Genomic DNA, 57,671 nt, shown 5'->3' with positions numbered 1-57,671 from the left:
TAATGTACTTTTTATTGAATTTGGTTGATTTGTTATTATTGTTTGTGCTTTACCACCTGTATTAATTGTTTCTTTAAATATTGGTTGTTCTTTAATCATTTTTTTAATAGTTTCTTCAATTTTTGAATTTTCTAGATTATTTGTTTTAAATTTTAAGTAATCATAAAATTCAGTTTTAACTTGATATTTTTTAAATATATTCATCATTTCTTTTTGTTTAATTTCTTGATTAAGTTTATTTAACTTATTTTCTGCTTCATTAACTTTATTTTCTATTTCTTGTGAAGAAGCATTATTTTCAGTTAAAAGTTCAGTTGTTTGTTTAACATTATTTTCATTTTCTAACATTTAACATTCTCCTAATCTTATCCTAATAATCAATCTTTAACTAATTGTGGCATTTCACTTATTAATTTTTTATAATCATTAACTGCATTTTCTAATGTATCAATATCAGAAAATTTAAAACAATTATCAATATGCAAATCAAAATCTCTATCAATACTAATATCTTGTTTTCTATATTTTTCATTAAATTCAATTTTTGTCATATTATTTTTCTCCTTTATTAATTTTTTCATTTAATTTTGCTAATTTTTTTTGATGTTTTATAATTTTGTTATTTGCTCTAACATGTTTTGGAGTTGTGATAAATCTTTTTAATAAAACAATAATTTCTCTGCAAATTAATGTTCCAACACTTGTTCCAATAATTATTAATTCATGTAAAAATTCTGAACATCTAGAATAAAGTAGACACAGAATTGTAACCTTTGTGTTAAAAATACTTTAAGGAAGGTGTTCATTTTTTTATGGCTAAATGACTATCAAAAGAAGAAAAGTTAAAAATAATAAAAATAAGTAAAATTAAAACAATTGATAAAACCGCATTAGAGTATGGTATTGGTCGATCATCAATAAAAGAATGAATTAAAGCATATAAATTATTAGGTGAAAAAGGTTTAAAATATGGCAATGGAATTCGTGCTAAAAAAACCAAAAGAACAGGTCGACCCAAATCTTTAAATTTTAATGAAATGACAAAACAAGAATTAATTGAATATATTGAGGCAATGAACGATATAAAAAAGTATTTAGAAAAATCGACAAAAAAGAAGAAATATTTTGTGATTTTCTCATTGAAGAAAAAATATCAGATTAGTTATTTATGTTGATTATTAAATGTTTCAAAATCAGGATATTATAAGTGAATTAAGAATGGAATGAATGAATTTAATAAATGAGATACATTTTTAGCTAATATAATTAAAAATATTTTTTATGAATTTCAAGAAATTTATGGTTATAAAATGATAACTTTATGAATTAACAAAATTTATAATTTAAAATTAAAATTTCATATTGTATATAGATATATGAAAAATATGAGTTTAAAAGCTAAGGTTCGCATAAAAAAATTTGATTATAGAACTAAATCAGGAAGTTTAAGATATGATAATTTATTAAAACGTGATTTTTCAACTACTAATTTAAATGAAAAATTAGGTACTGATATAACTTATTTATTAACTAATGGTAAAACATATTATTTATCAATTGTTAAAGATTTTCATAATAATGAAATATTAGATTATAAAATAAGTGCAAGTTTAGACATGACATTTGTTGTCCAAAACATTATCCAAGCTTGAGTTAATGCTCAAAAACCTACTTCATGAATTTTACAATCAGATCAAGGATTTCACTATACAAATCCTTCTTATAAAATTTTATGTGATGAATTAAAAATAAAAATTTCAATGTCTAGAAGAGGTAATTCCTGTGATAATGGTGCTACTGAAACTTGATTTGGAACAATGAAAACAGAATTTCTATATCAAATTCCAAGAAAAAATAGAACTATTGAATGAATACAAGACAACTTACCTAAATATATTTAGAGGCTTTTATGTAATCTGTGTATCTTTGTTTTACAAAGTACTAGTTTAGATTAATTCTATCTTCAAATTTTATCATAAAATGAGCAATTGCTGTATTTCAATTTTGAATGGGCATTGTTCATTTTTTTGTTATATTTTCAATTGCTAAATAAAATATTTTAAAAACTGCCATATCATTAGGAAAAACTTTTTTATTTCTGATAACTTTTCGTAATTGACTATTTACAGATTCAATAGCATTTGTTGTATAAATCACTCTTTTAATTTCTGCAGGATAACTAATAAAAACAATTAAATTATCTCAATTTTTATATCAAGATTTAGCAATTTGAGGATATTGTTTATTTCACTTATTTTCAAAGGATTCTAAAGCCTGCATTGCTTGTTCTTCACTACATGCAGTATAAATTGGTTTTAAATCTGCAACTAGAGATTTTCTATGCTTATATGAGACATATTTCAAACTATTTCTAATTTGATGAACTATGCATAATTGATGTTCTGTTTTAAGATAAACTGATTGTATTGCTTCTGACATGCCTGTTAAATTATCACTGCAGGCAATAAGAATATCATTTAAGCCACGATTTTTCATTTCTGTTAAATTTGCTAATCAAAATTTAGCACCTTCATTTTCACTAATTCATAAACCTAAAACATCTTTTTTACCTTCTAAATCAACTCCTAAAGCTATATAAACTGATTTATTAATAATCCTTTTATCTTGTCGTACTTTCACTATTATGCAATCAAAATAAACAATCGGATAGACACTTTCTAATGGTCGATTTTGCCATGCTTTTACATCATCAATAACATCATCAGTAATTTGACTAATAACACTTTCACTAATATCAGCACCATGATATAACTCTTGTAATTGCATTCTAATATCTGATAATGTCATACCTTTTGCATATAAAGAAAGAACTTGTTGATCAAAACCTTCAAATCTTCTTTGTCTTTTCGCAACTATTACAGGATTAAAATTACTATTGCGATCTCGTGGTACATCAATCTCAATTTTACCTTGTTGAGTTATTAATTTTTTTGAACTTATACCATTACGAGCATTGTCACTATTACTATGTTGATTCTTATCATATCCTAAATAATTTTGCATCTCAGAATTCAACATTTTTTCTACTAATCTTTTTGTTAATTCTTTATACAATCCTCCCTCTTTAAAAACTGTTGTTAAATCTTCAGTATTTTCTAATAATAAATCTACTGCTTTTGATATTGGATCATTATTATTAATATTTTGCTTTTTAGCCATCTGTAACTCACTCTTTCTAGTCATTTAATTATATTTACTAGAATTAATTAAACATAGTTATTTTTGTAAGTTACACAGATTACTAAACATTACCTATATTTACTTTTATAATAATTATCGACCTCAAATAAAATTAAAAGGAATGAGTCCAATCGAATATCGATTAGCTCATTCCAAACCAACAAATAATTAGTTCATACCTATAAATTTAACACTTACAAACGCTATTTTATAAAATTTAATAAAAGGTTACTTTTATTGTCCACTTTTCTTGACAAGTTCATTCTTTCATCTCAATATTTTCCTTTCAATTATTTATTTTTTAATTATTCATCAAATTGACCACCATTAATTCTTTCAATCATCGATTTTGAATTACTTATAATGCTTACTAATAAGGCAATTTCTTTATTTAATTGTTCCATTCTCTCTTTATATGTCTGAATTTCATTATTATAATATTCAATTATTTTTTCTTTATTCATAAATTATTCACCTCCTTTATAAACTCATGTGATTATAATCTCAATTTAATGAAGCATTATCATGATTTAATGGCACTTCGCTCATATTATCACTGCCATAATATTGACTTGCAGTTTCACTATTAATAGTAAATCTATTATCATTAATTAATCTTGTAGCTTCATTTGTAAATGGTGTTTCTTGCATTTCTTGATTATGATGTGTAGTTTCAATAGGTAATAAATTATGGATTATTTCACTTGCACCAGCAACTATAGTAGGTACTGCATAAGCATTCATAAAATCATTATTTATACCCATAGCAACACCACTTGAAATTAAACAACCACCAGTAGCCATATTACAAATTTTTCTTATTGTTTCAAATTTATTAGGTATTAACTCAGTTAATCCACTAATAAGATTTGATATACCATAAGCATTTAAACTAATATATGTATCTCAATCCATTAATGACTGATTTTCTTGCTTATTTAATAGTAATCATGGTGGACCTTCTGTTGTAGTTGTAGTAGTTACTGGAATTGGTGTTGTTGGAATAATAGGATTAATATTATTTTCTGTTCATTTACTATAATTTCCTAAACCAATTGTTCCTAAACCTAATAATATTTTTTTAGAACTATTAATTAATTTAGTTTTAGTATTTGGTCTTTGATTTAAATTTCATATATCTAAACCTAATTTTTTACCAAATAATAAACTATTAATTGAACCTAATACTGGATTTGCAATTACTTGACCATAATAAGCACTTGTACCAATCATTGCACAAATTGGACTTATTCCAGTTCTAATTAATTTAGTTAAAGTATAATTTGATTGTGTATTTTCGTTTGGCATTTTAATCTCCTTTAATTTTCTAATTTTTTAATTGTTACTTTAATTCAACCTTGATAAACATCATTATCACCAACTATTAATGCAACATTACTTTCGGGGTCAGAAACAATTATGTGTTTTGATTTAACATTTGGATATTGTCTTAAAATAATTGCTCTAATATCATTACTTGTATGAATTGCTTTTGGAAATGGTGATAATATTTCAATTTCATCTTTATTTTCAAACAAAGTAGGTAATATTATCATTATTCAAATTCTCCATTTTCTATTTTTTTAATCAGTTCTTCACGTATTATTAAATTCGTTGCAATAATTGTTTGTTTTTCTCAATTATCAGTTTCCATAAATAAAGTTTTTAAATATTTAATTAATTTTTCTTTATTCATAATTTAACCTTTCTTTCCTAACTCTTTTATTTTGTTTTTGTTTACATAAGTTATTACATTTATGAGCAAAAACTCTACCATAACCACATTTATTATTCTTTTTAATTTTTATTATCATTATAAAATTCATTACTTTCTAAATATTCTAATATATTTGCATAAGTATCTGCTTTTGATTGAAATCATTTGTCTTCAACTTGATTAAAATTATTATAAAATTCAGATAAAAAAGATACTAATTTTTCTTTATTAATACAATTTTCATGTAATAATTTATCTTCTTTAATACTTTCAATTTTACCTATTTCATTAAATACTCATTGTTCTAACTCTTCTTTATTCATTATTATTTCTCCTTAGTTTTAATTTGATTAGAAATTTCACTTAATATTTTTAATACTTTATATTCATTTTTTAATTCTTTAATAATAAATATTAAAAATATTATTAGTGTTATGCTTGTTATTAATATTGGTACTATTAATAAAATTTTTCATAATATCATTTTTTACTCTTTTCATTTTTTAAATCATTTAACATTAATTGAACAAAATGCACGATTTTTAGCAATATTTAAAGTATTAAAAATTTGACCAGTTACTATAATTTCATCGTTTTTGTTTAATAAAATACAGCGTCTATAAAATTTTGGGTTGTTAAAAATTAAAGTAACATAGTTTAATCCATTTCATTGACCTCTAACACTATAATATAATTATTTATTACCTTTTTCGTAATATTTTGCTTCAATAGTATTACTTAGTTTTACTGTTAATTTGACATAATTTGCTTTATCTTTCATGTTTATAATTTCCTTAAATAATTATCAAAAATTAATATTTTTTTATGATTTTTTAAATAATATTGAATATGCTTATAAGCATCTTGTTCATGTTTTGTTAATTTTATATTTCCTTTATAATTTGTTATTTTATTTTTATTTTTTGGTTGGTTTTCTAGATAATCTCAGTTGAAAACATCTTGAACTAATACCATTAATGCACCAATGATTTTAGGCGTTGATAATGGATTAGTTAGTAATTGTTTTGAATTTAAAAAGAAATTTTCTACAATAACTAATATTTTTTTATCAATAAATTTTTCTTTAATTAATTGAAATTTTTCTTTATACATATTTTTAGTTCATAAAACAGTTAATGTATTGAATGTTTCATTAAAAACAATATTATTAGTTTCATTTGAATATATAACAATTCCATTATTACCAATTCCAGCGGGGTCAATTCCAATAATTAAATCATATTGCATTAATTAAGTTAACCTCTAATAACTGTTTTAATAATTTCTAAATCACAATTACATCAACAATATTTACATTCTTCAATAAATTCTTTATGACCACAAACTAAATTATCTTTTTTTAAATCATCAATCAGTTTAATTAGTCCTATTTTAAATTCAATATCATCACTGTCTGGTATGCAAATCGTTCCTCTTTTAGTTAAATATTCTTTATCCATATTTATACCTCCTACTTAACCTAATATTTAAAATACAATCATAACAAATCGCTTTACTATTTTTATCTCTTAAAAAATATTTTCTTGTTTTTATATCATTAGTATTAAAGAATAAATAATCTAATTTATTTTGTTTACATGTTCAACAAAAATATTTTTTCATTATGAGTTGAAATTTCCTTATAAGAAGTAACTAGATAATTAATTGGTAAATCATCATGTTTATATGGATTATTTATTTTAAAACCTTTTCTGTTTTCTTCTCACGTAATGTTATATTTAAAACAAGGATTAGTAATTTTAGTTTTGTTATCTGTTATTTCACCTATAAATCAACTATTATGCTGTTCATAAAATTTTAATGGTTCAAGTTTTATATCATTAAGATAATATTCTTTTGGAGCAGTTGGTTTATTAACAGTTATTTTTTGGTCTTTAATATATGGTTCTAATAATTTTATTAATTCATTACCACTTAATTCTCTTTTAATATTTTCTAAATTAAAAACTCAATATGTGTAACTGTTATCAACAATAAAAGAATTATTTTTAATCATTCATTTTGGAAGTGATAATTTATATTCAACATAATCAATAAGAATAGATTGTGGTTTATCTTTAACAATTTGTTCTTTTTTAAATTCTATTTGCATAATAATCCTTTCCTAATATGTTCTGTTGCTTCTAGCATAAAGAACATATATTTTGATTTTTAGATTATTAATAATACTACTATTCGTTTTATTCATTTCAGCAATTCTGGGCTCAAAAATAAATTGTGAAATTTTAAAAAACATTGAGGCATTCGATTCAATATTTATTTAATTTGTGTTAAACAAATTAATATTTTAATTGAACCGGCACCGCTCAATTTTTTTTACAAGTTTGAAATTTATTTTCTCGCCCAAAAAAATTTTTCAAAAAAAATAAAAAATAAAACCAACACTTGCTCACTGGGGAGTGGCAAGGTTGGTTAAATAAAGAATAGAATTAATATAGTAGGTTCCCTAGTAGGTCTATATATACTAGTTTCCAATTCGCTCCCACCCCAAGAATTACCATTAAATGGTTAGTATAATTTATTAGGTATCACTCCACTTTTTATTTATTCATGCAAGTCCACATGTTCTAGCTACTATTTTTAACAACTGTGTTGTAGTTCACTTTTTTAGTTCCCTAACACGTGTTGATAATAGCGTTAAAGACGGTTATTAAAAATTTTAAAATTTTACAATTACAAAAAAAGACAAGATTATTTCTTGTCTTTTTCCTTGTTAATAATTTTTATTTTATCTTATAAAATCTATATTTTTTAAAATACGTCGAATATAAATTTAAGGGTAAAAGAGAATTTAATTTGTCTATCATCATTTTTAAATGGTAATTTCGGAAATAAGTTACTAATATGATAATTAATTATTTCGTAACTTTGACAACCGCCCAAATAATATTGATGAATTTGAAGAATTATTAAATGATTATAATATTAATAGAAAAATTTGAGAAAAAATAGAAAAATGTAAACAATGTCATCATCATAATTCTCAAATAGAAATTAATGATGAAGATGAATAAAATAATTAAATAATCTATATTTAATAATTATTTATGATATAAAAAATATAAACTTAATATAAGTTTTTAACTCATTACTTTACTTTAAAGTAAATGAGTTTTTTTATTTTGAAAGGATACATAAAAAAATGTACAAAAACACTTATGAAAAAAATAAAAAAATTGCTGAAAAACAAGAAAAACAATTTGAAAAGAAAAAAGAAGAAATATTAAAACAAGAAAAAGAAAGAGAAAAACAGTTAAAAAAATGAAGAGAAAGCCTAGAAAAAGGAGCTAAGAAAGAAAAAGAATTAGATACACATCCTTTAAATAGAGTTTGACAAAAATTAACTTAGTTTTTTCAGATAATTTCCCAAAAAAATGTTTTTTTGGAAAAATTTAGTTATAAAATAATTAAAAAACACAGATTACTGAAAAGTATCTAATTGTTTTGTTTTAAAATAAATGATTTTTTTGATTTTGAAAGGAATAAAAATGTTAAAATTTGCAAATAAAAAAGCACAAAAAAATAAGAAAATTAGAACAAGAAGAAATGCAAAAGTGACAAAAACAATTTAAAAATGATTTAGAAAAAGCAGGAAAAAAAATTAAGAATTTGGAATTTGAAAAAAATAAGTCAAAAATAAATAATATTAATTCAAAAAAATTATATAAATTTTGCAACAATAAATGTCCTGGAATATAAAATTTTAAATGATTACAAAAAATATTTTAAATAAAAAAAGTTACCATAAGGTAACTTTTTAATTAGGTGCCAACCTAATTATTTAGAACTAATATAAATTTGAGAACTTTTTTATTTCATATTACTTACATAAGTAAGTAATTTAATTATACATTATTTAAGATTGTGGGGAAATATTATTTTGTATTTTTTGTTTTGTACTAAGTATTAGCAGAAATTTTTCCAGAAACATAATAAAAATTAACATAATGTGCATATTTAACAATTGTAATATAACCATTATAAATACTAGTATTATTTATTGTATTTTCAATAATTTTTTCATTATTATCTATATTTAAACCATAAATATTTAAAAATTCTGTGAGTATTTTTCCACCAATTTCAAATTTTATATAACCATAATTATTATAAAAATCTGTGAGAAATCCAGTAGGTTTTGAGGCTTTTATGTAATCTGTGTATCTTTGTTTTACAAAGTACTAGTTTAGATTAATTCTATCTTCAAATTTTATCATAAAATGAGCAATTGCTGTATTTCAATTTTGAATGGGCATTGTTCATTTTTTTGTTATATTTTCAATTGCTAAATAAAATATTTTAAAAACTGCCATATCATTAGGAAAAACTTTTTTATTTCTGATAACTTTTCGTAATTGACTATTTACAGATTCAATAGCATTTGTTGTATAAATCACTCTTTTAATTTCTGCAGGATAACTAATAAAAACAATTAAATTATCTCAATTTTTATATCAAGATTTAGCAATTTGAGGATATTGTTTATTTCACTTATTTTCAAAGGATTCTAAAGCCTGCATTGCTTGTTCTTCACTACATGCAGTATAAAATGGTTTTAAATCTGCAACTAGAGATTTTCTATGCTTATATGAGACATATTTCAAACTATTTCTAATTTGATGAACTATGCATAATTGATGTTCTGTTTTAAGATAAACTGATTGTATTGCTTCTGACATGCCTGTTAAATTATCACTGCAGGCAATAAGAATATCATTTAAGCCACGATTTTTCATTTCTGTTAAATTTGCTAATCAAAATTTAGCACCTTCATTTTCACTAATTCATAAACCTAAAACATCTTTTTTACCTTCTAAATCAACTCCTAAAGCTATATAAACTGATTTATTAATAATCCTTTTATCTTGTCGTACTTTCACTATTATGCAATCAAAATAAACAATCGGATAGACACTTTCTAATGGTCGATTTTGCCATGCTTTTACATCATCAATAACATCATCAGTAATTTGACTAATAACACTTTCACTAATATCAGCACCATGATATAACTCTTGTAATTGCATTCTAATATCTGATAATGTCATACGTTTTGCATATAAAGAAAGAACTTGTTGATCAAAACCTTCAAATCTTCTTTGTCTTTTTGCAACTATTACAGGATTAAAATTACTATTGCGATCTCGTGGTACATCAATCTCAATTTTACCTTGTTGAGTTATTAATTTTTTTGAACTTATACCATTACGAGCATTGTCACTATTACTATGTTGATTCTTATCATATCCTAAATAATTTTGCATCTCAGAATTCAACATTTTTTCTACTAATCTTTTTGTTAATTCTTTATACAATCCTCCCTCTTTAAAAACTGTTGTTAAATCTTCAGTATTTTCTAATAATAAATCTACTGCTTTTGATATTGGATCATTATTATTAATATTTTGCTTTTTAGCCATCTGTAACTCACTCTTTCTAGTCATTTAATTATATTTACTAGAATTAATTAAACATAGTTATTTTTGTAAGTTACACAGATTACTAAACATTACCTTTTATTCTCACTTTTTATTTTAATTTAATTTAGTATTCTTCTTCAAGTGAAGAATTACCCATACCTATTAACTTCTCAGTTGGCATTAAACCAGTACCGGCCGGTATCAAGTTTCCTAAAATAACATTTTCCTTTAAACCACGTAAATTATCTTGTTTTGACTTAATAACAGCATTAGTTAATACTCTTGTTGTATCTTGGAAAGAAGCAGCAGCCAAGAATGATTCTGATTGTAATGGTGCTTTTTTAATCCCTAAAATAATTGGATGACCAAAAGCAGGTTTTTTACCAGCAACAATAATTTTGGCATTAACATTCTTAAATTCTTTGATATCAACAATCGCTCCAGGCAATAATGGTGAATCATTACCTTCAACTACAAAAATACGATTCAACATTTGTTTTACAATAATTTCAATATACTTATCAGAAATTTCAATTCCTTGTAAACGATAAACACGTTGTACTTCTTTTAAAATATATTGTTGAACTTCAATGATTCCTGCTACTTCTAGTAATTGTGTAATATTAATTGCACCTTCAGTTAGTTTTTGGCCAATCTTAACATTATCACCAATTTTAATTCTTACCTGAGCATTATATTGAGTTTTGTATTCTTTATAGTCAAGTTTTGACTTTACAGTAATTGTATAAATTCCTTGCTCTTCACGAATATCTGTTACTTTACCATCAAATTCACTAATAATAGCAACAGCACCTTTGGGATTAGTAATATCTAATAATTCTTTAATTCTTGGTAATCCTTGGGTAATATCACTACCACCAGCAACTCCTCCAGTATGGAAAGTTCTCATCGTTAGTTGAGTTCCTGGTTCACCAATTGATTGCGCTGCAATAATTCCAACTGTTTCGCCAATAGCAACAATAGAACCTGTTGTTAAATTAATACCATAACATTTTTGACAAACACCATAACTTGCTTCACAAGTTAAAACTGAACGAATATTTATTTTTGTAATTTTTGCCTCTAATATTGTTTCTACTAATTTTTCAGTAATTAATTCATTATTTGCAACAATTACATTATTTTTACTATCAACAACATCACCTTGAACAAAACGTCCAAATAAACGGTCACGTAACGGCACAATAATATTATTACGTTTTTGGTCAACAACGTCACTAATTATAAAGCCATTACCGGTATTACAATCTTCTTCAGTAACAATAATATCTTGTGAAACGTCAACTAGTCTTCTTGTTAAATAACCTGAGTCAGAAGTTTTAAGCGCCATATCCGCCATTCCTTTACGAGCACCATGGGTAGAAATAAAGAACTCTGAAACATTTAATCCTTCGCGGAATGAAGATTTAATTGGTAATTCAATAACTTCTCCTTTTGGATTATTCATTAAACCACGCATCCCTACTAATTGAGTAAAGTTACTAATATTAGTTCTAGCACCTGAATCTCACATCATAAAGATTGGATTTTCAATATCTTTTCTTAAAACTGTTTCTAGTTCAACTTGAATATTGTTTTTAATACCACTTCATTTATTAATAATATGGTAATGACGCTCACGATTAGTTAACATACCTTGTTTATAAAACTTGTTAATTGTTTTAACATATTCATCTGCTTCTTTAAATAATCTTGTTTTACCTGAATAAGATACAACATCGCCTGCAGAAATTGTTGTTCCTGAAATTGTTGAAAATTTAAAACCAAGATTTTTCATTTTATCTAACATTTGTGCAGTTAATTGAGTTCCAAAAGTTTTAAAATATTTATGAATAATATCTGCTAAAGCTTTTTTCTTAAATGGTTCAACAATAACTCTTTTTTTAATAAATTCACGAAAATCAACATCAGTGGCAACTAAATCTTCATTATGAGTTTCAGTTAAATTAATAATATTTGGGCGATTAATAAATGGCATTCTTTCTGAAAACATTTGATTAAAAATAATCTTACCAATAGTAGTAATTAAAAATTTATTTTGATCGGTAGCAGCAAATTTACTTGCACCTAAACTAGCAACACGAATTCCAATAATAGCATGTAATGAAACCTGTTTTGTATCATAAGCTTTAATTGCTTCATTAACATCTTTAAAAATTGAACCTTGACCTAATTCATCTAATTTTTCAATAGTTAAATAATAATTACCAAGAACCATATCCTGAGTTGGCGTAACAATTGGTTTACCATCTTTAGGACTTAAAATATTTTTTGAACCTAACATTAAACTTCTTGCTTCAGCTACTGCTTCTTGAGAAATTGGCACGTGAACAGCCATTTGGTCACCATCAAAGTCAGCATTAAAAGCAGGAGTTACTAGTGGGTGTAAACGAATAGCTTTCCCTTTAACTAGAATTGGTTCAAATGCTTGAATTCCTAAACGGTGTAAAGTTGGAGCACGGTTTAATAAGACAGGACGATCTTTAATTACTTCTTCTAAAACATCTCAAATTCGTTCATCTTGAATTTCAATTAATTTTTCAGCAATTTTAATATTTAAAGCTAATTCTTGATGAACTAATCTTTGCACAACAAAAGGTTTGAACAAAATAATTGCCATATCACGAGGAATACCACATTGATACATTTTTAATTCCGGACCAACAGCAATAACGCTTCGACCTGAATAATCAACACGCTTACCTAATAAGTTTTGACGGAAACGTCCTTGTTTTCCTTTTAATGTTGAAGTTAAAGATTTTAATGGACGTTTATCTCTTCCTGTTACTGGACGTGCTTTACGTTCATTATCAAATAAAGCATCAACTGATTCTTGCAACATTCTTTTTTCATTATTAATAATTAATATTGGTGCTCCCATTTGTTTTACTTTTTTTAAGCGTTCATTACGAATAATAATTCTTCGATATAAATCATTAATTTCTGATGTTGTAAAACGACCACCATCTAACTGAATAATTGGACGAATATCAGGTGGAATCACCGGAATAGCGTGTAATACCATTCATTCTGGTTTATTTCCTGATTTAGCAAATGAATCAATAACATCTAAACGACGTTCTAGTTTTCTACGATCAGTTTGTGATTTCTTGTTTGTCAATTGTTTTTTAATGGCAAGAAATTCTTTTTCTAAATTAATATTTTTTAATAAATACTCAATAGCTGAAGCACCAATTCCAAATTTTGTTCCAGTATGTTTAGTAATAAATTGAGCACATTCATCCATTGAAAATGGACGTGAAGTATCTGCTAAAGTATCAGTTAACATTTGAGCACGAGTATAAGCAAAAGAAGAAGGTTCTAATTGTTCTAAAATTTGTGCAAATACTTTACGTAAACGATTACGAGTATCAGTTGAAGATTTAGCATTACCTAAATCCATAATCATTTTTTGTTTTAAACCTTTGGCAGTCCCTGGATCTAAAACAATATAAGAAACAAAATATGCTACTTCTTCTAAGTCTTTAGCTTTCATATCTAATGCTAACGCAATTCTTGAAGGAGAAGCCTTTAACATTCAAATATGAGTTACTGGCTCTTCTAACTCAATGTGTCCTAAACGTTCACGTCGAACAATTGCTTCAGTAATTTCTACTAAACAACGTTCACAAACTTTACCTTTATTTTTTATTTTTTTATATTTACCACAAGTACATTCATAATTTTTAGTTGGTCCAAATATTCGTGCATCAAATAATCCATCTTTTTCAGGTTTTAATGACTTATAATTAATTGTTTCTGGCTTTGTAATTTCTCCATGTGATCATGAGCGAATTTGATCGGGAGAAGCAAGAGAAATTTTAAGGGCAGTATAATGTTTTGATTTTTTTTGCATTTGCATATATTTATTACTCCTTTTCTAATCCTCAAGATAACTTTCGACTTCTTCATCGTAAGTTACCACTTTTTGTTCTTGACCTTTTTCGTCAATTAACACAATATTTATTCCTAAACCTTGTAGTTCTTTTGTTAAAACATTAAATGATTCAGGGATACCTGGCGTTGGAATTTGTTTATTACGTAGAATCGCTTCATAAGTTTTAATTCTACCTTTAATATCATCAGATTTAATAGTTAGGATTTCTTGTAAAGTATGAGCAGCACCATAAGCTTCTAATGCTCAAACTTCCATTTCTCCAAATCTTTGTCCACCATTTTGTGCCTTACCACCCAATGGTTGTTGAGTAATTAATGAATATGGACCCACATTACGAGCATGTAATTTATCATCTACCATGTGTGATAGTTTTAACATATACATAACACCAACTGAAATTTTCTTGGCAAACTTTTCACCAGTTAAACCATCATATAATGTTAATTTATCAAAGTCATTATATTTTGCTTCTTTCATAATATCTAACAAGTCTTGATTTTTTGCACCATCAAAAACAGGGGTTGCTACTTTAATTCCTAAAGTTTTAGCAGCCATTCCTAAGTGTAATTCAAGAATTTGTCCAATATTCATCCGCGATGGTACTCCTAATGGATTTAGCATAATATCAACCGGTGTTCCATCTTCTAGGAAAGGCATATCTTCAATTGGTAAGACTTTAGAAATAACACCTTTATTTCCGTGTCTTCCAGCCATTTTATCTCCTTCTCGGATTTTACGTTTTTGTACAATAAATACTTTAACTACCTCTTCTACTTCTGAAGGTAAGTCAAAACCATCTTCACGTTTATAACGTTTAATACCTTGAACAATTCCAGCACCACCATTAGGTACTCGTAATGAATTGTCTTTAACATTACGTGATTTTTCACCAAAAATAGCTGCTAATAATTTTTCTTCAGCAGTTGATTGTGTTTGACCTTTTGGTGTAACTTTACCAACAAGAATATCTCCTTCTTTAACTTCAGTTCCAATTAAAACAATTCCTTCATCATCAAGATAACGTCTTGATTGTTCAGAAGTATTAGGGATTTCACGTGTAATTTCTTCTTTACCTTGTTTTGTTTTTCGACATTCTAAATTATATTCTTCAATATGCATTGAAGTATAAACATCATCTTTTACTAAACGTTCACTAATAATAATAGCATCTTCATAGTTATAACCATGTCAAGTCATGAAAGCAATAATTACATTTTGTCCTAATGCAAGTTCACCATCTTTCATTGAAGGTCCGTCTGCTAAAATTTGATTAACTTCAACTTTATCACCAACTTTTACTAATGGCACATGAGTTACTGCTGTTCCTTGATTACTACGTTCAAAACGACTTAACTCATAAGTTGTTATTTCATCTTCTGATTTAATAATAATTTCATGAGAATCAACATATTGTACAACTCCCGGTAAATTAGCAACAATAGCTAATCCTGAGTCACGAGCAACAGCATACTCAACACCCGTACCAACAATTGGTGTTTGTGGTTTTAATAATGGAATTGCTTGACGTTGCATATTAGCACCCATTAAAGCACGGTTAGCATCATCATTTTCTAAAAAGGGAATACAACTTGTAGCTATTGACACAATTTGTTTTGGTGAAACATCAATATATTCAACTTCGTTTGGTCCAACAATAATATTTTGACCATTACTACGAGCAATAACATTATTATTTTTAATAACATTATTAGTATCTAATTCAATATTAGCTTGTGCAATGATATAATTCTTTTCTTCACCGGCAGTTAAATATTTAATTTCATTAGTAATTTTACCTGCAATTACTTGACGGTAAGGTGTTTCAATAAAACCATATTCATTAATACGAGCATAAGTGGCTAAATTATTGATTAAACCAATATTAGGTCCTTCAGGAGTTTCAATTGGACAAATTCTTCCATAGTGAGAATAGTGAACATCACGAACTTCTAAACTAGCACGATCACGTGATAATCCACCAGGTCCTAAAGCAGTTAAACGTCTTTTATTAGCCAATTCTGCTAATGGATTAGTTTGATCCATAAATTGTGATAATTGTGATAAGTTAAAAAACTCACCAATAACAGCTGTTAATGGTTTATTATTTGTAATATTTGCTGGTTTCATTTTATCACTATCAGTAGTTGACATTTTTTCTTTAACATTTTTTTCAATACGTCCCATTCCGATACGAAATTGGTTTTGTAGTAATTCACCAATTGTACGAATACGACGATTTGCTAAGTGATCAATATCATCAGCATTACCAATACCATGAACAAAATTTAAAATATAAGAAAGAGTTGCTAAAATATCAGCAATGGTAATAATTACTTCTTTACATTTAGGATTAATTCCAACAACATTAATAACTTCATTTAATCTTTCTTTATCATTATAAACTTTAATTAACTGCACATAATGTTTTGGTTCACTATCACTAATTGATGTTTTTAAAGGTACTAAACATGCTCCTTCTTCTAATACTGTTTTTAGAATTTCTAATTGTGATTTACCAATTACTGTTTTTTTGGATAAAACAACTTTACCTCTAATATCTTTAATATCTTCAGCTAGAGTGTAATTTAAAACACGATCTGTAATAGCTAATTTTTGAATTAACTTATATCTTCCTGCTTTTGTTAAATCATATTTTTTTGAATCAAATAATAATCCAGTTAAAAATTTTGCAGCACCATCAACACTGGCAGTTTCTCCGGCTTTAATTTTTTTATAAATTTCTTGTACTGCTGCTGGTCAATTTTGATGTTCATCATATTCATAAGTATTTAATAAAACATCATCTTTACCAATTATATTAATAACATCATCTTTAGTTAATCCTAAGGCAGTAAGTAAAGTGGTTACTGCAATTTTACGTGATTTTTCAATTTTAACTTGAATAATATCTTTAATTGCATTTTTATTACGAACTAATTTATTACGTTTAGAATCAGTTTCAAATTCTAGTCAAGTTCCACGTGATGGAATTAAATCACCTAAAAATTTATATAATCCGGTTTTTGGATCAATTTCAATTTTAAAATATGCACCTGGTGAACGAACTAATTGTGAAACAACAACCTTTTCACTTCCATTAATAATAAAGGTTCCTTTTTGTGTCATTAATGGAAAATCACCTAAAAATACATCTCCTTCACGAGTTAATGTATAATCAACAATTAAAACATCTTCTTCTCTACTTTTAATAGTAACTTCAATAGTTGAAAATTCACTATTAGCATGAACATTTTTTTCTTCAAAATAATATATATTATCGCTAACTTTTGGTTCATTAATGTTTTTAATACCAAATTGGTCTTTAATTCAACGCATTAAATAATCTAAAATATTATCTTTAGCAGCAATAGTTAAATGACTATTATTTTCATGAATTGATAAAGATAATTTTGTATAGATTGGTGCTTCATAAGTTTTTGACTCATCTTTTGCTTCTTTTAATGTTCTTCTTGGTTTACGAAATTCTCAATCAATCAATGATAAAATAATACGATTATCATTATCAGTTACCGGAAATATTTCATTAAATACTTCTTGTATTCCTGTATCAATAAATCATTTATAAGTATCACGTTGAATTGAAATTAAATCAGGAAGATCTAAATTTCCTGATACTTTAGTATAGTCACGTCTTTTAGCATAATGACCAAATTGTTTTGTAGTATATGACATTGGTTCATCTCCAATTTTAAAAATTTATTAAAATCAAATAATTTGATTTCAGTTAATTAGTATTAAATTACTAATTAGTTTGATAAAATATTAAGTTTTAAGTTGATAATTTTTAGTTAAATAACAAACAGAAAACCAGTATTAATTAAAACTGGTTTTCATATAAATTTTTAATATTTGAACTACTTAACTTCAACAATAGCACCAACGGCTTTTAACGTTGCTTCGTGTTCTGTTGCTTTTGCTGTATCAATATTTTCTAAAATCTTTTGTGGTCCTGTTGCTACTGCATCAACCATTTTTTTAGCATCCATTAAAGATATTGTACCACCAACAATTGCCTTAACTGCTTTAATAACATCAACTTTTTTGTCTCCTACTTCTTTTAAGATTACAGAAACTGTTGATGGTTTTGTTGCTTCTTCTTTAGCTGCTGCTGGTGCAGAAGCAACTGCTGCAGTTACTCCAAAAGTTGTTTCAATTAATTCAACTAATTCTTTTAATTGAACTGCTGTCATTGTTTTAACATGTTCAATAATTTGTTTATTTGTAATATTTTCCATTATTTTTTCCTCCATATTTTTTTTATTTAATAAGTGTTAATTATGCGTTTTCTTTTTGTTTGGCTACTGCTTTAATTGCTAAAGCCAAATTGCGAACTGGTGCTTGTAAACAAGAAGCTAACATTGAAATTAATTCTAATTTTGATGGTAATGAAGCTATTTTTTGTAACTCACTTTGGTCAATAACTTTCCCTTCAAAAATGCCACCTCTTAATACTAATAATTTATTAATTTTAGCATAATTAGAAACTATTTTAGCTGTTTCTAAGTCGTTTTCAAATCCAAAGATAAAACCATTTGGGCCAACTAAACTACTTTCAAGCGATGAATATTCTTTTTTTAAAGCACGAGCAACTAAATTATTCTTATAAATAGTGAATGTTGCATCTTTAGCTCTTAATTCCTTACGTAAAGAACTAATTTCTTCAACATTCATACCTTGATATTGTACAACAATTGTTGTTTTTGAATCATTAATTTGCTTAGCAATTAAATCAATAGTTTTTTGTTTTTCAACCATTGCTGGGCGCATAAGTACACCTCCTTATTATTCTGAAATAACTAGCAATAAGTAGTAAATAAAACTCGGAACAAAACCGAGTAAATCACATGCATATATAATGATGGAAATTACCTGAGCAACATAATTAAGACAAAAGTCCGTTGCTGTCTTTGGCTTATTCTAGCTTGTATATTATATGATATATATATATTAAAATCAAGAAAAATTTACAAAAGATTAAATAAATAATTTTTTATTATATATCTTTTAAGTTATCATAAAGGGACTTTCCTAAAAACTGTGTTTTTTAAATAAATTTTAGTTGTAAAATCACTAAGTTACACAGATTGCTGGAAAGTCCCGAAAAAGTTATTTATGTTGATTATTAAATGTTTCAAAATCAGGATATTATAAGTGAATTAAGAATGGAATGAATGAATTTAATAAATGAGATACATTTTTAGCTAATATAATTAAAAATATTTTTTATGAATTTCAAGAAATTTATGGTTATAAAATGATAACTTTATGAATTAACAAAATTTATAATTTAAAATTAAAATTTCATATTGTATATAGATATATGAAAAATATGAGTTTAAAAGCTAAGGTTCGCATAAAAAAATTTGATTATAGAACTAAATCAGGAAGTTTAAGATATGATAATTTATTAAAACGTAATTTTTCAACTACTAATTTAAATGAAAAATTAGATACTGATATAACTTATTTATTAACTAATGGTAAAACATATTATTTATCAATTGTTAAAGATTTTCATAATAATGAAATATTAGATTATAAAATAAGTGCAAGTTTAGACATGACATTTGTTGTCCAAAACATTATCCAAGCTTGAGTTAATGCTCAAAAACCTACTTCATGAATTTTACAATCAGATCAAGGATTTCACTATACAAATCCTTCTTATAAAATTTTATGTGATGAATTAAAAATAAAAATTTCAATGTCTAGAAGAGGTAATTCCTGTGATAATGGTGCTACTGAAACTTGATTTGGAACAATGAAAACAGAATTTCTATATCAAATTCCAAGAAAAAATAGAACTATTGAATGAATACAAGACAACTTACCTAAATATATTTACTTTTATAATAATTATCGACCTCAAATAAAATTAAAAGGAATGAGTCCAATCGAATATCGATTAGCTCATTCCAAACCAACAAATAATTACTTCATACCTATAAATTTAACACTTACAAACGCTATTTTATAAAATTTAATAAAAGGTTACTTTTATTGTCCACTTTTCTTGACAAGTTCATTTTTTGGTAGACATTTGTTCTTCATACTTAACTGGAGTTAAGTACTTTAGAGTGCTGTGAATTCTTATGTTGTTGTATCAGTTGATATAATCAAATAATTCTAATTTTAATTGGATTAATGATATAAAATTTTTTTCATTAATAAATTCTGTCTTAAAAGTTTTAAAAGTCGCTTCAGCAACAGCATTGTCATAAGGACAACCTTTTTTGCTTAAAGAACGGGTAATGTTGAATGCTAATAAAAGTTTATCGATAGTTTTGTTATTAAATTCGTTACCGCGATCAGTATGAAATATTTGCATATCTTTTAAAGAGCGATTTGATTGCATAAATGCTTGGTATACCAATGATGCATCTTTTTTGAACTTGTCAAGAAAAGTGGACAATAAAAGTAACCTTTTATTAAATTTTATAAAATAGCGTTTGTAAGTGTTAAATTTTGAACTTGTCAAGAAAAGTGGACAATAAAAGTAACCTTTTATTATGAACTTGTCAAGAAAAGTGGACAATAAAAGTAACCTTTTATTAAATTTTATAAAATAGCGTTTGTAAGTGTTAAATTTATAGGTATGAAGTAATTATTTGTTGGTTTGGAATGAGCTAATCGATATTCGATTGGACTCATTCCTTTTAATTTTATTTGAGGTCGATAATTATTATAAAAGTAAATATATTTAGGTAAGTTGTCTTGTATTCATTCAATAGTTCTATTTTTTCTTGGAATTTGATATAGAAATTCTGTTTTCATTGTTCCAAATCAAGTTTCAGTAGCACCATTATCACAGGAATTACCTCTTCTAGACATTGAAATTTTTATTTTTAATTCATCACATAAAATTTTATAAGAAGGATTTGTATAGTGAAATCCTTGATCTGATTGTAAAATTCATGAAGTAGGTTTTTGAGCATTAACTCAAGCTTGGATAATGTTTTGAACAACAAATGTCATGTCTAAACTTGCACTTATTTTATAATCTAATATTTCATTATTATGAAAATCTTTAACAATTGATAAATAATATGTTTTACCATTAGTTAATAAATAAGTTATATCAGTACCTAATTTTTCATTTAAATTAGTAGTTGAAAAATTACGTTTTAATAAATTATCATATCTTAAACTTCCTGATTTAGTTCTATAATCAATTTTTTTTATGCGAACCTTAGCTTTTAAACTCATATTTTTCATATATCTATATACAATATGAAATTTTAATTTTAAATTATAAATTTTGTTAATTCATAAAGTTATCATTTTATAACCATAAATTTCTTGAAATTCATAAAAAATATTTTTAATTATATTAGCTAAAAATGTATCTCATTTATTAAATTCATTCATTCCATACTTTTATCTGTTCCTATCTATAATATAAAATTCCTATTACTTTTAATAAAGTAACAGGAATACAAAAATTTTCTTTAGTTTTACATTTATTTGTATCATAATTTTAAAAAAATCCAATACATTTTTCTTAAAATTAAAATTTAGTTTATAATCAGCGTTTATTAACCTTTATATATATCATTTTTAATAATTGACTAGCAATGAAATAAACAATGACAACACCAGCTAAATAAGCATAAAAAATTAAAGGAATTGGTGTTAAACCAATAGTAGCTCCTAATTGTGTATATGGAATACTAATGCCAATAATAGTAATTATAATTGTTGTTAAAAATAACTGATGAGATGGCATACTTTGAATAAAAGGTACCTTAGAAGTTCGTAATAATTGTACAATTAATGTTTGTGAAGTAACTCCTAAAATAAATCATCCAGTATGAAATAATTGTTGTTGATAAATGCCAGCAGCACTATTAGGATCTACATTAGCAAAATTGGCAAAGATATGTAAACCATATCCTAAAAATAAAAAGGTGGTTATATCAAATATTGAACTTAGCGGTCCATTCCAGAATGCAAAAGGTAAAATACTTTTTGCATTTCATTTTTGTGGTTTTTTAATAAAGTCTTCATCAACCCTATCTCAAGGAATTGCTAATTGAGAAATATCATATAATAAATTTTGTAGTAAAATTTGAATTGCCATCATTGGTAAAAAAGGTAATCAAATTGAAGCAATTAAAATACTTAATGAATTACCAAAATTAGAAGAAATAGTAATTTTAATATATTTTAAAATATTACCAAAAGTATTTCTGCCACTAATCACTCCTTGTTCTAAGACATCTAAATCTTTTTCTAATAAAATAATATCAGATGCTTCTTTGGCAATATCAGTAGCACTATTAACAGATATTCCAACATCAGCGTGATGCAAAGCAACAGCATCATTAATACCATCACCTAAAAAGCCAACAGTGTGACCATTTAACTTTAAAATATCAATAATTCTTGATTTTTGTAATGGATCCATTTTCGCAAAAATAGTAGTTTTATTTACTAATGCTTGTAAATGTTGATCATCCATATCTTCAATGTCACTACCTAATAAAGGAATTCCTGGCTCTAATCCCACCTTTTTACAAATTGCTTTAGTAACAATTTCATTATCACCAGTCAAAATTTTAACATCAATTCCGTGTTGATTAAGAGTTGTTATTGCTTTAATAGCACTAGGTTTAGGTACATCTAAAAAACCTATATATCCTAATAAAACTAAATTAGATTCATCTTCTATTTTAAAAACTGTTTTGTCACTAGCAAAATCTTGATAGCCAATTGCAATTACTCGCAAACCATCATTATTTAATTCCGTACTTAATTTTAAAACATTTTCTTTAATTTTATCAGTTAAGGTAATTACTTTCCCACCAATTTCAACTTTAGTACAAATTTTTAATATTTCTTCTACTGCTCCTTTGCAAATTAAAGTATTATTAATTTTATCTTTTGAAACTACTATTGACATTCGTCTTCTTATAAAATCAAAAGGTATTTCATCAATTTTACGATAGGGCATTTCAACTATTTTATTATGATGAGCTTTAATGTGTTGGACAATTGTTTTATCAATATTATTTTTTAATCCAGTTTGTAAAGAACTATTTAAATATGCCATTTCTAAAACTTTGTTTGATTCAACACCTTCTGGATCTAAGTGTTTAACTAACTCAATTCTATCCTCAGTTAAAGTACCGGTTTTATCAGTGCATAAAACATCCATTGCACCAAAACTTTGAATACTAGTTAAATTTTTAACAATTACTTTTTTATGTGATAATCTAATTGCACCTTTTGCTAAGTTAGCACTAACAATCATTGGCAGCATTTCGGGGGTAATACCAACAGCAACTGATATTGAAAATATTAACGCTGTTAAAATATTATTTTTAGTAATTACATTAACAATAAATATTAATGGTACCATTACACACATAAAACCAATAAGAATGTAGGTAACTTTTTTAATACCTTTACTAAAACTAGTAACAGGACGTTTACTAGTTACTGCACTAGCAATTGATCCAAAATAAGTATTAACACCTGATGCAATAACAATAGCAATAGCACCGCCCGAAACAATACTAGTACTCATAAAACATATGTTTTCTAATTCTAGGATACTACTTTTTTTATTATCATCTTTAGTATTAATAGCATGTTTTTCAACAGGAAATGTTTCACCAGTTAGTGCTGATTGATTAATAAATAGATCGGTTGAAACTAAAATTCGAACATCGGCAGGAATCATATCACCAGAAGATAAGAAAATAATATCACCTGGTACTAAATTTTCAATTAATACTTCTTTTGTAAAATTGGCAACACTATTTAAAGCATTAAAATCAATTTTTTTATTTTTATTACTAAATCGAAAAACACTGGCTGTTGTTTCAATTAATTGTCGTAATTTTTCTGAAGATTTATAGGAACGATAATCTTGAAAGTAAGATATAAAAACACTCAAAATAATCATTACTAAAACAATAATAGCACTGTACAAATCAACATTTTTATCAGTATTAGTATCAATAATACTGTAACTAATAAAATTATAGATAACTATTATCATTAAAACAATAATAAAAGGATTAAAAATATTGTGCATTAATTTTTTGTATCAAACAAATCGTTTATGAGAAAAAACATTTTTACCATATTTTTTAAGTCTGTCTTCTACTTCTTCCTTTTTTAATCCGTACATACTACCATCTAATTGTTGGATAACTTCTTCTTTTGATAGTTGCGAAAATTGTTTAAACATGGTTGTTGTTTTTTGTTCTATATGCTTCTTTTTAAAAAATTGCATTATCAACCAACCTTTCTTCAAACGTATAATTTAATTGTATACTAAAATCAAAAGAACTTTATTTTAGTGAAAAAAGTTCTTAAAACTACCAAATATTTAAGAATAATATTCTTTTATTTTCAATAAAAATTTGTATTATTTTTAAATACAAATTATTTATATCAAAAATAGGAGTAAACATCAATGATTTAAAGGGACTTTCCAGCAATCTGTGTAACTTAGTGATTTTACAACTAAAATTTATTTAAAAAACACAGTTTTTAGGAAAGTCCCGATTTAAAAGGAGTGAACTTGTCAAGAAAAGTGGACAATAAAAGTAACCTTTTATTAAATTTTATAAAATAGCGTTTGTAAGTGTTAAATTTATAGGTATGAAGTAATTATTTGTTGGTTTGGAATGAGCTAATCGATATTCGATTGGACTCATTCCTTTTAATTTTATTTGAGGTCGATAATTATTATAAAAGTAAATATATTTAGGTAAGTTGTCTTGTATTCATTCAATAATTCTATTTTTTCTTGGAATTTGATATAGAAATTCTGTTTTCATTGTTCCAAATCAAGTTTCAGTAGCACCATTATCACAGGAATTACCTCTTCTAGACATTGAAATTTTTATTTTTAATTCATCACATAAAATTTTATAAGAAGGATTTGTATAGTGAAATCCTTGATCTGATTGTAAAATTCATGAAGTAGGTTTTTGAGCATTAACTCAAGCTTGGATAATGTTTTGGACAACAAATGTCATGTCTAAACTTGCACTTATTTTATAATCTAATATTTCATTATTATGAAAATCTTTAACAATTGATAAATAATATGTTTTACCATTAGTTAATAAATAAGTTATATCAGTACCTAATTTTTCATTTAAATTAGTAGTTGAAAAATCACGTTTTAATAAATTATCATATCTTAAACTTCCTGATTTAGTTCTATAATCAAATTTTTTTATGCGAACCTTAGCTTTTAAACTCATATTTTTCATATATCTATATACAATATGAAATTTTAATTTTAAATTATAAATTTTGTTAATTCATAAAGTTATCATTTTATAACCATAAATTTCTTGAAATTCATAAAAAATATTTTTAATTATATTAGCTAAAAATGTATCTCATTTATTAAATTCATTCATTCCATTCTTAATTCACTTATAATATCCTGATTTTGAAACATTTAATAATCAACATAAATAACTAATCTGATATTTTTTCTTCAATGAGAAAATCACAAAATATTTCTTCTTTTTTGTCGATTTTTCTAAATACTTTTTTATATCGTTCATTGCCTCAATATATTCAATTAATTCTTGTTTTGTCATTTCATTAAAATTTAAAGATTTGGGTCGACCTGTTCTTTTGGTTTTTTTAGCACGAATTCCATTGCCATATTCTAAACCTTTTTCACCTAATAATTTATATGCTTTAATTCATTCTTTTATTGATGATCGACCAATACCATACTCTAATGCGGTTTTATCAATTGTTTTAATTTTACTTATTTTTATTATTTTTAACTTTTCTTCTTTTGATAGTCATTTAGCCATAAAAAAATGAACACCTTCCTTAAAGTATTTTTAACACAAAGGTTACAATTCTGTGTCTACTTTATTCTAGATGTTCAGAGTTGACCTGAATTGTAAAATTAAAAAGGACATTTATATAAAAATTAAATTGTGTTAATTCTATAATTAAGAAAAGAAAGGAATTAGCACAATGTATAAGTATCTGACTATTGAATCAATAATAGCAATAAAAGAATATAAAAGTTATGAATTTTCAATTCGTAAAATAGCAAAAGCTGTTGATTATAGTAAATCAACTGTACATAGAGTTTGCAGATTATTAAATCAAAACTTATTACCATTAGAAATATTGAATCAAATTCAAAAAAAGAAGCAAAATGCAGGTAGAAAATTAATAATTTTAACTTTAACAGAAATTAATACTATTAATTATTTGTTAATTACTAAAAATTATGCGCTTGATATAATTGCTAATTTTTTAAAGGAAAATAAAATAAAAAGTATTTCAACAAAAACTTTATATAACATGTTTAAAACAAATCGAATGGGTTTTGATGAAAATAACTTATTGAGAAAAGGAAAAAATAAACCTCATAAACGAAAAGAAACTAGAGGACGAATTAATAATTGTAAATCTATTCATGAAAGAAATTTAATCATTCCTAATATTAAAAATATACAAGAATTTGGTCATTTAGAGGGTGATACTATCATTGGTAAAAATCATAAAAGTTCTATTATTACTTTAGCTGATATATGATCAAAAACCACAATTCCTTTAGTTTCTAAAAATCATAAAGCAGAAAATATTACAAAAAGTATAATAAAATTTATTTCAAAGTTACAAAAAGGAACAGTTAAAACTATTACTTTTGATCGTGGTAAAGAATTTAGTAAATGAAAATTAATCGAAAAAATTTGCAATGTTAAGATTTATTTTGCAGATCCTGGCAAACCTTGTCAAAGAGGTTTAAATGAAAATAATAATGGTATTTTAAGAAGATATTTATCAAAATCTACAGATCTATCTTTATATAAACAAAAAGACTTAAATGCTATAGCATTTCAGATTAATTCTACACCCAGAAAATCACTATCTTATAAAAGCCCAATAGACTTAATACAATTATTTTAAAAACTGTCCCATTTGTCCCATTTATATTTACAATTCAGGAAATTAAAAATTCAATTACTTTAAAACTAAAGTTAATTATAAACTTATATTATGTAAGTTTATAATTGAATTATATATTTAAAATATATAATTTAAATATATTTTTGTACAAAATTAAAATTTAAATCTAAGTTATTAAATATATTTCATTATTTGTTATAATTAAAATATATTTAATATAATTTAGAGGGGTATTTATTATGGATTTTTATATTATACTTTGAATATTTTTAATATCATTAACTATTAATTTTATTTTCTTTATGATAGCTTTTATTTTTAAAACTGCTATTTTAACTGATATTATTTATTGTTTAAGTTTTATTTGTTTAAGTGTGATCATCGTTGCGTGAAAGCAAAATTTTAGTCCTGTCCAAATTTCGTTGTTTGTTCTTTATAATATTTGAGCTCTAAGATTAGGTAGTTTTTTATTATTAAAAATTATTAAACATAAGGTTGAATATCGTTTTGATAAAATTATTATTAATTTTTGAAAATTTAGTTTTTTTTCAATTTTACAAGGAATTTCAGTTTTTATTATTAGTATTCCTACGGTTTTTGCATTAAGTCTTAATATTGTTTATTTTAATAGTACATTTAATAATTACTTACTTATTTTTATTATGCTTGCTATTTTATTTTTAGTTATTGAGACAATTGCAGATTGACAAAAGTTTAGATTTTCCTTAAAGAAAAAACATGATTTATTTTTTATTAATTATGGTTTATGAAAAGATTGTCGTCACCCTAATTATTTAGCAGAAATTGGGTTTTGATATATGATGACAGCATTGTTTATTTGTGATTTATTATTTAAAAATATTAATAGTGATATAAATTATTTATTTCATTTATTATGATTATTAAGTCCGTTGTATTTTAATGTTGTAGTAATTAATATTACCGACATACCAATATGAGAAGTAAAACAATGACAAAGGTTTCACTCTAATGAAGATTATTACAAATATTTAAATGAAACTAGTTGTGTAATGTGTTATATTGGTAAAAAAGGTCCAATTAATAAAGTGAAAAAATTAATATATAAAAAATAAGAACATATGTTCTTATTTTTTATATATTAATTTATTAAATTCTTTTTATTGCACTATTAACAAAATCTTCATTTGGATTAAATTTAGTTTCGTTATTAATATTTCATAATTTTTCTTGCTCTGTTTTAGTGACTTTATTAGGCATATGTATATCAAGAATAACATGTAAGTCACCACGTTTACTACTATTAGGGTAATAGAATCCCTGATTTTTTAAAGTAATTTTGTCACCGTATTGTAGTCCTAATGATAATTTATGTTTAATTATTCCTTCAAAGGTAGGAATCATAATAATATTTCCCAAAATAATATCTAAGTAAGATACTGGTAATTTAATATACATATCACTACCTTGACGATCTAAGAAAGCGTGTCGCTTAATATTAATACCAACAAATAAATCGCCTTGAGTGCCACCATTATGACCAATTTTACCTTTACCTTTAATTCTAATTTGTTGACCATCAAAAATACTGCGAGGAATATCAAATTCTAATTTTTGATTTTCAATATAATAGCGATGTCCTTTGCATTTTAAACATTTTTGACGAATAATTTTACCAAGTCCTTGACATTGGTTGCAAACACCTTGATGTCTAAACATACCTAATGGTGATTGTTGAACATATTCAAGAACTCCTTTACCTTTACATTTATCACATGTACTAATATCATTAGGAGTTTTAGCACCAGTTTCTTTACAATCCTTACAAGCAACATCAATGTTAATACTAATGGTCATTTTTTTGCCAAAGAATACATCACGATAACTAATTTCAACTTTTGTTAGGATATTATCACCTGGTGTTTTACCATTATAGCGTTGTTGTTGTCTTCTATTACCACCAAATAAGTCACCAAATAAGTCACCAAATGCCGAACTAAAGTCACCGAAACCAGAAGAACTACCAACTCCGGGCATATCATGACCAAATTGATCATATTTTGCTCTTTCATTAGTATCAGATAAAACTTGATAAGCTTCACTTATTTCTTTAAATCGAGCTTCATCACCACCACTTGGTGAATCGGGATGATATTTTTTTGCAAGCGTACGAAACGCTTTCTTAATTTCATCTGGAGTAGCATTACGTGAAACTCCTAGAATTTCATAATAATCACGTTTTTTACTTGCCATTTTGTCCACCTCTAATTATTTTATTTAGTTGTTGCGTCAACATCAATAACATCATCACTTTTATTATCATCTTTTTTAATATGATCTGTTGGTTCTTGTTTTTGTTGGTTCATAAATTGTTGTGCAGCAGCAAATGCTTGTTTTAATTGTTCTAGTTTTTCTTTTAAATCATCATATTTTTTTTCATCTAGTGATTTTTGTAAGTCATCACGTAGTTTTTTCATTTCAGCAATTTGTGGATTTTCTGCTTCGCCTTCTTTTGCTGATTTAGTAACTTCAGCAGTCATTTTATCAATATCATAAATATAGGCTTGTGCTTGATTAGATAATTCAATTTCTTCTTTATGTTTTTCATCGTTTTCACGATTCTTTTCAGCATCTTGTACCATTTTTTCAATTTCGTCTTTACTTAAAGTACCACTATTGCTAATAGTAATTTTTTGTTCTTTATTAGTTTTTAGATCTTTAGCACTAACAGATACAATACCATTAACATCGATATCAAAAGTAACTTCAATTTGTGGAACACCTCTTGGTGCTGGTTCGATACCACTTAATTGGAAACGACCCAATGAATGATTATCTTTAGCTAGTGGACGTTCTCCTTGTAAAACACTAATATCAACAGCGGGTTGATTGTCTTCAGCAGTTGAAAAAACTTGTGACTTTTTAGTAGGAACAGTAGTATTACGAGAGATTAATGGCGTCATTACTCCTCCTAAAGTTTCAATACCTAATGATAAAGGAGTTACATCTAATAGTAAAACGTCAGTAACATCACCCGATAATACTCCTGCTTGAATAGCAGCACCCAAAGCTACTACTTCATCAGGGTTAACACCACGATGTGGTTCTTTACCAATTTCGTTTTTAATAACTTCTTGCACAGCTGGGATTCTTGTTGAACCACCAACTAAAATAACTTCATCAATTTCATTTTTGCTTAATTTAGCTTCTTTTAAGGCATCACGAACAGGAGCAATAGTTCTTTCAACTAGTGATTTTGTTAGTTCATTAAATTTGGCACGTGTTAATTTTTCATTTAAATGTAATGGACCTGAGGCATTCATTGAAATAAATGGTAATGAAATATCAGCTTGTACTACTCCTGATAAGTCTTTTTTTGCTTTTTCAGCAGCATCTTTTAAACGTTGCATTGCCATTTTATCTTTTGATAAGTCAACACCATTACTTTTTTTGAATTCACTAACTAAATGTTCAACAATTAAGGCATCAAAGTCGTCACCACCAAGTTTGTTATCACCACTAGTTGATAATACTTCAAATGTTCCACCCGCTAATTCTAGAACTGAAACGTCAAATGTTCCACCACCTAAGTCAAATACTAAAATTTTGTGATCTTTATCTTGTTTGTCTAAACCATAAGCGATGGCAGCAGCAGTTGGTTCGTTAATAATTCTTTCTACTTTTAATCCTGCAATAATTCCTGCATTTTTAGTAGCTTCACGTTGTTCATTGTTAAAGTAAGCAGGAACAGTAATAACTGCTTTTGATATTTTTTTACCTAATTTTGATTCAGCAAAAGTTTTAATAGTGCGTAAAATTTCTGCAGATACTTCTTCTGGTTTACGTGTTTTATTAGCGACTTTAACTGTTTCTTTAGTTCCCATAATTCTTTTAATTGAACTAACAGTATTATCTGGATCAGTAATAGCTTGACGTTTAGCAACTTCACCAACCATAATTTGACCATCTTTGTAAGCAACAACTGATGGTGTTGTTCTTCCACCTTCGGCATTTTCAATAACTTTTGGCTTATCACCTTCCATTACGGCAACACATGAATTAGTTGTTCCTAGATCGATTCCTAAAATGATTTCTTTATTTGTTGTTTTATTTGTAGACATAATATTTTCACTCCTTAATTTTTCTTTGTTTCTGTTTTTTCTTCTTTAATTTGAAAAACTTTAACTTTAGTAGTGCTAATGACACGATTATGCAATTCATAACCATTAGCTATAACTTCAACAATAGTATTATTTTTTACATTTTGATAAGCATTGTTTGTATTATCATTAATAATTTCTACTGCCTCATGTTGGTGAGAATTAAATTGATCTCCAACTTTAGCAGTAATTTCTTTTAAACCTTCTTTACCAAGTGCTTTAATTAATTCTTCATAGATAAATTTAAAACCAACTAGGAAATTTTGAACAGCTGCATTATCAGTTTTAAAGTTTAGTGCTCGTTGGAAATTTAATAAAGTATGAACTAAATCTTTAATAATTTTTTGGTTAGCATATTTAATGTGTTCTTTATTTTGAATTTCTAATTCTTTAATGGTATTTAATCTAGTAGCTAGCATTAATTGCTTTTGTTGTGAATTAATTTTATTAAGTTCTGTTGTTAATTCTTTAATTTTTGTTTCTAATTCGATTTCTTTATTTAATGATATTTTTTCTTCTTCGACACTTACTGGTGTTTCAGTAACAGGAGTTGAAATAGTTGTATCTTTAGTTTCTGTTGCTGATACGTTATCAATGTTATCTTTTTTAGCTTTTGTCATTTTATCATCTCATTTCTATTTAAAGTTTTTAATCAATGTTTGATTAATCCAATTTAGAATTTCAGTTAGTTTTTCATATTCTAAACGTTTAGGTCCAACAATTGCAATTTGTCCTTGTTCACCATCATGAACTTTAAAAGTAGTAGTAATCATTGCCATATCGTTATTTTCATTACCCAGTTCTTCACCAATTTTAATTTGTAGTTGATTATTATTTAATTCATCAAAATACATTCATGGTGATTGTGATTCAATGAATTTAATAATTGTTTTAACCTTATTAATATCATTAAATTCAGGATTTTCTAACATATATTGAACACCGTGTGTTGTTGATAGTGGTCGTGAGAAATTAATTAAAGTGTTAACAAATCCTTGAATAATATATTCTGATTTTTGTACTTGTTGTTCAAGGATTGGTTTTAATAAATTTACTTTCTCACTAATTTCACTAATTTTAGTACCAATTAATCTGGTGTTAAAAATATCAATGGCAATTGATAAATCGGTTAATGATGTTTCTTGAATATTAAAAATTTTGTTTTGAACATGACCATTACTAGTAATACAAATTGTTAAAGCATTATCATTACTAATCGGTATTAATTCAATTTTTTTTAAAGTATCTTCATTAATATTAGGACCAGTAACAATACTAATCAAATTAGTCATTTCACTTAAAATACTACTAGTTTTATTTAATACTTCGGTAATTACTAAGTTACGGTTATTAAATACTTCTGCTATTTTTTTCTTCAAGATTTCTAGTTCTTGATGTTCAGCCATATTCATTAAATTATCAACATAATAGCGATAACCTTTTGTTGAAGGAATACGACCACTAGAGCTATGTGCTTTTTCTAATAATCCTAATGTTTCTAATTCAACACATTCATTACGAATAGTAGCACTAGAAAAATTAATATTGTTATTATTTTCTAAAATAGTTTTGCTACCAATTGGTAATCCTGTTTTAATATATTTTTCAACAATGATTTTTAAAATTTGTGATTGTCTGTTACTTAACATTGTTCACCACCTTTTTTAGCATTCATTAACATTGAATGCCAATACTTATATAATTATAACTGAGAGTGTAATAATATCAAGACTTAATTGAATTTTATTTTTTTACTGAGAATAAACATATTGTCTTTATTGATAGTAATTACCATTCGTTTGTGGGGTATTAGTTCTTCTTTAATAATAGCTTGTGCGATAATAGTTTCAATATAGTGTTGAATATAGCGTTTAATCGGTCGTGCGCCATATTCTTCATCATAAGCATCTTTTAGTATTTTATTAACTACTTCTGATTCATAAGATAATTGTAAATTTTTTTCTTGTCTTAATCGCAATAATAAAGTATCTAATTCTTTAATAATAATTTCTGTTATTACTTTTTTACTTAATGGATTGAAGATAACAATTTCATCAATTCGATTAATAAATTCTGGTCGAAATGATTTTTTTAAGATATTTAATGCTTGCTCTTTGCTGTTATCTTTACCACTTAATAGTTCTTGTGAACCAAGATTTGAAGTCATAATAATTATTGTGTTTTTAAAGTCAATTAAGAGACCATGACTGTCTGTAATTCTACCTTCATCAAGAATTTGTAATAAAATATTTAATACTTCAGGATGGGCTTTTTCGATTTCATCAAAAAGAATGATACTATAAGGATTTCTTCTTACTTTTTCGGTTAATTGTCCACCGTTTTCATAACCAACATAGCCAGGAGGTGAACCTAGTAATTTGCTAACTGCGTGTTTTTCCATAAATTCTGACATATCAATACGAACCATATTTTTTTCACTATCAAATAAAATATCAGCTAAGGTTCTAGCAACTTCAGTTTTTCCAACACCGGTTGGACCCAAAAAAATAAATGAACCAATTGGGCGATTGGGATCTTTAATGCCAGCACGAGCTCTAATTAAAGCATCACTTACCAACTGTAGGGCATTACTTTGACCTTTAATTTTCGTATTTAAAGTTAAGGGTAATTTTAATAATTTTTCTTTTTCGGTTGCTAATAAACGAGTAACAGGAATGCCAGTTCATTTTGCAACAACTTTTGCAATATCTTCACTAGTAACATCTTCGCGTAGTAAAGGATTATCTTTTTTTATATTTTCACTATCTTTAAGTTCTTTTTCTAAGTTGGGAATAATACCATATTGTAGTTCACCAGCTTTTGTAAAATTACCTGATAATTGATACAATTCTAATTCTGATTTAGCATTTTCTAATTTATTTTTTAAACTAGTAATATGGTCTAATGCTGACTTTTCTTTGATTCATTTATCTTCTAATTGTTGTAAAGTATTTTTTTTAGTTTTTAATTGTTTATCGACTTCAATTAGTCTTGTTTGCGAGGTTTCATCTTTTTCTTTGCTTAAGGCTGCTTGTTCAATTTTTAATTGTAAGACTTTTCTTCTTATATCATCTAAATCACTAGGAATCGAAGCAATTTCAGTTTTAATACTAGCACAAGCTTCATCAATTAAGTCAATTGCTTTATCAGGTAAGTAACGATCATTAATATATTTATTAGATAGATAAACAGCTTCTCGTAATGCACTATCATGAATTTTTACACCATGATAAGCTTCAAAACGTTCTTTTAAACCACGTAAGATAGCAGTTGTATCTTCTGTTGTTGGTTCTTTAATAATCATCTTACGAAATCTTCGTTCAAGGGCTGCATCTTTTTCAATGTATTGACGATATTCGTCAAGTGTTGTGGCACCAATACAACGTAGTTCACCACGTGCTAACATTGGTTTTAGTAAATTAGAAGCATCCATTGAACCTTGTGTTCTACCAGCACCAACAATTAAATGTAGTTCATCAATAAATAAAATAATTTTTCCATTAGAATTTTTAATTTGGTTAATAACCGCTTTTAATCGTTCTTCAAACTCACCTTGGAATTTAGCGCCAGCAATTAGTGCTCCCATATCTAGTTCATAAATAATTTTATCTTTTAAGTTACTAGGAACATCACCACGAACAATACGTTGGGCTAAACCTTCAATAATAGCAGTCTTACCAATACCAGGTAAACCGATTAAGACGGGGTTGTTTTTAGTTTTTCGTGAGAGTATTTCTTCTACTTTACGAATATCTTCATCACGTCCAATAATAGGATCCATTTTTCCTGTTTTAGCTTGTACAATTAGATTACGAGCAAATTTATCAAGAATTTTAGGATCATTACTATAGTTAGGGATTTCATTTAATTGCATAATGTCACTCCTTTTTTTAGCACTATAATTACTTGATTGCTAATCATATTAATATACTAACAAATAAAATTAGCAGTTTCAAGTAGTAACTGCTAATTTTATATTTAATTGACTTAGGGATAAGTATTTTCAATTAAAGAAACTTAATATAATATTAATATTTGTGATAGATCTTGTAGGTATTTTAGATCTTAAATATATATTTTTCGTGTAAATAATATATATCATATTTTTAAAAGAATTGATATACTAATTACATAATTGCTAGATAAAAATAAATAATAGTAATTTAATAACTTTTAAATATTAAATTTATAAGGAAATATTATGAAACAATTTAAACAAAAATTAATTTTATTACTTAGTGCTAGCAGTTTATTAGTAACCTCAGTATTAAGTATTAGTTTTAATAATAAAAATCATCAAACTAGTAATAGTAAAGTTAGCGGCTTTCATATTACTGTTAAGTCATCAAATCGTAACTTAGTTAATAGTATTAAATCTTGAAATAATGATTCACAATATTTATATAATAATGTTAAAAGTACACCATTAAATGGTAATTTTGATAGTTATGATCAAATTATTAATAATGATTGAACACATAGTAATATTGAAACCAATGATATTATTAATGATCAAGGTTATAGTCAATTAAAAAGTATTATTAATGATAATAGTAGTTATTTTAAAAATGCACAAGGTTTTCTTACTGCAGGTGCTTTTGGTCATACTTTTAATGAAAAAAGTAATAATTTAATTTTACAATATCATCAAACAATTAAAGAAAGTATTGATGCAGGACTTTTTGCAACAATATATGAAGCAAGTAACATTAATACTTTAATGGAAGTTCCATATAATTTACAACCAAGTACTAATTTTCAAAAATCTAATTTTGAAACGCGTGCTAAAATATTTCCAATTGGACCATTTGCAAATACTAAGGATAGTTTTAGTAATGAAATATTTGTTTTTTATGTGCATCCTCTTTTTAAAAAATCAGGATTAGAAATTTCTATTAATAATGAAAACAGAGAAATGAAAAAAAATGTTAAAACTAATAGTAATAAAACTTTTGACTATGCTATTTTAAACCAAGATTATAGTAAAAATAAGCCCACTATATATAATGTTAAATGAAACGATAGTGATGGTAGTACTGTTTTAAGACAAGAAACACTTACTATTAATAGTTCTATGCCAAACATTCAAGTTATTAATGAAAAAGAAGATAAATCTTCATTAATTCATCAATATTTTATTAATGATGAAAAAAATAGTAATTTACAAATGATTGCTTTTAGTCAAATTAAATCAGAAGCTGTTATTACTGCTAATGTTAGTGAAGATAAATGAATATATCAGCGTGTTGATGATAATCTTGTTCCACAAGAAGAAAAGGTAACACCTATTTCAAATCAACCATTAAAAACATATCAATCTGAAGATCATACTATTTATTTATTACAAAGAATAGTAAATGATAAAGTTGATAGTTCTTCAAGACAATATTTAAATATTTATAATATTAATCCTTTATCAACTAAGTTTTCTGGTTTTACTAATTTTGCTAATAGTCAATCTGGTATTGATTTTAATCAGTATTTACAAGAAACCACTAATATAGATTGTGCAATTGATGTACTAAATCCAGGTCAATTACGTTATTGATTATTGTTTTATGAGCACGATTTAATTACTCATTTATATGCTAATGTTAAACATGATGAAAAAAATAAAAATAACCCTTTTGCCTTACCAAAAATAAAACTAAAAACGACAACTTTAATTAATAATTGAAATATTATAATTATTGGTAGTACTTTTTTATTAGTTATTATTGCTATTCCAGTAGTTATAGCAATATTAAGAAGAAAGAAAATTAAAAAGTAAGCAGTTTGGGGTAAGTCTAGTCATTATAGATATAGTTTACTAAATTTTAAACATATAGATAGTATAAAAATTTATGTAATATTGATAAAAATAATTAAATTTTCTATACTAAATATAGAAAATATTATATTATTTTTTTAAAAATTAATATAAGTTTTAAACTCATTACTTATTCAAAAGTAAATGAGTTTTTTTATTTTTTTTAAAAAAGGAGAAGTTAATAATGACTTGATTAGAAGTAGAAAAGGCAATTGCAGATTTAGATGAAAGACAAAAAGATGAAACTAATTTTATATTAGTTGATAGTAATTATCATCCAGAAATGACTAAGAAAAAATACAAATACTGAAAAAAATTTAAAACAAAGCATTCAACAACAGCAAAAACATTAAAAATTATTTGTGCCTCTACTAAAGGACTTATTAAGGGGCCTTATGAAGGGATTCGTGAAGGTGCTGTTAGAGGTACTATTATTGGTGGTGGTGTGAACATCTAGAATAAAGTAGACACAGAATTGTAACCTTTGTGTTAAAAATATTTTAAGGAAGGTGTTCATTTTTTTATGGCTAAATGACTATTAAAAGAAGAAAAGTTAAAAATAATAAAAATAAGTAAAATTAAAACAATTGATAAAACCGCATTAGAGTATGGTATTGGTCCATCATCAATAAAAGAATGAATTAAAGCATATAAATTATTAGGTGAAAAAGGTTTAGAATATGGCAATGGAATTCGTGCTAAAAAAATCAAAAGAACAGGTCGACCCAAATCTTTAAATTTTAATGAAATGACAAAACAAGAATTAATTGAATATATTGAGGCAATGAACGATATAAAAAAGTATTTAGAAAAATCGACAAAAAAGAAGAAATATTTTGTGATTTTCTCATTGAAGAAAAAATATCAGATTAGTTATTTATGTTGATTATTAAATGTTTCAAAATCAGGATATTATAAGTGAATTAAGAATGGAATGAATGAATTTAATAAATGAGATACATTTTTAGCTAATATAATTAAAAATATTTTTTATGAATTTCAAGAAATTTATGGTTATAAAATGATAACTTTATGAATTAACAAAATTTATAATTTAAAATTAAAATTTCATATTGTATATAGATATATGAAAAATATGAGTTTAAAAGCTAAGGTTCGCATAAAAAAATTTGATTATAGAACTAAATCAGGAAGTTTAAGATATGATAATTTATTAAAACGTGATTTTTCAACTACTAATTTAAATGAAAAATTAGGTACTGATATAACTTATTTATTAACTAATGGTAAAACATATTATTTATCAATTGTTAAAGATTTTCATAATAATGAAATATTAGATTATAAAATAAGTGCAAGTTTAGACATGACATTTGTTGTCCAAACATTATCCAAGCTTGAGTTAATGCTCAAAAACCTACTTCATGAATTTTACAATCAGATCAAGGATTTCACTATACAAATCCTTCTTATAAAATTTTATGTGATGAATTAAAAATAAAAATTTCAATGTTTAGAAGAGGTAATTCCTGTGATAATGGTGCTACTGAAACTTGATTTGGAACAATGAAAACAGAATTTCTATATCAAATTCCAAGAAAAAATAGAACTATTGAATGAATACAAGACAACTTACCTAAATATATTTACTTTTATAATAATTATCGACCTCAAATAAAATTAAAAGGAATGAGTCCAATCGAATATCGATTAGCTCATTCCAAACCAACAAATAATTACTTCATACCTATAAATTTAACACTTACAAACGCTATTTTATAAAATTTAATAAAAGGTTACTTTTATTGTCCACTTTTCTTGACAAGTTCATTTACAAAATAAAACAAAAACTAAATCAAAAAAATCAATTAATTTATAGGATAGGTAATTTTTAATTTCATTAAATTGTGGAAAACTATTTTTATTTTAAATTTTTGTATTAAAATAAGTGTTATTTAATAAATATAAATCTTATTTAATTATTGATAAAAGCATGTTAAAATTGTAAAGAATTATATTATAGAAGAGGATAAGTATGAAAAATAAAAACCAAGAAGTTAATTTTGAAAATAATAGTGAAAATACATTTCCAAGAACTAAGTTTTTGATAAGTGTTGGCTATTTAATAATACAAGTATTAATTCCAGGAATTATTCTTTTTTTTACTACTAGTACTGATTTTACTTTTACTTTTAAATTACCTTTTTGAATAATGGTACTTTCTAGTTTATGTTTAATCATATTTACTTTTATTATAAACTTTATTACATATAAGTTAAAATTACATCAATTAGATCAATTTACATATAGTATTCCATTTGCTTTTGTTTTATCATTATTTTATTTGTCAGGATACTTTTTAACACCTCAACAAATTTTAATACGTTTTATTATTTCAATCGCTGGTGCTGTTATTGGTATTTTTTTAACGAGTATTATTTTATTATTAGTATTAAGAAAAAAACAAAAAAAATCATATATTAAGTTATAATAAGTGATATAAATCTAAAAAAATAAAATGAAAAAAAGGCGCGTAATATTTGTTACGCACCTTTTTAAATATATGTTTTTTATTTACTGTATAAAAATTATTCAATATCTAATTCTCATACATTTGTAATTGTTCCAGCAAATAGTTTTTTATCAACTATTAATGATAAATATACTGAAGCATTTAATTCATATTTGTTTTTTACTTGACTAAAGCTTGAATCAAGTTCATAAACATTATTATTATCAGTGGTAGCATATATTTTTTTATTTAAATCTTCTATTGATAAAAAAAATTTTACCATCTTTCAAATTAATTTTTTTTGTTATTTCATTTTTGATTAAATCATACTGATAAATTTTGTCTTCTGTTGCTAATATTAATTCAGTATCAGATAGTGCTTTAATATCAAAAATAATATTACTTTTATTTTTAAAATCATATTTTAATTTATGGGTTTTAGTTTCTAAATCAATTTCTCATAATTTTCCTTCACTAGTGCCAGCGTATATTTTATTTTCTGTAATTTTAACTAGGGCATTTACATCACCTCAATCGTCAAAACAATATTTTTTAGTATTACCAGTATTAATATCTAATTCATAAACATTACCAATACCAGTACCAACATATAACTTATCTTTTGAACCTTCAATTAAAGTTTTAGAATCATACTTATCACCAAATCCAGTGAATTTCTTTTCTGCAGTTTCAGTTTCTAAATCAATTTCTCAAACTGTATTTGTTATTGTACCAGCATATACTTTACCATTTGATGCTTTAATTAAACTATTTATACGTTCTTCATTTAATTGATATTTATTGATTTTTGTATTATTAGTAAAATCAATCTCTCAAATATTTCCGTTCTCTTTTGCAGCAAATATTATACTATCTGAGATTTGAAGAAATTTATTTATTTTTCCATCATTTAATTCATATTTATTAGAAATTTGACCTTCACCTATGATAATTGTTAGATTAGTAGTTAAATTTTTAAATGAATCATAATTATAATTAATTTTGGGACTTTCCAGCAATCTGTGTAACTTAGTGATTTTACAACTAAAATTTATTTAAAAAACACAGTTTTTAGGAAAGTCCCGATTTTCAACAAATTGATTTTTAATTTTTCCATAATTATAATTAATTTTTGCATTAATAAGTCCTATTTTTTTAAAATCATTATTATTAATTTCTTCATTTTTTTCATTTATAATTTTATTTAATGAAAATAAATCATTATTAAAATTTTTTTGATTAATTTCATCTAATGAATTTTTAATAAATTCTGAACTAATGTTTGTTTTTAATTCATCTATAGTACTATTAATTATAATATTATCAAGTGAATAATTAGTTTGATTAATTGCATTTACTATTTTTTGATTATTATTTTTTTGTTTTTCTTTTATTGCACATGATGCAATACTTAAAGACATTAGTAATACAACAGTTAATACACCAACTGTTGCTAGCATTTTTTTGTAACTTAATTTTCTTTTCATCTTTCATCACTCCAAAGTGTTATTATATTTCTTTTATATTTGAATTTCAACACTTAAAAAGGAATGAATTAAATTGAATATCAATTATATTTTCATTCCTAAATAATGTTTTAATGTTTTAATTTACTATTGATCAGTTTACATTAGTTTTAATTTATATTGATTTGTTGAAGATTTTTTTTGTGAATTTAGAAATTTGCGGGACTTTCCAGCAATCTGTGTAACTTAGTGATTTTACAACTAAAATTTATTTAAAAAACACAGTTTTTAGGAAAGTCCCAAGTTAATTTTATAACCATAAATTTCTTGAAATTCATAAAAAATATTTTTAATTATATTAGCTAAAAATGTATCTCATTTATTAAATTCATTCATTCCATTCTTAATTCACTTATAATATCCTGATTTTGAAACATTTAATAATCAACATAAATAACTAATCTGATATTTTTTCTTCAATGAGAAAATCACAAAATATTTCTTCTTTTTTTGTCGATTTTTCTAAATACTTTTTTATATCGTTCATTGCCTCAATATATTCAATTAATTCTTGTTTTGTCATTTCATTAAAATTTAAAGATTTGGGTCGACCTGTTCTTTTGGTTTTTTTAGCACGAATTCCATTGCCATATTCTAAACCTTTTTCACCTAATAATTTATATGCTTTAATTCATTCTTTTATTGATGATCGACCAATACCATACTCTAATGCGGTTTTATCAATTGTTTTAATTTTACTTATTTTTATTATTTTTAAATTTTCTTCTTTTGATAGTCATTTAGCCATAAAAAAATGAACACCTTCCTTAAAGTATTTTTAACACAAAGGTTACAATTCTGTGTCTACTTTATTCTAGATGTTCAGAATTCAAACATTTGCAAATAAAGCTAATGATTTTTACTATACAGAAATTATTGCTGATCGTATTATTTATTTAACTTAAAAGTAATTAAAAAATGGTCTTAATTACTCAATAATTAAGACCATTTTTATTTTTACTACTAATAAGTTTATAGTCACTTTATATTTTTTCAAATTAAAACGATATATAGTAAAATAAATTTGTTATAATTTTACTATAATTTATTAGTATAAAAAGTTAGGAGCAAACAAAATGAAAATTGGAATTGTAAGTGATTCAGCTACTGGTTTTACCGTTGAAGATATGAAAAAATATCCTGAAATAATAATTATTCCTTTAAATATTATTGAAGGAGAAAATGCTTATGATGATAATAACATTGATATTGATAGTGAAACAATTCGTAAAAAGATGATTGATGAACACTGTATTTTAAAAACTAGTCAAACTAGTCGTGGTAAACTTGAACAATATTGAGATAATGCTTTAAGTAAATATGATCAAATTTTATTTTTACCAATTGCTAATAATGCTTCAGGACAATATGCAAGTTCACAAGTTTTACAAAAAGAAGAAAAATATAAAAATAAAGTTCATATTTTAGAAACAGGTGCTGCTTCAATACCTTTAAAATTTATGGTTTTAATTGCTTTTACTCTTGTTAAAAATGGAAAAAAAATTCCTGAAATTTTAGGAATTTTAAATAAATTTCGTAAAACTTATGAATCTTATATTGCTCCTAATGATTTAAAATTTTTGGCTCGTGGTGGTAGATTACCAATGAGTAAAGCAAGAATTGGTAATTTTTTACGTTTTAAACCAATTTTAAGATGTAAAGAAACAATTGATAATATTGGTAGAGTTAGAACCTTAAGTAAAGCTATGGAAGAAATGTTAGATATTATTACTAAAATTAAAGACGTTACTAAAGAAACAATATATATTATTGATGGTTGATGTAGAAAAGATATTATTGATGAAGCAATTAAAAAAGTAAAAAATAGAGGATTTACCAAATATAAAGTTGAACCATTATGTAATATTTTAAAAACACATACTGGTAATAATACTATTGGTTTTTCAGTAGTACCTAATCAATGAGTAAAAGAAGTCTAATAAAAAAGTAGTTTTATAAAAGATTGATTAAGTATTCTGTTTTTTAGAAAATATATAAAAAACTTTAAATCTAAAAAAAATGTTAGTAAAGGTTAATTTAGTTTACTAACATTCAGATTTTTTCAACTTATAAATAATAAAATATTAAATATTATGATTTAAATTCTTATTAATAATTAAAGTTTTAAACTAAAGAAATAATTGAAAAAATTTAATAAAATAAATATTTATAAATCAAAGTAATGGTTTTTTAATTTATTGAGTTTTAACTATAAAATTAAAAAATATTTTTATTAAGTATCCTTAACCATTTCATAGTATAACTATTTTATTTTTTTAATTTTAATAGCCATTTTCATTTAGTGGTATTTTAAATTAAAAACCTTCATAACAAACAACATTTCCAAAATTATTTTTATATTTTTGATAAGAACGACAAATATTATTATAGGCTTGATAATAGCGTTTTTTATTAGTTTTATCAATGTGGTAAACTTTTAATATTGCTTCTTCCATAGTGTCATAAACACCTAAACAATTATCTTCTTTATCATATCTCGCATAAATAAAATTATTTTTTTTCATTTTTAACTCCAATACTTTTTTATATATTCCCATAATTTAAGATTTACTTAGAACATAGATTATATTTATAATATTTAGGATTTTAAAAAAATATGAAATGGTGTAAGAACATTAAATTAGTTTGTAAATTTATAAAAAATAAAATGATAAGTTAAATTTATGACAATATTAAAAATATTGTTAATAACATAAATTGATAACAAATTATTTTTTTATAGTGGATGGGTTACACTTTATTGGACACTAATTACGTAGACAAGTGAACAAATTAGTTAAAAGAAAGGAACTATAATTATGGCCAATATTAACTCATATTCAGATGAATTTAAAAAACAAATAGTAGCTTTATATCAAAGTGGTAAGTCAGTGTCTTGTCTTGCTAAAGAGTACAATGTTACAAGAGCAGCTACTTATAATTGAATTAAGCAATTTACTAATTCAGGTAGTTTTAAAACTAAAGATAATCGTTCTGTTGAAGAAAATGAATTAATTAAATTAAGAAAAGAATTAAAACAGTTAAGAATGGAAAATGATATTTTAAAGCAAGCAGCACTAATAATAGGCAGAAAATAGAGATTATGGTTGAAAATAAATCTAAATATAAAATTCGCACAATGTGTCGTTTTTTAAAAATTTCTAAATCAACATATTATTTTAATTTAAAGAAAAAAGAAAATAAAATGCAAAATAATATTTATGAACAAGCTGTTATTAGTGCTTTTAAAGAAAATAAAGAAGTTTATGGTACTAGAAGATTAAAAGTCAGTATGGAAAATAAAGGTTTTCCTTTATCAAGAAGAAAAATTAAAAAAATTATGAATGAACATAATTTAATATCAAAATACACGAAATTATCATTCAAAAATAATCATAATAAAGTTAATGATAATCAAATTACCAATCTTGTTAATAGAAACTTTAATAATAGGCTTAAAAATGAAGTTATTGTTAGTGATTTAACTTATGTTCAAGTTAATGGCAAATGAAACTATATTTGCTTATTAATTGACCTATTTAACCGCGAAATTATTGGAGATAGTGTAGGTACTAAAAAAGATGCATCATTGGTATACCAAGCATTTATGCAATCAAATCGCTGTTTAAAAAATATACAAATATTTCATACTGATCGCGGTAACGAATTTAATAACAAAACTATCGATAAACTTTTATTAGCATTCAACATTACCCGTTCTTTAAGCAAAAAAGGTTGTCCTTATGACAATGCTGTTGCTGAAGCGACTTTTAAAACTTTTAAGACAGAATTTATTAATGAAAAAAATTTTATATCATTAATCCAATTAAAATTAGAATTATTTGATTATATCAACTGATACAACAACATAAGAATTCACAGCACTCTAAAGTACTTAACTCCAGTTAAGTATGAAGAACAAATGTCTACCAAAAAATAGTCCTAAAAAGGGTTGCCATTCCAGTAAAATAATGTTATTTTTAATAAAACAAGAAATAAGTATATTAATAGTTTTAAAAAAACTACTAAAATATTTTTAAAATTTAATGGAGGATGAAAATGCAAACTTTTATTGGAATTATAGGTTATTTAGCCGGAATATTGTCTATTATAACATTTATTCCACAAGCAATAAAAACAATAAAAACTAAGGAAACTAAACATATAATCTTATCAACTTATATTATTTATAATATTGCTAATCTTTTTTTCTTGATATTTGGAATACTTTCAGTAACATTACCAGTAATGTGACCAGAAGGTGCTGATACTCTTGAAATTGCAATTTGAGGTTCTACCTTAATAATACCGTATACAGTAACAATGACTGCAACTAATTGTATTATTTATGTTAAAGTAAAAAATATGAAAACGTTGGGCGAAAATGCTAAAACTTTGGAGAAATAAAAATAATGGCAAATACTGAATGATGAATTATTACTATAATAGGGATTATTGGAGCACTTATTGCTGTTATAGCATTTTGTCCACAGTCTTTAAAAACAATAAAAACTAAAAAAACAGATGGTATTTCTTTACTTACATTTATTCTTTATACAACAGCTAACAGTTTATGAGTATTATGGGGCATTATTCATTTATCATATCATGGTGGATCTGAATCAACAATTTTAATGAAAGATTTAGTTATAATTTGTGCTAATACACCTTGTGCAATATGATCAGGAATTATTCTTGGTATTAAAATTAATAATATGTATAAATATGGTGAAGATTGTAAAAAATGAAAAGGTAAAGCAAATATAAAGAGTAACTTTTAATAGTTTATTTTTTAAAAAAAATAATAATTTATTACTAAAAATGCATTGTAATGATGCATTTTTTAATAGTTATAGTAGTAAAATACTTATCAAAATTAAAAATATAATTTAAGTTATAATATATGTATAATTAAAAATTCTGTGGGGTTAAATAATGATAATTCAAAATGATGTTTATAAAATTCTAGTACAAGTAATCCTAAAAAAAGGTCATTGTAATGTTTTATTACCACAAATAATGCGAGATAAAAATCTAACATTATCAGAAAAAGAAGCAATTGAAAAGATAGTACTAGGAACCTTAAAAAATCAAATTTATTGAGATTATATATTAAATCAAATATGAAATGTTTTGAAATCAGTAATTACTATTCCTTTTCACATAACTATTTTATTATGAATAGTTTTATATGAAATCTATTTTTTAAAAATTACTAATAAAGAAATCTTCATTGAAAATACTTTAAAAAAAGTAAGCACCATTGATAATAAACTAACATTTATTATTTCTAAAGTATTAGATTTATGTTTTACTGAATTTAGATCAGAATTTAACTTACAAAAAGAAAGTAAACAAAATATTAAATTAATTAAATATAGTTATCCTAGTTGATTATACTCTTTAATAAAATCACAATTTAGTATTAATATTGTAAATCAATTGATAAAAGATAACTTAAGAATGCCATTAATTAGTTTTAGAGTTAATACATTAAAAACTACTGTTAATAAAGTGTTAAACAATGAAAATTATAAATCTTTTAACTTTTGTTTAAGCGAGATAGTATCTGTATTATGGGACTTTCCAGCAATCTGTGTAACTTAGTGATTTTACAACTAAAATTTATTTAAAAAACACAGTTTTTAGGAAAGTCCCGGTATTAAAATTATATGAAAATGGTGAAATTATTAAACAAGATCAAGAAAGTATGTTAGTTAGTGATATTTTAGATCCACAACCATATGATGAAGTATTAGATATGTGTGCAGGAATTGCTAGTAAAACAGCCCATATGGCAGCTTTAATGTCTAATCACGGTAAGATAGTTGCATGTGATATAAATGAAGAACGATTAAAAATTGGTGCTACTTATTTAAAAAAATTAGGGGTAACAAATACTGAACTTAAATATGGTGATTCTACAATATTAGATTTTAATAATAAATTTGACAAAATTTTAATTGATGCTCCTAGTACTGCTTGAGGTTTAATTAAAAGAAAACCAGAAGTTAAACTTATCAATTGAAGTAAAGAAGAAATTAATCAGTTAATTACTGTTCAAGCAAAATTATTAAATAAGGCTTATCAACTTTTAAAACCTGAAGCGATAGTTGTGTATGTTACTTGTACTTTCAATATTAAAGAAAATCAAAATCAAATTGAGAATTTTGTTAAAAATCACCCAGATATGACAATCATTGCAGAAAAACAATTTTTTGGTTTTAATAACAATACTGATGGATTTTATATTTGTAAATTAAAAAAAGGAATATAGGGGGACAGTTTATGAAAATAAATGCTAGTTATAAAACAGATGTTGGTAATTATCGTACAAATAATCAAGATGCCGTTTTATATTTAACGAATAACACCGGACAAGTTATTGGTGTTGTTTGTGATGGATTGGGTGGTCATAAATGTGGTGAAGTGGCCAGTAATATGGCTGTTAGTATGTTAAAAAAATTTTTTGAAACAACAGATTTTACTAAATTAAAACATGATAAACAAATTCATGCATGATTACAAGAAAAGATAGAAATTATTCAAATTGAAATGAATAATTTTAGTTTAAGTAATGAACAAGCGCTTGATATGGGAACAACTATGGTAATAATTTTAATTACTAATAACAAAGCTTATTTAGTAAATATTGGTGATTCACGTATTTATCAATATAGTGAACAAGGATTAAAACAGTTAACAGTTGATCATAATATTTTAAATTTATATTTACAAAAAAATACAACTAAAGAATCAAGTGTTGATTTAAATCACACTTATTGAAAGGCATTGACTAGTGCTCTTGGTCCACGTAAGCCATTAAAAACTGATATTTTTCATTTACCATTAATAATTCCATCATATTTTCTTTTAACTAGTGATGGTGTTCATGATTTTTTAGAAGAATATGAAATAGTTAATATTTTAGAAAAAAATGGAAATATTAATAATAAAGTTAAATTATTAATTAAGCAAGCATTACTTAATGTTTCAACTGATAATGTTACTGCATTATTAATGGAAATAAAATTTTAGTCTTTTGATATTTTTGTGTAAAATATAAATTATAAATAAGTTAGTAATTTTTAAAAAATAAATTTAAAAGTAATGGTGAAACTAATGGAAATAAATAAATTATTGAATAATCGTTATCATATTTTAAAAATTATTGGTTCGGGTGGTATGGCTAAAGTTTATGAAGCACAAGATAAATATTTAAATCGGCAAGTTGCTTTAAAAGTAATTAATCCAATTTCACCACTAGATGACTTAATAAAAGAACGATTTTTGCAAGAAATTAGAGCAGTATCTAGAGTTAGACATCCCAATGTTATTTTGGTATATGATGTTTTTATTGATAAGAAAGATTGATGCTTAGTTTTTGAATTATTAGAAGGTAAAACATTAAAAGAATATTTAAGTAATTATTCAGTTTTATCAGTTAATGAAGTTATAGTTATTATGAAAGAAATTTTAAAAGGGGTTAATGCGTGTCATTCAGTCAATATTATTCATCGTGATTTAAAACCCGAAAATATTATTTTAACTAGTAGTGGAGCAATTAAAGTTTTAGACTTTGGTATTGCTGTTATTGATGATTATGAAGTTAAAAAACACGCTAATCAAGTTGTAGGAACAATGAAATATATTGCTCCAGAAGTAGTAAAATTTCAAAAACCAACAATTCAAAGTGATATTTATGCTTTGGGTATTATATTATATGAATTATTAGTTGGTAAACCACCTTTTTTTCATAAAAATCCACAAATATTAGCCGCTAAACATATTAAAGAACCAATGCCATTAATTCATGAAATTAATAAGAATATTCCACAAAGTTTAGAAAATATTATTTTGAAGGCAACTGCTAAGAATATTAATGATCGCTATCGGACAATTAGTGAATTGAGTAATGATTTAGATTGTTGTTTAAAAACGGAAAATAAAAATAATATGTTATTTAAGAAAAATTACTTAAATTCACAAAAATTAAAAAAACCATTTTATTTAAAAAAAGAATTTTTATTATCTTTAATTTTAATTATATTATTACTTATTGGTGTTATTATAAGCATATTAATTTTATATTAATTGGAGGACACTATGAATTTTAAACAAGGAATAGTTATTGGAGTTGCAAATAACTTTGTTGAAGTAAGAATTGAAAATCAAATTTTTTCTTGTTTAATCAAAGGAAATTTAAAATTTCAAACAGCAAAAATTTTAGTTGGTGATTATGTTAAAGTTAATTTTAAAGATGATAAAAATCCTTTGGTTGAATCAATTTTACCTCGATTTAATGAACTATATCGACCAAGCATTGCTAATGTTGATCAAGTATTAATTGTTAGTTCTCTTGTTAATCCTTTTCTTAGTAGTTTTCTATTAAATAAATTATTAACTATTTTTAATTATTATCATTTAAAAATAATTTTAATATTTACAAAAATTGATTTGGTAACTAAAGATAATGAAGTTTGAACAAAAGTAAAAGCATATCAGAATTTAAATTTACCAACAATTTTTATTTCAAATGTTAAAAAAAATGGTATTGAAGATTTAAAAAAAGTTTTTACAAACAAGTTATCAATATTAACAGGTACTTCAGGAGTGGGAAAGAGTTCAACTTTAAATAGTTTGGATAATAATTTAAAATTATGAACACAGGATATTTCTACAAGTTTAAATCGTGGTAAACATACCACAACTAAAACTCGCCTTTATTTTTTACAAGATGGTATTATTGCAGATACACCTGGTTTTTCGGTTTTTCAGTTACAAGGTCTAAGTAGTATTGATATTGCTACTAATTTTCCTAGTTTTACTAATATTTGACAAAATTGTAAGTTTCGTACTTGCTTACATCAGCAAGAACCAGAATGTGCAATTAAAAAAGCAGTTGCAAATAAAATAATTTCTAGTTTTTTTTATGAAGATTATTGTAAAATTTTAATAGAATTCAATAAAATTAATAATTTAAAATAAAGGATGGTAATATATGAAAAAAGAAGTAACAATTGCCGCTAGCATTTTAACTGCTAACTTTCTATCTTTAAAAGATGATTTATTAAGTTTACAAAATGCAGGAATTAATTGAATTCATTTTGATGTTATGGATCATCATTTTGTTGAAAATTTAAGTTTTGGTGCAAAAATATTAAGTGATGTATGTAAATTTAGTTCTAATATCAATATTGATTGTCATATGATGGTAAAGATAACAACATCAAAAGTATGTGATTATTTAAAACCATTTATAATTTTACCGCAAGTTAAAAATATTACTTTGCATTATGAAGCATTAACAGAAGAACAATTAAAAGAATTTCTGCAGTGAAAAAACCCTGGTTTTAAAAAAGGAATTGCCATTAATCCTGATACACCAATTTCAAAAATTTATGATTATTTGAAAGATCTTGATACAATTTTAATTATGAGTGTGCAACCAGGTGCGGGTGGACAACGTTTTTTAGATTTAACTATTAATAAAATTAAAATGTTAGTAAAACATATCGATAATAATTTTCCAAATATTACAATTGCTGTTGATGGTGGCATTAATAATTTAACAGCAAATGATTGTATTGTTGCTGGTGCTAATTACCTAGTAGCGGGTAGTTATTTATTAAATAGTGATAATTCAATAAAAAAACAAGTTGCGATGTTAACAAATTATGAAAAATAGTGATATTAAACAATTAGTAATTGTTTGTCGTGATTATAATTTAAATTGAGAACAATTTTGAACATCTAGAATAAAGTAGACACAGAATTGTAACCTTTGTGTTAAAAATACTTTAAGGAAGGTGTGAACTTGTCAAGAAAAGTGGACAATAAAAGTAACCTTTTATTAAATTTTATAAAATAGCATTTGTAAGTGTTAAATTTATAGGTATGAAGTAATTATTTGTTGGTTTGGAATGAGCTAATCGATATTCGATTGGACTCATTCCTTTTAATTTTATTTGAGGTCGATAATTATTATAAAAGTAAATATATTTAGGTAAGTTCTCTTGTATTCATTGAATAGTTCTATTTTTTCTTGGAATTTGATATAGAAATTCTGTTTTCATTGTTCCAAATCAAGTTTCAGTAGCACCATTATCACAGGAATTACCTCTTCTAGACATTGAAATTTTTATTTTTAATTCATCACATAAAATTTTATAAGAAGGATTTGTATAGTGAAATCCTTGATCTGATTGTAAAATTCATGAAGTAGGTTTTTGAGCATTAACTCAAGCTTGGATAATGTTTTGGACAACAAATGTCATGTCTAAACTTGCACTTATTTTATAATCTAATATTTCAAAATCGGGACTTTCCAGCAATCTGTGTAACTTAGTGATTTTACAACTAAAATTTATTTAAAAAACACATTTTTTAGGAAAGTCCCAATATACAAAAACCACAATTCCTTTAGTTTCTAAAAATCATAAAGCAGAAAATATTACAAAAAGTATAATAAAATTTATTTCAAAGTTACAAAAAGGAACAGTTAAAAATATTACTTTTGATCGTGGTAAAGAATTTAGTAAATGAAAATTAATCGAAAAAATTTGCAATGTTAAGATTTATTTTGCAGATCCTGGCAAACCTTGTCAAAGAGGTTTAAATGAAAATAATAATGGTATTTTAAGAAGATATTTACCAAAATCTACAGATCTATCTTTATATAAACAAAAAGACTTAAATGCTATAGCATTTCAAATTAATTCTACACCCAAAAAATCACTATCTTATAAAAGCCCAATAGACTTAATACAATTATTTTAAAAACTGTTCCATTTGTCCCATTTATATTTACAATTCAGGATTTTTCTTCTTGATAAAGGAAAACCTTTATTTTCCATACTGACTTTTAATCTTCTAGTACCATAAACTTCTTTATTTTCTTTAAAAGCACTAATAACAGCTTGTTCATAAATATTATTTTGCATTTTATTTTCTTTTTTCTTTAAATTAAAATAATATGTTGATTTAGAAATTTTTAAAAAATGACACATTGTGCGAATTTTATATTTAGATTTATTTTCAACCATAATCTCTATTTTCTGCCTATTATTAGTGCTGCTTGCTTTAAAATATCATTTTCCATTCTTAACTGTTTTAATTCTTTTCTTAATTTAATTAATTCATTTTCTTCAACAGAACGATTATCTTTAGTTTTAAAACTACCTGAATTAGTAAATTGCTTAATTCAATTATAAGTAGCTGCTCTTGTAACATTGTACTCTTTAGCAAGACAAGACAACTTTTATTGTCCACTTTTCTTGACAAGTTCAAAAGTGTAACCCATCCAGATTTTATTTCTCCATTTTATGTTAAAGGAAAAATTATCAAAGTTGATAATACAACTGTTAGTCAAATTAAAAAATGTTAAAAAAGAAAAAGAGAATTAGCCAAATATGAAAATAAAATATTAAAAATAGAAAATATAAATAAAGATGTTATTTTGGAAATTTATGAAAGAATGTTTGAACAAGTAAAAGCTGAAATTAATTACTTACATAATGAACTAACTGAAGTTCAAAAAAAATTGATATAAAAGACTGAAATATAGATAATTCTTTTCAATATAAATATGTAACACGATTATAAATAACTTATTTTAGGATTATAAAATAATTAAAATATTTGATTTATTAGTATTTTATTTCCAAAAATTTGAAAAACTTATCAAAAAAAATAGATTTTTCTGATAAATCAATATATAATTTATGAGATACAAAAGTAAGGAGGCAACAGACTATGGCAGTACCAGCAAGAAGAACGTCAAAAATGCGTAAAAATACACGTCGTGCCCATGATAGTTTATCTGCAACAACTACAACTAACTGTTTAAATTGTGGAGCAATTACTAAACCACATCATGCCTGTATGAAATGCAAGACATACAAAGGTGTAAGTATTACTAATCCATTACAAGCAGAAAAAACATCATCAACAGAAAAAAAATAAAATATGAATATATCTTATTTTAGATTACCTTCCTCTTATTTATTTAAAATAATATTTTAAATATTAGAGGTTTTTTACTTTACAAAATTATTTTATAATAGTTAATAATTTATTAAAATATAGATTATAATTTATTAAAATAGACACTATTTATTATTAGGAAGTGTAGAGTATGAAAAATAAGGGCTATTATGATTTATTATTAAAGATTAGTGATGATATTACCAATAATTTCCAAACATCACATATTAATGATGAAAAAGAATTAATTAAAGACATTGATCATTATTTAGTTAAACAATTAAATAATACTTTAATTGAACAATTAAAAACGATTAAATCACCAGAAGCAAAAATTGATTTTTTAAATCAAATCATAAGTAATTTTACTACTAATAAATTTAGTAATAACATTTTATTACAAGTAAATGATAGTATAATTGATAATCCTTTAACTTCTAATATTAGATTAAGTGACAATTTTCTATTTACTAATGAAAACCAACAAGTATTAATTAATCATTTAAATCAGGAAATCAGAACTTGTGATGAAGTATACTTTATTTATCCTTTTATATCAAATTCAATTATAAATAAGTTACGTTCATCATTTACTTATGCTTTAAATCATAATATTACTATTAATTTTATTACTACTACTTTTGATGATATGGCTTTATTTGTTAATTTATATGCATTAGTTAAAATAATAAAAAAGTATCCTAATATTAAAGTTAAAGTTGAAAATAATTTAGAAAAACGTAGTGAAAGAATTCATATTAAAGCTGCCATCTTTAAACGAAATTCAGGTTTTTCTTCAACAATAATTGGTTCATCAAATTTAACGCAAAAAGGTTTAGCTAGTGGTCGTGAATGAAATATTAAAATTAATGAATTTGATAATAAGCAACTATATCAAAATATTTTAAATCAGTATTATAAATTATGAAATGATAATTTAGTTGATTTAAATAATGAACAACAACGATTACAATTACTATCGCGAATTGAATATAATCGATTGCTTGTAAATAAAAAAGATGAACAATGATTAGCAACTAATTATTTTCTTTATGATTTTCAAATTGCCTTAATTAATAAATTAAAGTTAAGAAGAAAACTTAAAAAAACAAAACATTTAATTGTCATGGCAACAGGTGTTGGTAAAACAGTAGTATCTGCTTTTGACTATTTAAATCAAATTAAAGAAAATAATAATCAAAAACCTTCAATTTTATTTTTAGCACATCAAAGAGAAATTATTGAACAAGCATTTATTACTTTTCGAAAAGTAATAAATGATAAAAAATTTGCAACTATTTTAAATAGTAAACAAAATAATTTTCAAGAACAATATTTATTTGCAACAGTACAAACTGTACATAGACATCTAAATAAGTTTAAACTTCAACAATTTGATATTATTATTTTTGATGAAGCTCATCATTTGGCTGCCAAAACTTTTCAGACAATTTTAAATTATTTTCATCCTAAACAAATTATTGGTTTAACAGCAACACCAGAACGAGAAGATAATAAAAACATTATTAATTATTTTGATAATGAGTTTGCACATGAATTACGATTGTGAGATGCAATTAATGAAAAACTTTTATCACCATTTGATTATTATTGTATTGATGACATTACTGCTGATTTAACTGGTATTGATTTAAATAATGATCAACAATTATTTAAAAATTAAATACTGAAGCAAGAAATAAGTTATTATTAGATGTAATTAATGACTATATTGGATTTTATAGTAATCGGATTTGTTTAATTTTTTGTATTAATATTACTCATGCACAAATTGTTGCTAGATTTTTGCAAAATCAGGGCTTAAAAGCAGACTTTTTAACAAGTAAAAATCAAACTAATCGTAGTAAAATAATTAATGATTTTAAAAATAGAATTATTAATTATTTATGTGTAGTAAATATTTTTAATGAAGGAATTGATATTCCTGAAATTGATACTATTATTTTATTACGACCAACTAATTCAAAAACAGTATATTTGCAACAGTTAGGAAGAGGATTGAGAAAAACAGAAACTAAACATTGTTTAGAGGTTTATGATTTAATTGCTAATATTGATAAAAAATATGACATAACGATTGGTATTAAAAATCTTTCAAATTCACATATTATCAATGTTAATAAACAATTACCTAATAGTTTTAATTTACCTTATGGATGTACTATTACTTTAGAACCAAGAAGTCAAAACGTCATTTTAACTAATTTAAAGCAATGATATCAATCGCAAAAAAAAATTTATTTGGTAATTCAATCATACTATCAACTTTATAATGATAATGCTATTTTTAAAATATTAATTGATTATGATTTGACAATTCAAGAATTTTATAATTTTTTAAATGATTTTTTTTTACGAATAGCAAAAAAAATAAAAAATTATCAAACCCATGATAATGATACTAATCGTAATCAAAATATCTTAAAACAATTCTTATTTTTAAATGATTATCAAATAGTTAATTATTTTTATTTAAGATTAAGTCAAGAATTAGATACTAAATTAATTAATTATCATTATGACAATTTATTAATAGCATCATTATTATATGAGGTTACAAGTAATAAAGTATTTAATCGTATTTTTCCAAATTTTAATGAAATACCATGTTTAGTTACAAATTTCATTGAAAATAACAAATTAGTTGTTAATGAACTAAAAATTATTCTTAAATATAAACTAGATTATGAAACATTATTACTCAATGAACATTTTAATCAAGATTACCCTTTATTATCTTATCAATCAACATTTACTGTGCATCAGGCACTATGTGCAATTAATCGTGTTAATTTTAATAAAAAACTTGGACCTTTAAAAATTATTGCCTTTCAAGCAGGTCATTTGACATTTAATGAAAATAAATCAGTAATTTTTGCAGATATTGATGGAACAAATTATGGTAAATTAACTAGTTATAATAAATTAACAAAAGAATATTACTGATCAATACCAGAAAATAAAACGATTAATTCAAAATTAGTGAAAGATTTACAAAATAATAATATTGAAAAAATATTATTTTTAAATAATGATTGTAATAAAAAATTTAAAAATCTTGCTTTAAAGTTGTATGACTTTATTGGTATTGGTCAATATCAATTAACAATTAAAAGTGATTATATTACTATTAAATTTTTAGTAGAATAAATAATATTTTATTTTTTTAATTTTATAAAAAATTTTAATAATTTTAATTTTAAAAAAATAATGCTTTTTTATGATAATTAGGTTGACAATAATTATGGCATGTTGTACTATTGTTATTGTCCCAAAAATAAATGGGTTACAAACTAGAAAAAACGATCTTTGAAAACTAAATAGAACAAGAATTAATCCGTCAATTTTTTATTAAAAATTAAATAAGTCAGACATCATCTTTTAACAAAAACAATTTTATTGAGAGTTTGATCCTGGCTCAGGATTAACGCTGGCGGCATGCCTAATACATGCAAGTCAAACGAAAGTAGCAATACTTTAGTGGCGAACGGGTGAGTAACACGTATCTAACCTACCATTTAGTGGGGAATAACTGTTGGAAACGACAGCTAATACCGCATATGTTATTTATTTGCAATGATAAATAATGAAAGGAGCATTTGCTTCGCTAATTGATGGGGATGCGGCGCATTAACTAGTTGGTAAGGTAATGGCTTACCAAGGTAACGATGCGTAGCCGATCTGAGAGGATGAACGGCCACATTGGGACTGAGACACGGCCCAAACTTCTACGGAAGGCAGCAGTAGGGAATTTTTCACAATGGGCGAAAGCCTGATGGAGCAATGCCGCGTGACTGATGAAGGTCTTCGGATTGTAAAGGTCTGTTGTAAGGGAAGAAGTACTAGAATAGGAAATGATTTTAGTATCGACCAATACCTTACCAGAAAGCCACGGCTAACTATGTGCCAGCAGCCGCGGTAATACATAGGTGGCAAGCGTTATCCGGATTTATTGGGCGTAAAGCGTGCGTAGACGGTTTTGCAAGTCTGAGGTTAAATTTAGGGGCTCAACCCCTAACCGCCTTGGAAACTACATTACTAGAGTATAGGAGAGGTTAGTAGAATTTCATGTGTAGCGGTGGAATGCGTAGATATATGAAGGAACACCAGTGGCGAAGGCGGCTAACTGGCCTATTACTGACGTTGTGGCACGAAAGCGTGGGGAGCAAATAGGATTAGATACCCTAGTAGTCCACGCCGTAAACGATGAGTACTAAGTGTTGCCATGAGGCAGTGCTGTAGCTAACGCATTAAGTACTCCGCCTGAGTAGTATGCTCGCAAGAGTGAAACTCAAAGGAATTGACGGGGACCCGCACAAGCGGTGGAGCATGTGGTTTAATTCGAAGCAACGCGAAGAACCTTACCAGGTCTTGACATACCTTGCGAAGCTATAGAGATATAGTAGAGGTTAACAAGGATACAGGTGGTGCATGGTTGTCGTCAGTTCGTGTCGTGAGATGTTTGGTTAAGTTCAGCAACGAACGCAACCCTTGTCCTTAGTTGCCA

59 protein-coding genes, 1 rRNA gene, 2 pseudogenes and 1 other annotated feature (2 of these 63 only partly in view) are annotated in these 57,671 nt (G+C 24.9%); of the genes and pseudogenes, 27 read left to right on the top strand and 35 right to left on the bottom strand.

Annotation, left to right across the window (positions count from 1 at the left end; all coding sequences use genetic code 4):
- Together ACQH20_RS01695 and ACQH20_RS01690 are read right to left on the bottom strand one after the other, a co-directional pair.
- Window positions 1–348 carry the 5' portion of a hypothetical protein gene (locus tag ACQH20_RS01695; RefSeq protein ID WP_425377281.1) on the bottom strand. The gene continues 30 nt to the left of window position 1, outside the view, so only the first 348 of its 378 coding nucleotides appear in the window; its start codon is at window positions 346–348; its stop codon lies off the left edge, out of view.
- 17 nt (window positions 349–365) lie between these two features.
- A complete protein-coding gene (locus ACQH20_RS01690) occupies window positions 366–551 on the bottom strand; it encodes a hypothetical protein (RefSeq protein WP_281748210.1) in 186 nt (61 codons plus the stop codon).
- A gap of 261 nt (window positions 552–812) precedes the next feature.
- Here ACQH20_RS01690 and ACQH20_RS01685 point away from each other — a divergent pair, with 261 nt between their 5' ends.
- The gene (locus ACQH20_RS01685) at window positions 813–1,901 is read left to right on the top strand and encodes an IS3 family transposase (protein ID WP_425377280.1); all 1,089 of its coding nucleotides are present in this window, start codon (window positions 813–815) and stop codon (window positions 1,899–1,901) included.
- A gap of 40 nt (window positions 1,902–1,941) precedes the next feature.
- Here the strand turns inward: ACQH20_RS01685 and ACQH20_RS01680 are convergent, their stop codons facing one another.
- Window positions 1,942–3,180, bottom strand: a complete 1,239-nt coding sequence (locus tag ACQH20_RS01680; RefSeq protein WP_425377561.1) for an IS256 family transposase — start codon at window positions 3,178–3,180, stop codon at window positions 1,942–1,944.
- Between the two features lie 28 nt (window positions 3,181–3,208).
- On the opposite strand from ACQH20_RS01680, the gene ACQH20_RS01675 reads away from it, so the two are divergent.
- A complete protein-coding gene (locus ACQH20_RS01675) occupies window positions 3,209–3,373 on the top strand; it encodes an IS3 family transposase (protein WP_425377560.1) in 165 nt (54 codons plus the stop codon).
- 133 nt (window positions 3,374–3,506) lie between these two features.
- On the opposite strand, the gene ACQH20_RS01670 is transcribed toward ACQH20_RS01675, so the two are convergent.
- From ACQH20_RS01670 to ACQH20_RS01630, 9 genes are all read right to left on the bottom strand, one after another.
- Entirely contained in the window at window positions 3,507–3,665 is a 159-nt protein-coding gene (locus tag ACQH20_RS01670) for a hypothetical protein (protein ID WP_338978061.1), read from the bottom strand.
- Window positions 3,666–3,681: 16 nt separating this feature from the next.
- On the bottom strand, window positions 3,682–4,509 hold the full coding sequence (locus ACQH20_RS01665; protein WP_425377279.1) for a hypothetical protein: 828 nt from the start codon (window positions 4,507–4,509) through the stop codon (window positions 3,682–3,684).
- Window positions 4,510–4,520: 11 nt separating this feature from the next.
- Window positions 4,521–4,757, bottom strand: coding sequence for a hypothetical protein (locus ACQH20_RS01660; protein WP_174480108.1), 237 nt, complete (start codon window positions 4,755–4,757; stop codon window positions 4,521–4,523).
- Window positions 4,757–4,897 carry a hypothetical protein gene (locus tag ACQH20_RS01655; protein WP_281749441.1) on the bottom strand — a complete coding sequence of 47 codons (141 nt, stop codon included), beginning with the start codon at window positions 4,895–4,897 and terminating at the stop codon, window positions 4,757–4,759. The genes ACQH20_RS01660 and ACQH20_RS01655 overlap by 1 nt, the downstream gene beginning before the upstream one ends.
- A 101-nt stretch (window positions 4,898–4,998) precedes the next feature.
- The gene (locus ACQH20_RS01650) at window positions 4,999–5,241 is read right to left on the bottom strand and encodes a hypothetical protein (protein ID WP_338975868.1); all 243 of its coding nucleotides are present in this window, start codon (window positions 5,239–5,241) and stop codon (window positions 4,999–5,001) included.
- 2 nt (window positions 5,242–5,243) lie between these two features.
- Window positions 5,244–5,402, bottom strand: coding sequence for a hypothetical protein (locus tag ACQH20_RS01645; RefSeq protein WP_338975867.1), 159 nt, complete (start codon window positions 5,400–5,402; stop codon window positions 5,244–5,246).
- Between the two features lie 299 nt (window positions 5,403–5,701).
- A complete protein-coding gene (locus tag ACQH20_RS01640) occupies window positions 5,702–6,166 on the bottom strand; it encodes a hypothetical protein (RefSeq protein WP_281748671.1) in 465 nt (154 codons plus the stop codon).
- 8 nt (window positions 6,167–6,174) lie between these two features.
- The gene (locus ACQH20_RS01635) at window positions 6,175–6,378 is read right to left on the bottom strand and encodes a hypothetical protein (protein WP_281748672.1); all 204 of its coding nucleotides are present in this window, start codon (window positions 6,376–6,378) and stop codon (window positions 6,175–6,177) included.
- A gap of 134 nt (window positions 6,379–6,512) precedes the next feature.
- Window positions 6,513–7,031 carry a hypothetical protein gene (locus tag ACQH20_RS01630; RefSeq protein WP_338973560.1) on the bottom strand — a complete coding sequence of 173 codons (519 nt, stop codon included), beginning with the start codon at window positions 7,029–7,031 and terminating at the stop codon, window positions 6,513–6,515.
- Window positions 7,032–8,081: 1,050 nt separating this feature from the next.
- Between ACQH20_RS01630 and ACQH20_RS01625 the strand changes: the two genes are divergently transcribed.
- Window positions 8,082–8,288, top strand: coding sequence for a hypothetical protein (locus tag ACQH20_RS01625; RefSeq protein WP_342273015.1), 207 nt, complete (start codon window positions 8,082–8,084; stop codon window positions 8,286–8,288).
- 149 nt (window positions 8,289–8,437) lie between these two features.
- Window positions 8,438–8,638 (top strand): hypothetical protein, encoded by a 201-nt coding sequence (locus ACQH20_RS01620; protein ID WP_425377278.1) that lies wholly within the window; start codon window positions 8,438–8,440, stop codon window positions 8,636–8,638.
- 482 nt (window positions 8,639–9,120) lie between these two features.
- On the opposite strand, the gene ACQH20_RS01615 is transcribed toward ACQH20_RS01620, so the two are convergent.
- From ACQH20_RS01615 to rplJ, 5 genes are all read right to left on the bottom strand, one after another.
- Window positions 9,121–10,359, bottom strand: a complete 1,239-nt coding sequence (locus tag ACQH20_RS01615; protein WP_425377559.1) for an IS256 family transposase — start codon at window positions 10,357–10,359, stop codon at window positions 9,121–9,123.
- Between the two features lie 124 nt (window positions 10,360–10,483).
- Complete coding sequence (gene rpoC, locus ACQH20_RS01610; RefSeq protein WP_425377558.1) at window positions 10,484–14,236, bottom strand: DNA-directed RNA polymerase subunit beta'; 3,753 nt, start codon at window positions 14,234–14,236, stop codon at window positions 10,484–10,486.
- 24 nt (window positions 14,237–14,260) lie between these two features.
- The gene (locus ACQH20_RS01605; RefSeq protein ID WP_425377277.1) at window positions 14,261–17,971 is read right to left on the bottom strand and encodes a DNA-directed RNA polymerase subunit beta; all 3,711 of its coding nucleotides are present in this window, start codon (window positions 17,969–17,971) and stop codon (window positions 14,261–14,263) included.
- 182 nt (window positions 17,972–18,153) lie between these two features.
- Window positions 18,154–18,534 carry a 50S ribosomal protein L7/L12 gene (rplL, locus tag ACQH20_RS01600; protein WP_342260722.1) on the bottom strand — a complete coding sequence of 127 codons (381 nt, stop codon included), beginning with the start codon at window positions 18,532–18,534 and terminating at the stop codon, window positions 18,154–18,156.
- 40 nt (window positions 18,535–18,574) lie between these two features.
- Complete coding sequence (rplJ, locus tag ACQH20_RS01595) at window positions 18,575–19,066, bottom strand: 50S ribosomal protein L10 (RefSeq protein ID WP_425377276.1); 492 nt, start codon at window positions 19,064–19,066, stop codon at window positions 18,575–18,577.
- 36 nt (window positions 19,067–19,102) lie between these two features.
- Window positions 19,103–19,228, bottom strand: a sequence feature (ribosomal protein L10 leader region).
- A gap of 238 nt (window positions 19,229–19,466) precedes the next feature.
- On the opposite strand from rplJ, the gene ACQH20_RS01590 reads away from it, so the two are divergent.
- Complete coding sequence (locus tag ACQH20_RS01590; RefSeq protein WP_425377275.1) at window positions 19,467–20,276, top strand: IS3 family transposase; 810 nt, start codon at window positions 19,467–19,469, stop codon at window positions 20,274–20,276.
- Between the two features lie 3 nt (window positions 20,277–20,279).
- On the opposite strand, the pseudogene ACQH20_RS01585 reads toward ACQH20_RS01590, so the two are convergent.
- The 4 genes and pseudogenes from ACQH20_RS01585 to ACQH20_RS01570 all read right to left on the bottom strand — a co-directional run.
- Window positions 20,280–20,684: pseudogene (locus tag ACQH20_RS01585) on the bottom strand (transposase); the annotation flags it as partial.
- Between the two features lie 173 nt (window positions 20,685–20,857).
- Entirely contained in the window at window positions 20,858–21,667 is an 810-nt protein-coding gene (locus tag ACQH20_RS01580; protein ID WP_425377274.1) for an IS3 family transposase, read from the bottom strand.
- Between the two features lie 151 nt (window positions 21,668–21,818).
- Window positions 21,819–24,542, bottom strand: a complete 2,724-nt coding sequence (mgtA, locus tag ACQH20_RS01575; RefSeq protein WP_425377273.1) for a magnesium-translocating P-type ATPase — start codon at window positions 24,540–24,542, stop codon at window positions 21,819–21,821.
- Between the two features lie 334 nt (window positions 24,543–24,876).
- Entirely contained in the window at window positions 24,877–26,097 is a 1,221-nt protein-coding gene (locus ACQH20_RS01570; RefSeq protein ID WP_425377272.1) for an IS3 family transposase, read from the bottom strand.
- 169 nt (window positions 26,098–26,266) lie between these two features.
- On the opposite strand from ACQH20_RS01570, the gene ACQH20_RS01565 reads away from it, so the two are divergent.
- Both ACQH20_RS01565 and ACQH20_RS01560 read left to right on the top strand, forming a co-directional pair.
- Complete coding sequence (locus tag ACQH20_RS01565; RefSeq protein WP_425377271.1) at window positions 26,267–27,211, top strand: IS30 family transposase; 945 nt, start codon at window positions 26,267–26,269, stop codon at window positions 27,209–27,211.
- Window positions 27,212–27,513: 302 nt separating this feature from the next.
- Window positions 27,514–28,305, top strand: coding sequence for a DUF1295 domain-containing protein (locus ACQH20_RS01560; protein WP_425377270.1), 792 nt, complete (start codon window positions 27,514–27,516; stop codon window positions 28,303–28,305).
- Between the two features lie 34 nt (window positions 28,306–28,339).
- On the opposite strand, the gene ACQH20_RS01555 is transcribed toward ACQH20_RS01560, so the two are convergent.
- From ACQH20_RS01555 to ACQH20_RS01535, 5 genes are all read right to left on the bottom strand, one after another.
- Window positions 28,340–29,443, bottom strand: a complete 1,104-nt coding sequence (locus tag ACQH20_RS01555) for a DnaJ C-terminal domain-containing protein (protein WP_425377269.1) — start codon at window positions 29,441–29,443, stop codon at window positions 28,340–28,342.
- A 20-nt stretch (window positions 29,444–29,463) separates the two neighbouring features.
- Window positions 29,464–31,311, bottom strand: coding sequence for a molecular chaperone DnaK (gene dnaK, locus ACQH20_RS01550; protein ID WP_425377268.1), 1,848 nt, complete (start codon window positions 31,309–31,311; stop codon window positions 29,464–29,466).
- Between the two features lie 14 nt (window positions 31,312–31,325).
- On the bottom strand, window positions 31,326–31,970 hold the full coding sequence (locus ACQH20_RS01545) for a nucleotide exchange factor GrpE (RefSeq protein WP_425377267.1): 645 nt from the start codon (window positions 31,968–31,970) through the stop codon (window positions 31,326–31,328).
- A 15-nt stretch (window positions 31,971–31,985) separates the two neighbouring features.
- Window positions 31,986–32,999 carry a heat-inducible transcriptional repressor HrcA gene (gene hrcA / locus ACQH20_RS01540; protein WP_425377266.1) on the bottom strand — a complete coding sequence of 338 codons (1,014 nt, stop codon included), beginning with the start codon at window positions 32,997–32,999 and terminating at the stop codon, window positions 31,986–31,988.
- 83 nt (window positions 33,000–33,082) lie between these two features.
- Complete coding sequence (locus tag ACQH20_RS01535; protein ID WP_425377265.1) at window positions 33,083–35,224, bottom strand: ATP-dependent Clp protease ATP-binding subunit; 2,142 nt, start codon at window positions 35,222–35,224, stop codon at window positions 33,083–33,085.
- A 327-nt stretch (window positions 35,225–35,551) separates the two neighbouring features.
- Between ACQH20_RS01535 and ACQH20_RS01530 the strand changes: the two genes are divergently transcribed.
- From ACQH20_RS01530 to ACQH20_RS01510, 5 genes are all read left to right on the top strand, one after another.
- A complete protein-coding gene (locus ACQH20_RS01530; protein WP_425377264.1) occupies window positions 35,552–37,120 on the top strand; it encodes a hypothetical protein in 1,569 nt (522 codons plus the stop codon).
- Between the two features lie 223 nt (window positions 37,121–37,343).
- Complete coding sequence (locus ACQH20_RS01525) at window positions 37,344–37,616, top strand: hypothetical protein (protein ID WP_425377263.1); 273 nt, start codon at window positions 37,344–37,346, stop codon at window positions 37,614–37,616.
- 66 nt (window positions 37,617–37,682) lie between these two features.
- Window positions 37,683–38,615 (top strand): IS3 family transposase, encoded by a 933-nt coding sequence (locus ACQH20_RS01520; protein ID WP_425377262.1) that lies wholly within the window; start codon window positions 37,683–37,685, stop codon window positions 38,613–38,615.
- 14 nt (window positions 38,616–38,629) lie between these two features.
- Entirely contained in the window at window positions 38,630–38,902 is a 273-nt protein-coding gene (locus ACQH20_RS01515) for an IS3 family transposase (RefSeq protein ID WP_425377261.1), read from the top strand.
- 253 nt (window positions 38,903–39,155) lie between these two features.
- Window positions 39,156–39,611 (top strand): DxFTY motif-containing membrane protein, encoded by a 456-nt coding sequence (locus tag ACQH20_RS01510; protein ID WP_425377260.1) that lies wholly within the window; start codon window positions 39,156–39,158, stop codon window positions 39,609–39,611.
- 97 nt (window positions 39,612–39,708) lie between these two features.
- On the opposite strand, the gene ACQH20_RS01505 is transcribed toward ACQH20_RS01510, so the two are convergent.
- The 5 genes from ACQH20_RS01505 to ACQH20_RS01485 all read right to left on the bottom strand — a co-directional run bounded on the left by ACQH20_RS01505 (window position 39,709) and on the right by ACQH20_RS01485 (window position 41,906).
- A complete protein-coding gene (locus tag ACQH20_RS01505) occupies window positions 39,709–39,915 on the bottom strand; it encodes a hypothetical protein (RefSeq protein ID WP_425377259.1) in 207 nt (68 codons plus the stop codon).
- Window positions 39,878–40,651 (bottom strand): hypothetical protein, encoded by a 774-nt coding sequence (locus ACQH20_RS01500; protein ID WP_425377258.1) that lies wholly within the window; start codon window positions 40,649–40,651, stop codon window positions 39,878–39,880. The genes ACQH20_RS01505 and ACQH20_RS01500 overlap by 38 nt, the downstream gene beginning before the upstream one ends.
- A gap of 36 nt (window positions 40,652–40,687) precedes the next feature.
- On the bottom strand, window positions 40,688–41,119 hold the full coding sequence (locus ACQH20_RS01495) for a hypothetical protein (RefSeq protein WP_425377257.1): 432 nt from the start codon (window positions 41,117–41,119) through the stop codon (window positions 40,688–40,690).
- Window positions 41,120–41,386: 267 nt separating this feature from the next.
- Window positions 41,387–41,590: a hypothetical protein gene (locus tag ACQH20_RS01490; protein ID WP_425377256.1), complete on the bottom strand. Its 204-nt coding sequence runs from the start codon at window positions 41,588–41,590 to the stop codon at window positions 41,387–41,389.
- The gene (locus ACQH20_RS01485; protein WP_425377255.1) at window positions 41,556–41,906 is read right to left on the bottom strand and encodes a hypothetical protein; all 351 of its coding nucleotides are present in this window, start codon (window positions 41,904–41,906) and stop codon (window positions 41,556–41,558) included. The genes ACQH20_RS01490 and ACQH20_RS01485 overlap by 35 nt, the downstream gene beginning before the upstream one ends.
- A 328-nt stretch (window positions 41,907–42,234) precedes the next feature.
- Here ACQH20_RS01485 and ACQH20_RS01480 point away from each other — a divergent pair, with 328 nt between their 5' ends.
- Window positions 42,235–43,098 (top strand): DegV family protein, encoded by an 864-nt coding sequence (locus ACQH20_RS01480; RefSeq protein WP_252319596.1) that lies wholly within the window; start codon window positions 42,235–42,237, stop codon window positions 43,096–43,098.
- Between the two features lie 375 nt (window positions 43,099–43,473).
- Here ACQH20_RS01480 and ACQH20_RS01475 read toward each other — a convergent pair whose 3' ends face one another.
- The gene (locus tag ACQH20_RS01475) at window positions 43,474–43,683 is read right to left on the bottom strand and encodes a hypothetical protein (RefSeq protein ID WP_425377254.1); all 210 of its coding nucleotides are present in this window, start codon (window positions 43,681–43,683) and stop codon (window positions 43,474–43,476) included.
- 294 nt (window positions 43,684–43,977) lie between these two features.
- Between ACQH20_RS01475 and ACQH20_RS01470 the strand changes: the two genes are divergently transcribed.
- The 9 genes from ACQH20_RS01470 to ACQH20_RS01430 all read left to right on the top strand — a co-directional run bounded on the left by ACQH20_RS01470 (window position 43,978) and on the right by ACQH20_RS01430 (window position 50,846).
- Window positions 43,978–45,098, top strand: a protein-coding gene (locus ACQH20_RS01470; RefSeq protein ID WP_425377253.1) for an IS3 family transposase whose coding sequence is annotated in 2 segments (ribosomal slippage) — window positions 43,978–44,221 and window positions 44,221–45,098 — 1,122 coding nt in all. Because the reading frame shifts where the segments join, the coding sequence is not laid out codon by codon here.
- A 119-nt stretch (window positions 45,099–45,217) separates the two neighbouring features.
- Window positions 45,218–45,565 carry a SemiSWEET family sugar transporter gene (locus ACQH20_RS01465; protein ID WP_425377252.1) on the top strand — a complete coding sequence of 116 codons (348 nt, stop codon included), beginning with the start codon at window positions 45,218–45,220 and terminating at the stop codon, window positions 45,563–45,565.
- Window positions 45,566–45,570: 5 nt separating this feature from the next.
- Window positions 45,571–45,939 (top strand): SemiSWEET family sugar transporter, encoded by a 369-nt coding sequence (locus ACQH20_RS01460; protein WP_425377251.1) that lies wholly within the window; start codon window positions 45,571–45,573, stop codon window positions 45,937–45,939.
- A gap of 154 nt (window positions 45,940–46,093) precedes the next feature.
- Window positions 46,094–46,765, top strand: coding sequence for a hypothetical protein (locus ACQH20_RS01455; protein WP_425377250.1), 672 nt, complete (start codon window positions 46,094–46,096; stop codon window positions 46,763–46,765).
- 103 nt (window positions 46,766–46,868) lie between these two features.
- Entirely contained in the window at window positions 46,869–47,435 is a 567-nt protein-coding gene (locus ACQH20_RS01450) for an RsmB/NOP family class I SAM-dependent RNA methyltransferase (protein ID WP_425377249.1), read from the top strand.
- A gap of 11 nt (window positions 47,436–47,446) precedes the next feature.
- On the top strand, window positions 47,447–48,196 hold the full coding sequence (locus ACQH20_RS01445) for a protein phosphatase 2C domain-containing protein (protein ID WP_252319575.1): 750 nt from the start codon (window positions 47,447–47,449) through the stop codon (window positions 48,194–48,196).
- An 84-nt stretch (window positions 48,197–48,280) separates the two neighbouring features.
- Entirely contained in the window at window positions 48,281–49,252 is a 972-nt protein-coding gene (locus ACQH20_RS01440; RefSeq protein ID WP_174481523.1) for a serine/threonine-protein kinase, read from the top strand.
- 12 nt (window positions 49,253–49,264) lie between these two features.
- Window positions 49,265–50,146 carry a ribosome small subunit-dependent GTPase A gene (rsgA, locus tag ACQH20_RS01435; RefSeq protein ID WP_425377248.1) on the top strand — a complete coding sequence of 294 codons (882 nt, stop codon included), beginning with the start codon at window positions 49,265–49,267 and terminating at the stop codon, window positions 50,144–50,146.
- A gap of 13 nt (window positions 50,147–50,159) precedes the next feature.
- Window positions 50,160–50,846, top strand: coding sequence for a ribulose-phosphate 3-epimerase (locus tag ACQH20_RS01430; RefSeq protein ID WP_425377247.1), 687 nt, complete (start codon window positions 50,160–50,162; stop codon window positions 50,844–50,846).
- A gap of 172 nt (window positions 50,847–51,018) precedes the next feature.
- On the opposite strand, the gene ACQH20_RS01425 is transcribed toward ACQH20_RS01430, so the two are convergent.
- On the bottom strand, window positions 51,019–51,492 hold the full coding sequence (locus ACQH20_RS01425; protein WP_425377246.1) for a transposase: 474 nt from the start codon (window positions 51,490–51,492) through the stop codon (window positions 51,019–51,021).
- A 67-nt stretch (window positions 51,493–51,559) separates the two neighbouring features.
- Between ACQH20_RS01425 and ACQH20_RS01420 the strand changes: the two are divergent.
- Window positions 51,560–51,937, top strand: a pseudogene (locus ACQH20_RS01420) (IS30 family transposase); the annotation flags it as partial.
- On the opposite strand, the gene ACQH20_RS01415 reads toward ACQH20_RS01420, so the two are convergent.
- Together ACQH20_RS01415 and ACQH20_RS01410 are read right to left on the bottom strand one after the other, a co-directional pair.
- Window positions 51,934–52,203, bottom strand: coding sequence for a hypothetical protein (locus ACQH20_RS01415; RefSeq protein ID WP_425377245.1), 270 nt, complete (start codon window positions 52,201–52,203; stop codon window positions 51,934–51,936). The pseudogene ACQH20_RS01420 and the gene ACQH20_RS01415 sit on opposite strands and share 4 nt — an antisense overlap.
- A gap of 5 nt (window positions 52,204–52,208) precedes the next feature.
- On the bottom strand, window positions 52,209–52,415 hold the full coding sequence (locus ACQH20_RS01410; protein WP_425377244.1) for a hypothetical protein: 207 nt from the start codon (window positions 52,413–52,415) through the stop codon (window positions 52,209–52,211).
- Window positions 52,416–52,912: 497 nt separating this feature from the next.
- Here ACQH20_RS01410 and rpmF point away from each other — a divergent pair, with 497 nt between their 5' ends.
- The 4 genes from rpmF to ACQH20_RS01390 form a co-directional block, all read left to right on the top strand.
- On the top strand, window positions 52,913–53,122 hold the full coding sequence (gene rpmF, locus ACQH20_RS01405) for a 50S ribosomal protein L32 (RefSeq protein WP_281747878.1): 210 nt from the start codon (window positions 52,913–52,915) through the stop codon (window positions 53,120–53,122).
- 172 nt (window positions 53,123–53,294) lie between these two features.
- The gene (locus ACQH20_RS01400; RefSeq protein ID WP_425377243.1) at window positions 53,295–54,827 is read left to right on the top strand and encodes a DEAD/DEAH box helicase family protein; all 1,533 of its coding nucleotides are present in this window, start codon (window positions 53,295–53,297) and stop codon (window positions 54,825–54,827) included.
- Window positions 54,824–56,314 carry a DEAD/DEAH box helicase gene (locus ACQH20_RS01395; protein ID WP_425377557.1) on the top strand — a complete coding sequence of 497 codons (1,491 nt, stop codon included), beginning with the start codon at window positions 54,824–54,826 and terminating at the stop codon, window positions 56,312–56,314. The genes ACQH20_RS01400 and ACQH20_RS01395 overlap by 4 nt, the downstream gene beginning before the upstream one ends.
- 245 nt (window positions 56,315–56,559) lie before the next feature.
- Window positions 56,560–57,671, top strand: a 16S ribosomal RNA gene (locus ACQH20_RS01390); it runs 412 nt beyond the window's last position.

This window comes from Spiroplasma endosymbiont of Aleiodes alternator (assembly GCF_964031135.1).
In the GTDB taxonomy this organism is placed as follows: domain Bacteria; phylum Bacillota_I; class Bacilli_A; order Mycoplasmatales; family VBWQ01; genus Spiroplasma_E.
Note: the sequence above shows the minus strand (reverse complement) of the source record. Positions and strands in the feature narration are given on the sequence as shown.